This window comes from Vibrio nomapromontoriensis (assembly GCF_050337205.1).
GTDB classification, from domain to species: Bacteria; Pseudomonadota; Gammaproteobacteria; order Enterobacterales; family Vibrionaceae; genus Vibrio; species Vibrio nomapromontoriensis.
In genome coordinates this window covers 57672-115342 of record NZ_JAKJSS010000014.1, presented here as the reverse complement: position 1 = coordinate 115342, position 57671 = coordinate 57672, and the positions used below count along the sequence as shown (strand labels likewise).

The following is a 57671-nucleotide window of genomic DNA, read 5'->3' as shown; positions in this document are numbered from 1 at the left end:
AACGGGTTGATCATCGCGCCGATAATATCGGACAAGATACTTGCCGCGAGCACAATGGTAGCAACCACCATTACGCCAGCTTGTATTGATGCATAATCCTGACTTGATAGCGCATCTAAGAGCCAACGACCGATACCCGGCCAGTTAAAAATGGATTCCGTCATAATCGCGAGGGTAATCATGCTCGACAGCTGAACCCCTAATTTCGGTATTATCGGCGGTATGGCGTTACGAAGAACGTGCTCTATTACGATCTCATAATTGGATAAACCTTTGATCCGCGCGGCTCGGATGTAGTTTTGTGCCATTACTTCTGTCACGGAGGTACGCATCATTCGTATGACTTGCATCGTAGGCGATAGTGCTAGTACGAAACAAGGAAGAATCATATGCTCGATAACGCTTTGCAGCGCTTCGCGTCGGTATGGTCCATCCGAAAGTAGGGCATCGATCAACGCAAAACCAGTCACATGGTCTATTTCATAGAGTAAGTCATAGCGACCGGCTACCGGAAACCATTGAAAATTGAGTGAAAAATACATAATCATCAACAGTGCAATCCAAAATAGCGGGGCAGCGTAGCCCACCATGGATGAAAAAGAGATGATGTTATCGAGCCACTTGCCTTTTTTCATGCCAGCGATGGTACCTGCAGGAATGCCGATAAACACGGAGATGGTAAATGCGGCAAAGCACAGTTCTAACGTTGCAGGCAGAACGGCGGTGAGCTCATTAATGATTGGGACACCGGCTTTCGTTAATCCAAAATCTAGCTTCGTCAGTTGCCCAACATAGTGAATCCAGCCTTGGAAAAACGTTTGGTTTGCCCAAAAAGAGTCGGGCTCTAAGCGCAGCAAGTTATAGCCGACCAGCGTTAGGATAAGCAAGGTGATGACAAATAAATTGAGTCGGCGAATCGCATACCAGAACATCTATTTTAACCTCACTACTTGGTCAAACGGTTGAGCATTAAATGGGCTTGTTCGAAAACCGGTCAGGTCATCATTGTGCGCTTGATATTTTTGTCCATGCGCAATAGGAATGACTGGAACTTGATCGAAAAGAATATTTTGAGCTTGTCGATACAAGTTAACACGGTAGCGTGGTTCGCTCACTTCAAGGGCGAGATCGAGTAAAAAATCAAAATCGTCATTACACCACATTGAAAGGTTCAGCCCTTCCCGTTTCGATGAACAAGACAGCAGGGGTCTTAAGTAGTTATCGGGATCACCAGTATTGCCGACCCAGCCAGTCAGCAATAAATCCACCTCTTGGATGTTGGCTAGCTCAATTCGGTCAACGCGTTCATCGGTTAACAGATTCAGTGTGACGCCGACATCAGCAAGATTTGCTTGGATAAGTTCTGCCGTTTTTCTCGGACTTGGGTTATATACACGTGGCTCGAGTGGAACTGCCATGGTGAGTTCTAATCCGCTCTTATAGCCCGCGTCACGAAGTAGTGCCATGGCATAATTACGGTCATAGCGAACTTGAGTTTGATCCTTTTGATAGGCCCAAGAGCTTGGTGGTAAGAGGGTGTAGGCTTTTTCACCACTGTCGTAGTACACCGCTTCGAGAATATTGTCGCGGTTAATCGCCAGATTGAGGGCTTTTCGCACGCGTTGGTCACTGAGCGCTGGATGCTGGGTGTTGAGTGCAATAAATGACACATTCATCGCTGGCTTGGCTTGAAGTACGACGGAGTCTTCTTTAAGTATGATAGGTATTTGGCTCGATACTGGTGAATTGAGAACGTCACACTCACCACGTAATAACTTAGCTAAAGCTCCCGCTCCTCGGTGGGAGATGTCGAACACAACTTGCTCCATTTCGACCGACCCACGCCAGTATTTGTCGTGACGCTTTAAGCGTACTAAATCGGAGACCTGATACTCGTCAAGGTAGAATGGGCCTGTCCCAACAGGGTGTGTGTCGAGGTTGAGTTTATTACCTTCTTGTTGCAATATTTTGCCGTATTCTGCGGAGAATATCGGTGCATGTGCGGTTGAAATATTGGACAAAAAGGAGTTGTCTGGTTTCGAGAGCGTGAATTGAACCGTTTGATCATCAATGGCAATAACACCGGTGACCAGTGAAGCAAAGTTGATGCCCGCAAACCATGGATAAACACTGCCGCCCACTTGGTGGTAAGGATGGTTAGTATCCAAAATACGCTCAAAACTGAACACCACATCCTCGGCATTTAGTGCTCGAGTAGGGGTGAACCAATCTGTGGTTTGAAATTGGACATTATCACGCAGCTTAAAGGTGTAAACAGTACCGCTGTCATCTACCGTCCAGCTTTTGGCTAGATTGGGCACGGGTTGGTGAGTGCCTGAATTTAGCGTGAGTAGCGTGTCATATAATTGAGGCGCGATCGCTTCGACAGTAATGCCGCCATCGACTAATTGAGGGTTAAATGTACTTGGACGACCTTGGTCGCAGTACACGAAACCGTCCTGTCGAACTTTTGTATGGTCGATCGTATCCTCACAGCCAGCGACAAGCGCGATGCTGCAAAGTGTAATGGATAGTTTTAGTAATGCCTTCATAAACACGCTACATTCATTTTAGTGAACGTAATATCTGTATTGAGAACAGAGTAATTTACCACTAATTTGATTGTTAAACCAATAACGACAAGTAGTTATCGACGATTTTATTTATTTTGATGGTGACTCTTTGAGCGCTTTCATATGAGTTTGTGCTTTCTAACCAGCCCTCTTAGCTGATCATAGCTTAAGCTTAGCATTTTAGCGGCGGTTCTTTGGTTGTATTGTGCTTCTTCTAACGCTGCGCGAATAACGATGATGGCTTGCTCTTCTTTCCATAATTTAAAATCAATAGGAAAGGTTAGCGTATCAGAGAGTGGTGTGGATGATGCCTGCAAAGGGGCACTATTGGGTGTCGTTGCTTGGCTGATGACTTCCGGTGCTGCATTTACTGATTCAGTAACGATATTTGTAACAGGGTTTGTCGCAGCTTTTGCGCCTGGACTCAATAGAGGGAAGTCGTTGCTAAATGGATTAAAAGTAAGCGTATTGATTGGTTGTGAGCTCGTACCGTGTTGGTAGACGGCGCGCTCGATAACGTTCTTGAGCTCTCGAACGTTTCCGGGCCAAGGGTATTCATGAATACTGTGCCAAGCTTGAGAGGTGAAGCCGACAAACAGAGGCAAACTTAGTTCACGGCACATCTTTATTGCGAAATGCTCGGCAAGCAATGCAATGTCTTCTTGGCGGGCTCTTAGCGGTGGAAGTTGAATGACATCAAAGGCCAGCCTATCCAATAAGTCCGCTCTGAATTTTCCTTTTTGCGCCAAGGCTGGCAGATCTTCATTGGTGGCGCACACTAACCTTACGTTGGCTTCTAATGCTTTTGCTCCGCCGACACGCTCATATTGACCATATTCAATGACGCGCAATAGCTTCTCTTGAACCGATAGCGGCGTCGTGGCCAATTCATCTAAGAACAGTGTGCCATTTTCGGCACGTTCGAATCGCCCAAGGTGGCGCCCTTTTGCGCCTGTAAATGCACCAGACTCGTGGCCAAATAACTCAGAGTCGATTAACCCATCGCTCAATGTCGAGCAGTTAAGTGAAATCAGAGGGTGATCCCAGCGTGTGGATAGGTAATGAAGACGCTGGGCAATGAGCTCCTTCCCAGTTCCTCTTTCACCAATGACCAGCACGGGGCGATTAATGGGAGCCAGCCTTGAGACTTTATCGAGAACAGCTAAAAAGCTTGGGGACTCGCCAATGAGGTTTTGCGCCATGTTACAGTCCTTAAAATATGGTTTTTTTTACCAACTATTGGTAAATCATATTAGCAGCCTAATAACAAAATGCGACCAATAGAGCTAACTTATTGTTAATGTTGGTTTTGTAAAACTGGCATGAAACTTGGAGCGTGTTACGTGGCACATGATTAGTATGATGACCCCACGTGACTTTTTAGGAGATGTATTATGGGTATTTTTTCTCGTTTCGCTGATATCGTAAATTCTAACGTTAGCGCTCTTTTAGACAAGGCTGAAGATCCGGAGAAAATGATTCGCCTGATCATCCAAGAGATGGAAGACACCTTGGTGGAAGTTCGCACCAACTCGGCAAAAGCCATAGCAGATAAAAAAGAATTGGCTCGCAAGGTCAAAGCATTAGAAGAGCAAGTGCTTGAATGGCAACATAAAGCGACGTTAGCACTGACTAAGCAAAGAGAAGAACTGGCTCGTGCGGCGTTGATTGAAAAGCAAAAAGTAGAGAAAATTGTTAAAGGTTTGCATGATGAACAAACATTGGTCGAAGAAACGATTGATAAGCTGACTAATGAAATCAGTAAACTTGAATCAAAAATTATGGAAACACGCTCTAAGCAGCAAGCACTTATGATTCGTTCACAGACCGCTAATAACCGTCGTGATGTGCAAAAACACCTGCATACGAGTCGCACTCATGAATCGATGGCGAAATTTGAACAGTACTCACGTAAAGTAGATGAACTGGAAGCCGAGGCCGATCTATATGCCAATAGCGGCAATGCTAAGTCATTAGATCAAGAGTTTGCTGAGCTACAAGCGCAAGACGAAATAGACCAAGAACTGGCTAAGCTCAAAGAGCAGATGAATAAAAATAAATAGGAGACGAATATGTCGACATTTCTCATTGCTGGACCCGTTATTGTATTTCTAATATTCGTGGCGCCGCTATGGTTGTTCCTTCATTACCGAAGCAAGCGTAAGTCCGAATCTGGGTTGTCTTCAAAAGAGTTCGAGAAGCTACAAGCGTTGTCAGCGAGAGCGGAAAATATGCAGCGCCGTGTTGAGAGTCTAGAGCAAATCTTAGATGCGGAGTCACCTAAGTGGAGGCAAAATTATGATGCATAAAGACTTATATAAGGACCCGATCAACGGCAAGCTCACAGGGGTCTGTGCCGGGATTGCGAATTATTTTGGTGTCGAGGTATGGTTAGTTCGGATTTTGGTTATTTCCGCCGCTTTGCTAGGAGGAAGCTTCTTAGTGTTATTGGCTTATGTCGCAATGAGTTTGATGTTAGAGAAGCAGCCAGATAATTTTGTTGAAGAGCTTAGGTCGAAACAAGAGCACTCGCTCAAAAGTAAGCCTTGGAAGCAGGGGCAAAATGCCAAAGACTTACTCAATACTATTGAAAACGACATGGATAAAATGGAAGGGTCGCTTCGTAGTATGGAGGCCTACGTTACCTCGGATGCGTATGCCGTGAATCGAGAGTTTAGTAAGTTGTAGGCGATGTTGAAATAATGCTAAAGCCCAGTTGTCTTCGGTTACTGGGTTTTTTGTGGCCTGTTAAGAATAATATTGAGCAATAAATCACCAGTTAATTGATAAAATTTATTAATAATTAGTCACTTGCTGGCAGAGCGGTGTGCTCTAGACTATCTTTTTAACTACGAGTTAAACAGGGTAGTTAGAAATGAACATGAAGTGGTCAGCATTATTTTTAGTGGTAGCAGTGCTTAGTGCATGTGGCAAAGCTCCCCCTCCCATTCCCGAGCCGGAATCTCGCCCGGCAAAATTATTTTCGGTATCGGTTGGAAATAGTCAATTCGAGCGTTCATTTCCTGCAACGTCTGAAGCGGGCGATAAAGCGGTGCTGGCGTTTAGAGTGCCCGGGCAATTAGAACAAATAGCGGTGCGCTCGGGCCAGACAGTAAACAAGGGCGACTTACTTGCCAGCCTTAATCCCGACGAATATCTCCTATTAGAAAAACAAGCAAAAGCAAATTTTAGGCTTGCAGATGTGCAGTATCAGCGAGCGCTAAAGTTACGTAAAGAAAAAGTGGTATCTGAGCAAGATTATGATCAAGCCAATGCCAATATGAAGTCTGCCCGAGCGAGCTGGTCGCAAGCCAAAGCGAACCTAAGTTACGCTCAATTAGTCGCACCGTACGATGGCACCATCTCGATTATTCCTGCCGATAACTTTGAATATATTCAAGCTAAAGAAGGGGTTATGAATATTCAGTCTAATCAGCTGCTCAAGGTCATATTCCAATTGCCGGATTACCTACTTAATCGCTTTCAAGGTAAAAATCAGATTGATGCATCTATGGCGTTTGATGCGTTTCCAAGTAACCAATATGAGCTGACTTTTCAAGAGATTGATACGGAAGCAGATCCTAAAACGGGCAGTTATAAAGTAACGATGGTCATGGAGAGACCGACTGATATCGGTATTTTGCCTGGTATGGCAGGGCAAGTTAGCGTGATTGCCAAGAGTGAAGCGGCGACGGTGATTCCGGTGTCTGCCTTGTTTGTCGAAAATGATAAGCAATGCGTGTGGAAGGTGGGTGACGATGGGATTGTTGAGAAGGTGGCGGTGGAGCTCAATGAAAAAAGACAAGTAATCACCGGGCTTGAAGATGGTGACAAGATCGTCATTTCAGGTGTTCAAGGAATAGAAGCGGGCATTAAGGTTCGTGAGTGGATTAAGGAAAGAGGGCTATGATGATGAATGTTCGCCTCGTTAGTCTACTTACTATCGCTGTGCTGCTAGCTGGTTGCGATAAAGCGCCGGTAGAAGCAAGAAATGAAATTCCGAAGGTGAGAACGACAACGATCAGTAAAGCTGAGCTAAAAGATAAGTTGTACTTTCCAGCATTAGCAACCGCGGCAGATCGCTCGCATTTGAGTTTTCGAGTACCGGGAGAGATCAATAGCATCACGCTTAAAGAAGGGGATTTTGTAAAAAAAGGCGATATTCTCGCCACCCTCGACCCAACGGATTACAAGCTAGATGTTGATAATGCCCAGGCTCGCTTCTCGGTTATTGACAGCCAGTATCGCCGGTCGAGTCCATTGGTGAAAAAAGGACTGTTGGCGAAGTCACAATTTGATGAAATAGCGGCGCAGCGTGCTTATGCAAGAGCAGAGTTAGAGTTGGCTCAGTTAAGGTTGTCGTTTACTCAGTTGCTTGCACCTGTGGATGGCGTTATTTCAAGGGTGTCCGCGGAGCAATTTGAAAATGTCCAAATTGGCCAGCAAGTCGTGAATATTCATAGCGTTGAGGAGGTGGAAATTATTATGCAGATGCCTGATAGTTTCTCGCTAAATCAGCCTAAAAGTAACGATATAAGCCACATTGGGGCGCTTGTGCGAGTACCTTCTGGCAACGAATATGAAGCGCAGCTAAAAGAGTTTACTACTGAACCGGATCCTGCGCTTGGTACGTTTACCGCCACCTTAGTGATGCCAATGCCTGCGACGGAATTTGTTTTGGATGGCATGGCTGTGGATGTCACCTCCAAGGCGAAAGATGTCGGACTCAAGTTGGACTTGGGGGTGAGTGTTCCGATTGAATCGGTGTTTAACCAAGATGGCGATGGATTGGGCGATCTTGAAAAATATGTCTGGGTTGTCTCTGGTGGTGGAAATCTTAGCCATGGAAACCTGAACCATGAAAACCTAAGTCATGGAAACAGGGCAACGGTAAGCAAGCAAAAGGTACTCACAGGTAAAGTCTCTCGTTCTACCATTCAAATATTAGATGGAATAGAGAGTAATGATCAGATAGTCATTGCAGGTATTGCCCGATTACGTGACGGCATGGAAGTGGAAGTTCTCGCGCAGGAGGCGAACTAATGAGCCAAGAAGAAAAGAAGTCTTTGCCTCAAAGTGATGATGATATCACGGGTGTAGCCGCCTATTTTATTCGTAACAAAGTGGTCAGTTGGATGGTTTCGCTGATTTTCCTTATTGGAGGTGTATCCGCCTTTTTTGGCTTAGGACGCTTGGAAGATCCTGCCTTTACCATTAAAGATGCCATGGTGGTCACCTCTTATCCGGGGGCGACACCGCAACAAGTTGAAGAAGAAGTGACTTATCCCATCGAAAAAGCGATTCAACAGCTGACCTATGTCGATGAAATCAATTCAATCTCCAGCCGTGGTTTGTCTCAAATAACCGTCACCATGAAAAACAATTATGGGCCTGATGATTTACCGCAAATTTGGGATGAGTTACGCCGAAAAGTGAATGACTTAAAGGGGTCATTACCACCAGGCGTCAACGACCCAACGGTAATAGACGATTTTGGTGATGTCTATGGCGTATTACTGGCGTTAACAGGCGAGGGGTACAGCTATAAAGAAATTTCTGATTATGTGGATTACTTGCGGCGGGAGCTCGAACTTATTGATGGTGTCAGTAAAGTGTCGGTGACGGGGCAGCAGCAAGAACAAGTCTTTATTGAAATTTCGATTAAACGAATTAGTGCTTTAGGCATTGCGCCCAGTACGATTTTTAATTTGCTGCAAACGCAGAATGTGGTGTCTAACGCAGGCGCGACTCGCATTGGTAGTGAGTATATTCGTATTCAGCCAACGGGTGAATTTACCGATGTCAGTGAACTCGGCGATTTGATTTTAACAGAAGGTGGAGCTGATGGGCTCATCTATCTAAAAGATGTGGCTGACATTAAACGCGGCTTTATCGAAGTGCCGACGAATATCATCAACTTTAATGGCCAAGTGGCGTTGAATGTGGGGGTATCATTTGCGACAGGGGTGAATGTAGTAGAGGTTGGAGAGCGGTTTGACCGACGACTAGCAGAGCTTAAGTTTCAGCAACCTGTTGGCATCGAGATCGCAGAGGTGTATAGCCAGCCAAAGGAAGTGGACAAGTCCGTTCGTGGTTTTGTCGTGAGTTTGGGGCAGGCCGTTGCGATTGTTATTATCGTTCTGCTGTTTTTTATGGGGTTGCGATCGGGCTTATTGATCGGTTTGATCTTGTTACTGACGGTACTTGGCACCTTTATTTTCATGCAATACATGGCGATTGATTTGCAGCGAATCTCATTGGGTGCCTTGGTGATCGCGTTAGGGATGCTGGTAGATAATGCCATAGTGGTGGTTGAAGGGATATTAATCGGTACACAGCGAGGGAAGACGCGGCTTCAAGCCGCGACAGACATTGTCACTCAAACTAAGTGGCCATTATTAGGCGCGACGGTGATTGCAGTCACCGCATTTGCGCCGATTGGCTTGTCGCAAGATTCTACCGGTGAGTACTGTGGCACCTTGTTCACAGTATTGCTTATTTCTCTGATGTTAAGTTGGTTTACGGCAATTTCGCTTACGCCATTTTTTGCAGACATGTTCTTTAAAGGTCAGAAAATCAAAGGGGGCGAAGACGGTGGAGAGGGCAGTGATCCCTATAATGGCATTGTCTTTGTGATGTATCGAAAGTTTCTGGAATTTTGTATGCACCGCGCTTGGTTAACCGTCGCTTTTCTCATTGTTTGTCTTGGTGGAAGTTTATACGGGTTTACTTTAGTGAAGCAGTCCTTCTTCCCTGCATCGACAACGCCGATGTTTCAAGTGGATGTTTGGCTACCGGAAGGTACGGACATTCGAGCGACCAATACTAAGTTAAAAGTATTGGAAAATTGGATAGCGGAACAACCGGAAACGGACCACATCACGACGACAGCAGGTAAAGGCTTACAGCGCTTCATGCTGACTTACGCGCCCGAAAAGAGTTATGCCGCCTATGGTGAAATCACCACAAGAGCGAAAAGTTACGAGCAACTTCAACCTCTAATGAATCGTTTTAGAGATTATGTCGATAGCACTTTCCCTGAGATCAATTATAAGCTTAAACAGATTGAACTTGGTCCTGGTGGAGGGGCGAAGATTGAGGCGCGTATTATTGGTTCTGACCCGACGGTATTACGTGGTATTGCAACTCAAGTCATGGATATTATGTATGCTGATCCTGGCGCATTTAATATTCGTCATGATTGGCGAGAGAGAACCAAAGTACTTGAACCAGTATTTAATGAAAGCCAAGCAAGACGCTACGGTATTACTAAGTCTGATGTTGATGATGTGTTGATGATGTCCTTTTCTGGGAAATCGGTTGGGCTATATCGCGACGGAACAACGCTTATGCCTATCGTCGCCCGCCTCCCTGATAACGAGCGGGTGGATATCCGTAATATTGAGGGTATGATGATATGGAGCCCAGCTCTGTCCGAGTTTATCCCATTCCAGCAAGTGACTCAGGGTTATGATGTTCGCTGGGAGGATCCAATCATTGTGCGCAAGAACCGCAAGCGCATGTTGACGGTGATGGCGGATCCTGATCTTCTTGGTGAAGAAACCGCAGCAACATTACAAAAACGTATTCAGCCTCAGATTGAGGCCATAGCGCTTCCACCTGGCTATTTCTTGGAGTGGGGGGGGGAATATGAGTCATCAGGAGACGCGCAGGTGTCACTGTTCCAAACGATGCCAATGGGCTACTTGTTTATGTTCCTGATCACTATATTTCTGTTCAATGCCGTGAAAGAGGCGTTGATTGTGTGGTTGACGGTACCGCTTGCCATTATTGGTGTTACCACTGGGTTACTGGCGTTGAATACTCCGTTTGGCTTTATGGCATTACTGGGTTTTCTCAGCTTATCAGGAATGGTTTTGAAAAATGGTATCGTACTACTCGATCAGATAGAAATTGAGATTAAATCGGGTAAAGAAGCGTATTACGCGGTCGTTGATGCGGCGTTGAGTCGTGTTCGTCCGGTGTGTATGGCGGCCATCACAACGATATTGGGTATGATTCCATTATTGCCAGATATCTTTTTTAAACCGATGGCGGTCACCATTATGTTCGGGCTTGGGTTTGCGACGGTACTGACGTTGATTGTTGTCCCAGTGCTGTATCGATTGTTCCACCGCGTTAACGTCATGTAATGACAGATATGCTGTGGTAGGAAGTCTCAATCTCGGTATTTATCGGAAATTAACACTCTAAATGGCATGCTGTCACCCGCTGCGGTGACAGCATTTTTGTAATACTGATAACAATAAGGATGTGAGTATGTGCAAGCGTTGTCCGTGGTTAGATGAAACAAAGAGTGACTATGTCGAATATCACGATAACGAATGGGGTGTGCCGGTATTTGATGATAAAACGCTATTTGAGTTTTTGGTTCTTGAATCGGCTCAAGCAGGCCTAAGTTGGTACACGATATTGAAACGACGTGAAGGCTATCAACGCGCTTTTGCCGATTTTGATGTTGAGAAAGTAGCGCAGTTTTCCCCACAAGAGGAAGAGCAGCTCATGCAAGATACGGGCATTATTCGTAATCGGTTAAAAATCAAATCGACCGTCACGAATGCCCAACGCTTTATTCAGATTCAACAAGAGTTTGGTTCGTTTAGTCAATACCTATGGTCATATGTTGAACATGCGGTCATCGTCAATAACTGGCAGTGTTTAGAAGACTATCCTGCCACGTCACCTGTATCGGACGCTTTGAGTAAGGATTTGAAAAGGCGTGGCTTTAAATTTGTCGGCTCTACCATTATTTATGCCTACCTTCAGGCCGCGGGCTTGATCAACGACCATTGCCAACAATGCTACCGCCGCCAACAAATCATCGATAGCTACTCATCACTAGGGGTGAAATACGTTATGTCTAATCAATAACGATTGGCGAGTGGTTAGCCATATTCATCCGAGGGATCGCTATTCGTGGTAGCAGTAACAGCAGTAACGCGAATAGCGATAGTTATTGAGTGACGTTGTCACCTGCATGTGGAGTAGATAGAAGCGGTTTAATCAAGCGTGTTATAGTGTTGAAAATAGTGTGACAAAAATGTCGAACAAGACGAAGGATAATATGGAAAAATTTTCCTCTATTTACGCTCGTGCTTCAGAGCGTAAAGGCGGTGACGATGCGTTGGAGTCTCTGCTTACCAAGCCCCTTACGCGAGCAGAATTATTGGCGATATCGGATGATAGATGGCTCGCTGCGTTTACAATGAAGGTGTTCCAATGCGGTATCTCATGGCAAGTGGTGCGTAATAAATGGGATAACTTTGAAGACGTATTTTTCCAGTTCCGAGTCGAGCCGTTATTGATGTTGTCAGATGAACACTGGGAGCAAAAAGCCCAAGACCCGCGCATTATTCGACATCTGACTAAGGTGATGTCGATTCCTAGCAACGCGAGAATGATTCAATCTGCTCGTTTTGAGCATGCTTCTTTCGCCGAGATGGTGGCTAACTGGCCTGCGGATTCTGTGACGGAGCTGTGGCTGCATTTGAAAAAACATGGCGCCCGATTAGGGGGAAATACCGGACCTTATGCGTTGCGTCAGCTTGGTGTTGACACGTTTATTTTGTCCTCGGATGTAGAAGGTTATCTGAGAAACACAAAAGTGCTGGATTCAGGAAGAGGAACAAAACGGGCGCTTAAGGCGGCCAATGTGGCTTTTGCAGAGTGGCAGCAAGAGTCAGGGCGCTCGCTGTCAGAAATTAGCCAAATCATAGCCTATGGTTTTGGGGAAAACAGGGTCTAACCTTGTCGTCTGGGAGGGCGTTGCAGATCGTAAACTCAAGATCTTCTTATCGTTGTGATGGTACCGTTTGGGTAGAAAAAGCCATCGCAATTGCGATGGCTTTAGTTGGTATGCCTATAACAAGTGCGTTAGCTTGCACAAAGCAAGCGTGGTTAAGACTCTAAAATAACGCGTGTGTCTTCGCTGAGAGCTTCTAGCTCATTGGCGATATCGGCAATTTTCATCGCTTGCGGGATCTTAAGTGCGATACTGGCGGTAAATAAGCTAGAGCTGATGCCACCACCTCCCGCGAGGAAGACTCGTTGGCAGTCCATGTCTAAAATGCGAATATCTTGGGCGTCGAGGTATTGAGTAATTTCATTCACAATACCGGCTCGATCGTTAGCATCCAATCTTAGGTGATAAATGGTTTCTTGATCATGAATATGTCTTTCGGTATCCGTGATCTGAACCGTGAGGTTAGTGTGGTCTTCAAAAGCTCGTTTGACGATGGTCTGATTTTCGCTAGGAAGCTCGATCTTGATGACGGCAGCAACATGATCTTCGAGGAAGTTCACTTTACTCACCAACCATTTACCGCCATTTTCATGGGTAATCGCTGCCAAGTTTTTGATGGTGGTTGGGGTGGCTTGACCGACAAAGCTGACGATGAAAGTAGTACTGCTCATACAATTCCCTCCACAGGTACAAATAGATAACTAATTGATTAGTTAAATCTAGTTTAGATCTAATCGCGGTATATCGCATGACAGACCTCTAGTATTTCGTTCAAAGCTCGTTTCTTTGTCTCAATCTTTGGGGCGATGCACACTTTGTTTGTCACCTAATAAAAGGAAAATGTCAGTAAGATGGAAAGTTAAACGCGAGAATAGGAGTGATAACGATATCGACTATGGTATTGTTATTTTACAGATACCGATCATCCTTAAAGAAAAATTAAAAGGTAAAACCATGACCAAAATTGCAATGCTAAGTACAGGTGAAGAAGTCTTGTATGGCGATATTGTCGATACGAACGCCGCATGGCTTAGTAGGGTGTTTTATGAGAACGGTTTTTCGATGCATAAGCGTTCCACCGTCGGGGATCAGCGCGCCTCTCTGTTGCAAGAATTGATTATGTTGAGCCTAAATCTTGACGTGGTCATCGTCAACGGAGGTCTTGGACCCACATCGGACGATCTTAGTGCTGAAGTTGCGGCTGAAGCGGCTGAAGAGCCACTGGTGCTTAACGAAGAATGGTTAGCAACGCTAGAAGCTTTTTATGCTTCTCGTGGCAAGGTTATGCCAGAGAGCAACATTAAGCAGGCTGTATTGCCAGAAAGCGCCTCTATTGTGGACAACCCTATAGGGACGGCTTGTGGCTTTAAGATGTACATCAATGATTGCCTGTTTTACTTTACCCCTGGTGTGCCAAGTGAATTTAAAAAGATGGCAACAGAGCAAATATTACCCGATCTCAAGCGAGAGTTTGGACAGTCCGAGGGGCGTGAATGTCGCCGCCTATATACGTTCGGTCTTTCCGAGTCTGGTATCGCAGATACCTTGTCTGTGATTGCTTTGCCAGACGGCTATGAGCTTGGTTATCGTTCGTACCTACCTTTTATTGAAGTAAAGCTCTTTGGTCCTTCTCAAGATGTAGAGAAAGGCGTGCGCCTCCTCGCGATGATAGAAAAATTACTGCATCAAAATGTGGTCAGTGTTGATGAGCCTATGTTGTCTCGTATTAGCCACTTAGTGGACACTCATAAGCCGACACTCGCCATATCGGAACATGCGACTAAAGGGTATTTATCGGCATGGCTACAAGATGATGAGACATTAGCTCAATATTGCGGAGCGACATGGATACTCGGTGACAAAACTTCATCACCTTTAACGACAGAAGGAGAGCCTCTAGGTGCGGTCCTTGCATTGGCCGCCGCGACGAAAAGTAATTGCCATGCAGATATTGCATTGGCAACGGGAAAATTTGAGTCGGGTGTATTTTCAGTTGCGATTGCGACGCCGAAAGGAGAGTGGGGACAGATTCTCCAACTACAACGCAAGTATAGCTCGAAGGATGTGAAAACGATCATTGCTACGGTCGCTGGGGACATGTTACGACGTTACTTAGATGGTAAGCCAATGTTTCCCGATTATGGCTACGTGAATCGTAAAGAGGAGATTTATGTGCCTTCTAGTGTGCTGTAAGGGGCGGGTCAGTCAGGGTTTTTCGTGGTTGGTATAGCCACATAAAAGCTATTCAATTAAGTGCGTATATGCCAATTGGTTATCACCATATAAATATAAGATCTATATCACAGTATATTGATCTTAAAGCAAAAGTTTAGATTCTCATTTTTGAGAGTAGCTCTTCTTAAAAAATTGATTAGAATCAATGTTCACTCTGGAAACAGTGGTGTCTAGGGAGGAAGCAATGATTCAACAATCAAAGATTCGTGTGGTATACCAAGTCGCAAATGAGAAGATCATGTTAGGCGAAGCCTTTAGTAAAACATGCGGTGATATTGCGGCGATGTGGTTGAAAGCACCGATGGAAGACCTTTTGTCTGATGAAGAAGGATTTAAGATTTCACTTTATGATGATGGTGGTCGTCACGTTGCCGATAAGGCTGTTTCGATGGGTACCGCCGATAGCATTCTCGCGACGGTTGATTAGCCGTCTACATCGTATTTTCTCTTTATAAGCCGGTTTATTAAGCCGGCTTTTCTTTTTGTAGTGGCATGCTCAGCCATTTATTTCTGCCCTTTTCTTATTACCTCTGCTGTCTGACACCTATCGTAGGTTCGTTATCTATAGCGAATGATACGCCAGTAGTTATTAACTAATGTATTCATCAAATGTGATCTATTTTGTGCTTTTGCTCTAATTTTAATCACAATTATAAATCATGGCTCATACTCGATGTAACACGTTTATTACGGTTAGAGTATGAAGTTATTATGAGTGCATCATCGCTGGTGGAAATCGAAAGCCTATTTAACGATAACGGGGAACCAGAATTTGGTCACCTTACTGCTATCCCTAAATACCTTGGTTTAGAACGTTTTGTTTATCGCACCACAATGGACAAAACGGCAAATCGCTTGGCGAAGTATTTTCATTATAAGCAGTTTCAATTTGTCAGTATTAGTACGCCAGATTCCATCATAGGGGTGGCTATGGCTGACATACGTTACCTCGGCAATAGTTTCTATTATGTTTATGACATTGCCACGAATGAGCTTATAGAGGCGAAAACAATCCAACCCTTGGGCTATCGCTATCAGTTAATGCCTTCGCCATGGCAAAGCATCAGCTATTTTAACGCTTTGGGAACACGGATTGAAATCGAGGAGGGGCTATGGCGAGTCACCGTTGATTCTGAGTTACTTGATATGGATATCATATTGAACCCTCCTAGTGTGGGAGGCCCGCTCATGCTGTGTACGCCTACGGGTTATTCAGGCTGGACGTATACGCAAAAACACAATGCTTTGGCGGTAACAGGCCGTATAAAGGTCCAAGGTAAAGCGCTTGATGTGTCGACTTGTCTTGCTGGTTATGATTTTTCTGCAGGCTATATGAGGCAAGAGACCAGTTGGCGCTGGGCCAGTCTTAATGCGATGGTCAACGAGCGTCGAATCGGTGTAAATTTAGCGGCTGGTGTCAACGAAACAGGGGCGACGGAAAACACGTTATGGATCGATGGGCAACGTTATCTACTTAATGGTGTGCATTTTGATTTTGATCGGTTGGACTCGAATAAACCATGGCGGATCTATGGGGATGACGGTGCCATCGATCTTACCTTTCAACCCCTTCAATCAAGGTCAGAAAAGCTCAACTTTGGACTATTGAAGAGCAATTTTCGCCAGTACGTCGGTTACTTTTCCGGAGTATTAACGGATCTGGAAGGTAATCGCTATCCATTAGACCGTGTGCTCGGTTTGACGGAAGATCATTATGCCAAATGGTAAGGAGAACTTAGCGTGACTGATATCGTCGATAACCCAGAGTGGCTATTACTGCTGCTTGCGCCTGTTTTTGTTGCAATGATGGTACTTGAATATGCGTTTGGGCAGCGTGCAGGGAGGGTACCTAAGTCGGGTCATTATTCGTTAAAAGAGCTTATGTGCAATTTTAGCTTGGCCGGGTTGCATCAGTTGTCTGATCTGCTTGCGGGTCTACTTATTTCCTATTTATATTTGAGTGTATTTGGCTGGCGCTTGTTTGATATAGAAATGTCGCTATCAATGTTTTTATTACTGATGATTTTGCAGGATTTTTTCTATTATTGGTTCCATAGAGCGAGTCATCGAGTTCGTTGGATGTGGGCGGCACATGTTGTTCATCATAGCTCGGAGGGCATGAATTTTAGTACTGCCTTTAGACAAAGCCTAATGTACCCATTAGCCGGGATGTGGTTATTCTGGTTACCACTGATTGTCATAGGGTTTGACCCTAAGTGGGTAGTGTTCGTTGTGCTGTTGAATTTGGGGTTACAGTTTTTCGTGCATACTCAATGGATCAAGCGTCTTGGTTGGTTGGAATGGGTGTTTAATACCCCTTCGCATCATCGTGTTCATCATGGCCGGAATTCGCAATACATCGATAAAAATTATGCCGGAGTGCTGATAGTCTGGGACCGGATATTTGGTACGTTTGAACCTGAAGTGGAGACGGTAAGATATGGCATCAGCAAGCCAGTCGAGAGCTTTAATCCCATTACAGTGACATTTGCCGAGTGGAAAGACATGTGGCGGGATGTTTTTGCACCAGACAAAACGTTAAAGCAACGGCTTACTACCATGCTATTGCCGCCGAATGATAACAAATAAGGCAATTAGGGTCGGTGGTATAGAACAAGATTAACGACAGATTTAAATGAGCGGCAATAAAAACGGCTCATGAAGAGCCGTTTAAAGAGGAGCGAGCTTGTTTATGCTCGCTTCTTTACTTGATGCGCAATATCGCCGAGTTCAATATTCGTTTTCGCCCGACAGATACAAGGTAATATTTCATTACTTTTTGTGTAAGCCATTGCAAACCCTACGTATTCCACTTCTCCAGAAACCAACGTACAGCGACAAGCGCCACAATGACCGTCTCGGCAGTTGTACTCTGGTTCTAACCCCGCTTGTTCTAGGGTCTCTAAGACCGTATTAGAAGGGTTAGATTCAATGGTAGTGATAGAGTTTATCTTAATGGTTGGCATTAAAGTTCGAAGTCCTCGAAGTCGTTTGCACTGACTTCATTGTCAATTTGTCCAACAAGATAAGAACTGATTTCGGCTTCTTGAGGGGCAACTTGAACATTATCTGAAGATAACCAAGCGTTAATCCAAGGAATCGGGTTTGACGTTGCTTCCGGATAAGCTACACCCAAACCAACTGCTTGCATACGCACGTTAGTGATGTACTCAACGTACTGGCACAGGATATCTTTATTTAAGCCAATCATAGAACCATCTTTGAATAGGTATTCAGCCCATTCTTTTTCTTGTTCTGCTGCATCTTTAAATAGGTCGAAACAGTCTTGCTTACACTCTTCTGCAATTTGCATGAATGAGAAATCATCCTGGCCATTACGAAGAATGTTAACCATGTGCTGCGTGCCAGTAAGGTGCAATGCTTCATCACGTGCAATCAGCTTAATGATTTTTGCGTTACCTTCCATCAGCTCGCGCTCCGCAAAGGCAAACGAACAAGCAAAACTTACGTAGAAACGAATCGCTTCCAACGCGTTCACTGACATCAAGCAAAGGTAGAGTTTTTTCTTAAGCTCATACAGGCTAACTTTAACTTCGTCACCATTCAGAACGTGCGTACCTTCGCCGTAGCGGTGGTAGTCATTTGTTGCTTGAATGAGGTCGTCGTAGTAATGCGCAATGTCTTTAGCACGTTTTAAAATGTGCTCATTTTCCACGATGTCGTCAAAGACGACACTTGGGTCATTGACAATATTGCGAATGATGTGTGTATATGAGCGAGAGTGGATCGTTTCAGAGAACGACCATGTTTCAATCCAAGTTTCAAGCTCTGGAAGTGACACCAATGGTAAAAGCGCAACGTTAGGGCTACGACCTTGAATTGAATCTAGTAACGTTTGATATTTCAAGTTACTGATGAAAATGTGCTTTTCATGTTCTGGTAGCTTGTTGTAGTCGATACGATCGCTGGATACGTCAACTTCTTCTGGTCGCCAGAAAAAGGAAAGCTGTTTCTCGATCAACTTTTCGAAAATCTCGAATTTTTGTTGGTCATAACGCGCTACGTTGACCGGTTGGCCTAAGAACATTGGTTCTTTTAGGGCGTTATTTTTTGTTTGAGTAAAAGTACTGTAAGCCATGGTGCTGCAATCCTTTTTAGCCCCTTCGCTAAGGAAAGGGCTGTGTTACTAATTTGTCTTATGAACGGTTAAATCTTACAACCGCCGCCTGCACAATCATCTTCTTGTTCAACAACCACGCCTTTATCGCCTTGGTCATCTTTTGCACCGTCTCGGGTGTTATGATAGTACAGAGTTTTTACACCGAACTTATAGGCAGTCAGAAGGTCTTGAAGTAATTTCTTCATCGGAACCTTACCGCTGTCATAGACGCTCGGGTCATAGTTTGTGTTAGCTGAGATAGCTTGGTCAACAAACTTTTGCATGATGCCCACAAGGTGCAGGTAGCCGTCGTTGTTACCAATCTCCCAAAGTAACTCGTAGTTCTCTTTAAGATTGACAAAATCAGGCACAACTTGCTTCAAAATACCATCTTTAGAGGCTTTTACTGAAACGTAGCCACGAGGCGGCTCAATGCCATTGGTCGCATTTGAAATTTGAGATGACGTCTCTGACGGCATAAGTGCAGTCAATGTCGAGTTTCTTAGGCCAAACTCCATGATTTCTTCACGCAGCTTATCCCAGTCGTAATGCAGTGGCTCGTCACATAAAGAGTTGATATCACTCTTGTAAGTGTCGATAGGCAACAAACCTTTCGCGTAGTTGGTTTCGTTAAATAGAGGGCAACGACCTTGCTCTTTCGATAACTCAACTGAAGCCTTCAATAGGTGATATTGAATCGCTTCAAAGGTGCGGTGTGTCAGATTATTCGCTGACCCATCAGAGTACTTCACGCCATTCTTCGCTAAGTAGTAGGCGTAGTTAATCACACCAACCCCTAACGTACGGCGGTTCATAGTGGACTTGTACGCTGCTGGTAGCGGGTAATCTTGGTAGTCGAGTAGTGCGTCTAACGCACGAACCACAAGGTCAGAAAGCTCAGCAAGATCATCAAGCTCATTGATAGCACCAAGGTTAAATGCAGACAGAGTACAAAGTGCGATTTCGCCTTCGTCATCTTCAACGTTACTCAGTGGTTTAGTTGGCAGCGCGATTTCCAAACAAAGGTTAGATTGACGGACTGGAGCAACTTTTGAATCAAATGGGCTGTGTGTATTACAGTGATCGACATTCTGAATGTAGATACGACCCGTTGATGCACGCTCTTGCATGAGCAATGAGAAAAGCTCGACCGCTTTAACCGTTTCTTTTTTGATTGAAGGGGCGTTTTCGTATTGAACGTATAGGCGCTCAAATTCGTCTTGATCTTCAAAAAATGCGTCGTATAAACCCGGTACGTCAGACGGCGAGAACAAGGTAATATTGCCACCTTTTACAAGACGCGAGTACATCAGCTTATTGAGTTGAACGCCATAGTCCATATGACGAACACGGTTTTCTTCAACACCACGGTTATTCTTCAATACAAGCAGTGATTGAACTTCACCATGCCACATCGGATAGAAAACGGTCGCAGCACCGCCACGAACACCACCTTGAGAGCAACATTTAACTGCCGTTTGGAAGTATTTGTAGAATGGGATACAGCCAGTGTGGAAGGCTTCGCCGCCACGGATTTCCGAACCAAGGGCACGAATACGACCTGCGTTGATACCAATACCAGCGCGTTGTGAAACGTAACGAACGATAGAGCTTGCTGTCGCGTTAATCGAATCTAAGCTGTCACCACACTCAATCAGTACACAAGAGCTAAACTGGCGAGTAGGGGTACGTACACCAGACATAATCGGTGTAGGTAGAGAAATCTTGAAAGTTGATGTCGCATCGTAGAATCGCTTGATGTAGTCAAGACGCGTTTCTTTTGGATACTTAGCAAATAAACAAGCAGCAACTAAAATGTACAAAAATTGTGCGCTTTCAAAGATTTGACCCGTTACACGGTTTTGCACGAAGTACTTACCTTCCAGCTGTTTAACAGCGGCGTAGGAGAAATCGTGATCACGAGTGTGGTCAATGTAGCTATCGAGCTCATCAAATTCAGCTTTGGTGTAGTCAACAAGGAGGTGCTTGTCGTATTTACCTGCTTCAACCATCTTAGACACCTGGTCAAATAGCGTTGGCGGCTCGTATTGGCCGTACGCTTTTTTACGAAGGTGGAAAATAGCTAAGCGAGCAGATAAATATTGATAATCTGGCGTCTCTTCTGAAATGAGATCGGCTGCTGACTTAATGATGGTCTCATGAATATCAGATGTCGTGATCCCATCGTAAAACTGGATATGAGCTTTAAGTTCTACTTGCGAGACAGATACATTCTGAAGACCTTCGGCTGCCCATGCGATAACACGGTGAATCTTCTCAAGGTCGATAGTTTCTTTGCGGCCATTACGTTTGGTAACGGTTAGTTGCTGGTTCATTCTGAGGTGTTCCCTAACAAAACAATATGAAGTCTTGCTTTTATGAAATTTTGTTGAGTCTTAGCGATGACTTCGTGATCCAAGTCGCCCTATAGCTTTTTGTTGTTAACACAAGATATAGGGGTAATTTGCATTCCGGCTTACAAGATAGTGCTATAAGCCAAAATTTTCAAGTTCACATATTTGTTTGAAACTGTGGATAAGCAGGGGACAGAAAAAAACAGTTAGTAGATACTAACCATTGAAGATAGAGCAGACTTAGCGGTGAAATTTATGTGCTAGCAAAACGGTTTTCTTTTAACCATTTCAAAAAAAAATTCCTTGATCTTTGATAATTTCTGGACGGTATTGAGTAGATAATTAAAAGTGCGATATTAGGCTGCAAAACGCACAGGTTTGTCTTGTTTTTGTAGCGTATTTGTGTCGAAAAATTAACGTGGTTAACCTTATACTATGCAGGGGGTTAGCTGTGAGGGTTTTATGGTGGGTCGGCCATGGCGGAAGTGAGCATTGGACGATTATGTTTGAGGTGCTTACGACACAAAGGGTAGGCGGTGAATTCTACCCTTTGTGTTCATGAGAATCTTCTATTTTGATTTTTCTGTGTAGACAATGTAGTTGACGTCGACACGCTTACCTAGCTTGTAGCTATCCGTAAGTGGGTTGTACTGTAGACCTGTGATACCTTTTTCGACCAATTCGGTTTTGTCGACCATTTTTATCAGCTCCGATGGCTTGATAAACTTTTCATGGTCGTGGGTACCATCGGGTACGATTTTGAGTAGCTTCTCTGCACCAACAATGGCGAATAAGTATGACTGTAGGTTACGATTCAACGTCGAAAAAAAGACTTGTCCGCCGGGCTTTACAAGTTTTGCGCATGAAGCAATGACAGAGGCAGGGTCTGGGACATGCTCTAGCATCTCCATGCAAGTCACAACGTCATATTCTCCAGCATGCTCACTCGCATGCTGCTCAACAGTGCTTTGTACATAAGTGAGTTTGGTACCCGTTTCTAACGCATGCAGTCTTGCCACCTCTAGCGGCTCTTTACCCATATCGAGGCCGGTCACGGTTGCGCCTTGGACCGCCATACTTTCGGCGAGTATGCCACCACCACAGCCGACATCGAGGACTTTTTTGCCAAACAGCCCATTGGCATTTTCAAGAACATAGTTAAGTCGCAATGGGTTAATTTGATGAAGAGGTTTGAACTCACCTTCAAGATCCCACCAACGGCTTGCCATATCTTCAAACTTTTTGATTTCGTCTAAATCGACGTTCTGATGCTTATCCATACCGAGCAATGCCTATTTCCAATTTTTCGTCGAGTATACCGCAAATCTTTTTTACCACGAATACTATGAAGCAGGTTTGTGTGTTTTTGCCTACGTTGGTAAATTTAAGTCAAATAGTGGCGGTTTTTTCATCACTTATCAGTGTGATGGTTTCGAAATGTGCAAATAGTGGACAGTTGAATCGTAACAAAGGTCACAACATGATAAAAGCCGCGTGAAAGTGATGCCGCACCTCGTATTATTGTGTTATATTTTCTGACCTTATACGTATCGAATATACGATCAAAATATAGAGGGATATTGGCTCTATGAGCGATCTAGCTAAAGAGATCACGCCCGTAAACATAGAAGATGAGCTGAGAGGCTCTTATCTCGACTACGCGATGTCAGTTATCGTGGGTCGTGCTCTTCCTGATGTGCGTGATGGCCTTAAACCAGTTCACCGTCGTGTTTTATTCGCGATGAATGTTCTGGGTAATGATTGGAACAAAGCATACAAAAAATCCGCCCGTGTGGTAGGTGATGTTATTGGTAAATATCACCCACACGGTGATAGTGCAGTCTACGACACGATTGTTCGTATGGCTCAGCCATTCTCACTTCGCTACATGCTGGTCGATGGGCAAGGTAACTTTGGCTCGATCGATGGTGATTCAGCAGCCGCAATGCGTTACACCGAAGTGCGCATGGCGAAAATAGCACACGAGCTATTAGCGGATTTAGATAAAGAAACCGTAGACTACGTTCCTAACTATGATGGAACGGAGCAAATACCTGCTGTACTACCAACTAAGATCCCTAACCTATTGGTTAACGGTGCTTCTGGTATCGCGGTAGGTATGGCGACAAACATTCCACCTCATAACTTAAATGAAGTCGTAGATGGTTGTTTGGCGTACATTGCAAATGAAGACATTACGATTGATGAGCTCATGGATTATATCCCTGGGCCAGACTTCCCGACTGCAGCACTAATCAGTGGCCGTAAAGGCATCATTGAAGCGTACAAGACGGGGCGCGGTAAAGTGTATATGCGCTCGAAAGCGGATATTGAAGTAGAGAAAAGTGGTAAAGAAACCATTATCGTTACTGAAATCCCGTATCAAGTGAACAAAGCACGCCTGATTGAGAAAATTGCTGAACTTGTTAAAGACAAGAAGGTAGAAGGCATTAGTGCACTGCGTGATGAGTCGGATAAAGACGGCATGCGTATTGTTATCGAATGTAAGCGTGATGCTGTGGGTGAGGTGGTTCTTAATAACCTTTATTCGCAAACTCAACTGCAAACGACGTTTGGCATCAACATGGTTGCGCTTAACAACGGCCAGCCACAGCTTTTCAACCTGAAAGATATGTTGAAGTGCTTCGTTGATCACCGTCGTGAAGTAGTAACGCGTCGTACTATCTTTGAACTGAAGAAAGCTCGTGACCGTGCTCATATCCTTGAAGCTTTATCTCTTGCATTGGCGAACATCGATGAAATCATCGAACTGATCCGTAATGCACCAACGCCAGCGGAAGCGAAAGCTGGTCTTGTGGCGCGTGGCTGGGAGTTAGGTAATGTTGCTTCTATGCTTGAAAGAGCAGGTACTGACGCTGCGCGTCCTGATTGGTTAGAAGACGAATACGGTATCCGTGACGGCCTTTACTACCTAACAGAACAACAAGCTCAAGCGATTCTTGAACTTCGTCTACACCGCTTAACCGGTCTAGAGCATGAGAAGATTCTTGATGAATACAAAGCGCTTCTAGAAGAAATTGCTGAACTAATGCACATTCTGGCGAGCACAGAGCGCTTGATGGAAGTGATTCGCGAAGAGCTTGAATTAGTTCAAGCGACTTACGGCGATGCACGTCGTAGTGAAATCACTGCTGCAGTGCACGATATTGATATGGAAGAGCTGATTGCTCGTGAAGATGTGGTAGTCACCCTATCTCACGAAGGCTATGTGAAATATCAAATCCTAAGCGACTACGAGGCTCAACGCCGTGGTGGTAAAGGTAAGAGTGCGACTAAGATGAAAGAAGAGGATTACATCGAGCGTCTGCTTGTTGCGAATACTCATGACAACATCCTGTGCTTCTCTACTCGCGGTAAAACTTACCGTCTGAAAGTGTATCAACTGCCTCTCGCGAGCCGTGCAGCACGTGGTAAGCCGATTGTTAACCTGCTTCCATTGGAAGAAGGCGAGCGTATTACTGCTATTCTGCCAGTCAGCGAATTTAGCCCAGAGAAGTTCATCTTCATGGCGACAGGTGACGGTACGGTTAAGAAGACGTCGTTGGATCAATTCTCTAACGTACGTTCGAATGGCTTAATTGCTGTTAACTTACGTGATGATGATTCATTGATTGGTGTTGATATTACCAACGGTGATAGCGACATCATGCTGTTCTCTAAAGCGGGTAAAGTCGTTCGCTTTAGTGAAGATAAAGTCCGTGCTATGGGACGTACTGCTGCAGGTGTCCGTGGTATGAAACTTGCTGATGATGACCAAGTTGTGTCGTTGATTGTTCCTTCCAACGAAGGTGACATTTTAACGGTAACGAAAAATGGTTACGGTAAACGAACGGAGCTTGCTGAATACCCAACTAAGGGTCGTGCAACTCAAGGCGTTGTGTCTATCAAAGTTTCAGAGCGAAATGGTCCAGTAGTTGGCGCGGTTCAAGTTGAGCTAGGCGATGAAATGATGATGATCACTGATGCTGGTACGTTAGTTCGTACACGCGTCGCGGAAGTAAGCCAAGTTGGCCGAAATACGCAAGGTGTGACACTGATTAGAACGGCGGATGATGAATCAGTGGTTGGTCTTCAACGCATTGATGAAGTAGAAGAAGCGGATTTACCTGAAGGAGAAGTTCTTGAAGGTGAAGAAGCAACGACTACTGCATCTGTAGAGGAAGCGCCACAAGTAGACGCAGAACCTAAAGACGAAGCAGGCGATGAAGAGTAATCTTCTAAGCTAAGATCTTCTGAAGTAGGATAAGAAAAAGCCGAGCATAGCTCGGCTTTTTTGTGTCTATCGTATTTCTGGGGATAGATGCAGTTATCTAGTCTTAAACTAAACCCTAGATTAATCGCAGGTAACGCTTAATCTAGGGAGGAGTGATGTTACAGGATACGTGCTCTAAAACTGCGACCTTTCATTTTGCCGTTTTCAATTTTACCGTGTGCTTTTTTAGCAATCTTTTTCTCAACCGCGACAAATGACGCCATAGGGAACATGTTGATTTTACCAATCTGCGCACCTTGAATGGTTTTGTCACCAGTTAGCGCCCCAAGAATATCGCCTGGACGTAGCTTTTGCTTTTTACCACCAGATACTTGGATCGTCACCATTTTAGCCTGATAAGGTTGATTTGATGATTGTGCTGGCAATTGGCTTGGCTCAATGGGCATATCAAGATATTCGTCGATTAGAGCCACACGATGCATTTCATTGCTGCTAAAGAAGCTAAACGCGAGCCCCTTATTACCTGCGCGGCCAGTACGACCAATGCGGTGAACATGGACTTCAGGATCACGTGATAACTCATAGTTAAACACGGCGTCTAGGTTATCGACATCGAGTCCACGAGCGGCAACATCCGTTGCTACTAGGACGGTAACACTTTTGTTCGCAAACTGAACCAATGCGCGGTCGCGTTCTTTTTGTTCTAAGTCGCCATGAAGATCAATGACGCTAAAGCCGCGGTGATGAAGCTCATCGGCAACATTTTGAACTTCTTTCTTAGTGTTACAGAATACAACAGCGGACTCAGGTTGGTGAGTCAGTAGTAAGTTCTCTAATGCATTATCTCGGTCTTCATGCGAATCTAATTTGTAGAAGAACTGTTGGATACTGCTGTGATCATGTTTGCTTTCAACTTTAACCACTTCGGGTTTATTCATGATACGAGAAGCAATCGCTTCAATTTGTTTAGGGAACGTTGCGCTAAAGAGCAAGGTTTGACGCTCTTTTGGTACTTCGCTAATGATAGCATCTAGTGCGTCCTGGAAGCCCATATCCAGCATGCGATCTGCTTCATCTAGTACTAGAGTGTTTAATTCGCTTAGGTCAATACGACCTCGCTCTAAATGGTCGAGAATACGACCAGGTGTACCCACTAGGATATGCGCGCCGTGTTCAAGTGATCCTATTTGAGGACCCATAGGCGTTCCACCACATAAAGTTAGTACCTTAATGTTGTGAATAGAGCGCGCTAGGTTACGAATCTCTTTTGCAACTTGGTCTGCAAGCTCGCGAGTAGGACACAGCACGAGTGATTGTACTCGAAAGCGTTTAACACGCAGGTTAGAGAGTAATCCAAGACCAAATGCAGCTGTTTTACCTGAACCGGTTTTTCCCTGACCGATAACGTCTTTACCATCAAGAATCAAAGGCAGCGATTGTGCTTGAATCTCAGTCATATTGGTAAAGCCAAGTCCTTCTAGGTTACTTAACAAAGAAGGGGATAAATTTAGGGTAGAGAAAGTGGAACTGGAACTGTTCAAGTGCGATCCTTAGTGGTCATAGGGCAAGGGGCTATTATCGTCATTATTGGCGTGGATACCAGTAATATATGTGATATTAGCCCAACCTCTTTAGTTGTTGATGCTTTGAATATAATCGAATATCTCGATAACTTGTTGCTTGGTAAGTACGCCCTTCCAAGCAGGCATACCTTCATTTCCAGTGAGTACTGTGTCTACTAGCTCTGCTTCAGATTCAAAGAATGAGTTTAATCCTTGGTAAATATTCGAAGGCGCTTCAGCTAACGCTTGTCCGGCAATACCATCGCCATGGCCTTTTACACCATGGCAACTGACACAATAAGTGGGGTAAAGGGTCTCGCCACTATTATTGCTGCCTCCATCGTTACTATTACTAGAAGATGCATAGCAAAAAGAGGTCAGTGTTAGTAGTGATGCTGCAATAAAGTATTTCATTCTGATTTCCATTGTTTGTGTCATTTGCTGAGAGGATAATACGGGAAGTATTAATCAGAATGCAATGTGGTATTAATATTGAGTTCATAAAAGCCTTTCAAAATATGAAAGGCTAATGGCACTAAGTCGATTGATGGGTGAGATCGCTGATTGCTATCGAGATAATTTTGGGTTACCGAGATAGCGAATTCTGAACCAGATACTTTTCTATTAAGAGAAAGGTGACTGTTATCAAGGTAGACAGGTGTTACTGAGGTTGAGCCGTTCTCATCCAGTCACGATATGCGTCTGCCCCGTCTTCGCCTTCTGCTGGCGACCAAGAAGCAAAGTCTTGCGGTTGTGTTGGAAGGTAAGCCCCTTCTTTTATTTCTAAGCCAACCGTGCCTTCGCTCATACAAGCGTAACCATGCCAAGTTCCTGGTGGGATCTCGATAGCTCGGTTAGTATCCGGTGAGAGGCTATGGCGCTCTGTCACGTGGCCTTCATCGTTGAAGATTAGCAGATCAAGCTGACCTTTTAATACTAAAAACAGTTCCCACTTATGTGACTCACTGTGCCTGTGAGGTCGCATATAGGTATCAGGTTCTGTTGATATGAATAAACGTTGTACGTTTGCGTCTAGTTGCTCGTGTAAATTATGGTGGCTGCGCTGGCGGGGGGCTTGTTTTGCGTTGTTTGAAAACGTATCAAAGTCTTGATTACTGATTATTTTTAACATTGCTAGGCTCTGTAAAGTGAACGATGCCGGGTATTCTAAAGCTTTGAGCAAAATGTGCAGCAACAAATTTTATATTGCCGTGTTTCTATTTAAATCGATGCCAACCTAGTCGCGTCAAAGTGTGATTATGATTCCAGTTCGTTCGAATTAAAGTGTACGAAAATGTCATGATGTTATTATCATTTTATGACTATAGATTAACCAGTTACGATGGTGGAGAACGCAGTGGAAGCAGCAATTAACCAGTTAAAAAAGGACTTTTACGCTCACCTAAAGTCGTATCAGGAACCGAAAGCAGCAAGTGGTTTCAAAACCCTTTCTATTTTAACTCAAGATGAATTAGCCGAGCTTGAAAATGTTTGGATTCAATTAGCAGTTTGGAAACAGACTCAGGCATAAAGTTCACCGCATTCACACTATTTAATGGCTGCGCTCCCATCGTTGAAGTGATAATTTAACCATTAGATCATACGGTCAAACAGGTCACATTTTTATAACCCTAGGTGGAAGCACTTAGGGTTTTTTAGTGTCTTCATACTACCGACTGTTATATTATAACAACGGTTATAACAAAGTTATCATTGAAAACTCAGTGACCAACCCCCATAGTCAAGGGTAGAGTGTAGTGTGAACTGGCTAAGACGACATTGATATTGGCCTAAAAAATCAAGTGAGAGAAGTTATGGCGGAAGTACGAGCCAGAATAGAATTAAAAGTTGGACTTAATAGTGATATCCAAGCTGAGATGCTTTCCTTTCGTGGACTTAGCACAGACAAAGAGCACGTTGCTCTAATCTTTAAAAACGTCGACCAGCAACAAGATATCCCTTTGGTGAGAATGCACTCGGAATGTTTAACTGGCGATGTCTTCCACTCATCTCGTTGTGATTGTGGGGAACAGTTAGAAGAAACCATACAAAAAATGGGTGCTGAAGGCGGCATTATTCTTTATCTACGCCAAGAAGGGCGAGGTATTGGTTTATATAATAAGCTTGATGCCTATAAGCTACAATCTGAAGGCATGAATACCTATGAAGCCAATAACCATCTAGGTTTTGGTGATGATCTTCGAGACTTTTCTGAAGCAGCACAAATGCTACAAGCACTGGGTATGGATGTGATTAAATTGGTCACTAACAATCCGAAGAAAGTCCGAGAACTGCAAGAGCATGGCATCACTATTAAAGAGGTAGTGAACACCAACGCTCATGTAAAAGACGGAAACGAAAGTTACCTAAAAGCCAAAGTGTCCCATGGTAAGCACAATCTGAAATTCTAACGCCACGTTTTAATTTGTTAAGAAACCTCACGAAAGTGGGGTTTTTTTGTATTAGTCATTGAAAATAAATTGTAACTGAGTATTATTGCGCATTGATAGTGTTAATGATAACAATTCGCACTACGAAATAATAATTATGCTCAACAAGGATGCTTCAATGAATGTAACCACTTTTGTGAAGAGTGCAGTGGCTGCCTCTCTGGTACTGACTTCAACGACTGCGCTATCTGCAGTTTCGCAACAACAAGTCGTCGAACATTACGCCGATTTGGCTCATGCCGTTTTCTCCGATGCCCTTATTACGGCCAAATCGCTAGACACTTCTATTAACACTTTTTTAGCAAACCCTTCAGAAAAGGGTTTATCTGATGTAAAACAAGCATGGATCGCTTCTCGTGTACCTTATCAACAAACCGAAGTGTTTCGTTTTGGCAATGCTGTCGTTGATGAATGGGAAGGGCAACTTAATGCTTGGCCGCTCGATGAAGGTTTGATTGATTATGTTAGCTCAGACTACCAATACGAATTAGGTAATGATGGTGCGCAAGCCAACATTGTGGCGAATGAAAGCCTAACCATCGGTGCAAACACGCTCGATACTAAAGCGATTACACCGGCATTGATTGCTGATTTGAACGAAGTCGGTGGCTCAGAAGCGAATGTTGCTTCGGGTTATCATGCCATTGAATTTCTGTTGTGGGGGCAAGATCTTAACGGCACAAATGCGGGTGCCGGCGAGCGTCCTTACACGGATTATGTAGTGGGTGAAGGTTGTAGTAACGGTAATTGTGCGCGACGTGCTGAGTATTTACAGGCGGCGTCAACCTTGTTAATTCAAGATTTGGCATGGATGGAAAAACAGTGGTCGGATTCAGAGAAAAATAATTACCGCTCGACGCTGTTGGCAGATAAACCAGTTAACGGTGTGAGAAAAATGCTGTTTGGTATGGGCTCGTTATCGCTTGGCGAACTGGCAGGCGAGCGTATGAAAGTGGCATTAGAAGCTAACTCGACTGAAGATGAGCACGATTGCTTCTCGGATAATACTCACAACTCACATTACTACAATGAGCAAGGTATCTACAACGTGTATACCGGAACGTATGTACGTACCAATGGGACTTTAGTTGTCGGTCCAAGTATCGCGGACCTTGTTGCACAAAAAGATAAGATGGCCGCGAAAGAAATTCAAAAGCAGTTCGACGTGACTCGTGCTCAAGTTGGTCAACTGGTCTCTTCTGCGGAAAACGATAACCAACACTTTGATCAGCTTATCGCCTCAAACAACCCTCAAGGTAACAAATTGGTCAACGATACGATCGTCGCGTTAGTTGCTCAGACCGGTTCTATTGAGCGTGCCGCTGGAATTATTGGCATCACAAGCTTGAACCCAGACACGGCAGACCATGACTTTTAGTTGGTCTGAATTCTCGTTAGTTCTTAACAGATAATAATAAAAAGGGGGATGAACCCCCTTTGTTGATCCGATATGAGTGAGTGTTGAATGTTTAAAATATTATGGCCCGCCGCCTTTGCCGTCATGTCTATGTTTAGTTATGCCGAACAGCCAAATAGCAAATATTCTGGTGGTAAAACGACTGTTAATAAGCAAGGGGCTAACGCCTTTTCTCTTCCCGCGGCAAACCTACCGATGAGTAAGCGGTTGGATTTTAGTGTGGGAAACAGTTTCTTCCGAAACCCTTGGGTTCAAGCGCCCGCATCAACGGATGCTAGAGATGGACTTGGCCCATTATTTAATACCAATGGTTGTCAAAACTGTCATATCAAAGATGGACGAGGACATCCGCCTGAGGCAAATGATCAGCATGCGGTTTCAATGTTGGTACGATTAAGTATACCCGCCGAAACAGAAGCACAGAAAAGCCAAATTAAGCGATCAGGGGTGATTCCAGAGCCAACATATGGTGGTCAGCTGCAAGATTTCGCTCTACCTAATATGACACCGGAAGGTCAGATAAGCATTACATATAGTGAGCTTCCTGTTCAATTTAGTGATGGGACGACTGTCCTTCTGCGTAAACCAAATTTAAAGATTGTTGAGTTGGCGTATGGAGATATGCACCCAGATGTCATGATGTCTGCAAGAGTGGCACCACCTATGATTGGCCTTGGGTTATTGGAATCCATACCTGAATCAACAATTCTAGAAATGGCAAAACAACAAGCTAAAGATGGTTCGACGGTTTCAGGTAAACCTAATTATGTCCTGGATGCGCGTACCCAAAAAATGGCATTAGGTCGCTTTGGTTGGAAGGCTGGACAACCCAACTTAATGCAACAAAATGCCGCAGCATTTCAAGGTGATCTCGGCCTCACCAGCACGCTATTTCCTTCCGAAAACTGCTCGTCACAGCAAGATGTGTGTCATGAAGGGGTAAGTGGAGGGGTTCCAGAAGTGAGTGACAAAATTTTAGACTTTGTCGAGTTTTATAGCCAACATTTAGCCGTACCTAGCCGTAGGAATACTCAAGACCCACAAGTGATTGAAGGGCAAGAACTCTTTACGAAAGTCGGTTGTGAGAGCTGTCATCGAACGAATGTTCAAACCGATACTCGAGAGAACTTACCCGCTTTATCGGCGCAAAGGATTCATCCTTATACTGATATGTTGTTGCATGATATGGGGGAAGGCTTGGCCGACAATCGACCTGAATATGCTGCGACAGGTCAAGAATGGCGGACGCCGCCGTTATGGGGCATTGGTTATACCAAAGAAGTGAATGGGCATACGTATTTTCTTCATGATGGGCGAGCGAGAAACTTAACCGAAGCCATTGTGTGGCATGGTGGTGAAGCAAAAGCAACACAGCAGAATTTCTTGGCTCTAAGTGGTAAAGAGCGTCAGGCGTTGATTGCTTTTTTGAACTCATTATAAGGAAACGTGATGAAATACCCTGTATCGATAATGGGTCTATTAGCGATGATGTTGTCAGCTCTTTTAGTAGGTTGCGGCGCGACAAGCGAGGTGCAGCGGAGTGCATCTTCTCCGCCTGAAGCTCTTCAGCCCGAACAGACACACCATGTTAGCCAACATGTTTATGAGCTTGAGCACCAATCGGCCATGCAATTCAACCTCGCCATGGACAGTTTGTACCAGCAATCTCAAGCATATTGTCAGCAAACCGAGAGCATTGCTTCTGTTGAGCGTGCTTGGCAGAAAGGGATGGAGCAATGGATGTGGTTGCAGGGACAAGAAAGAGGGCCCACTCAAGCGTTAGAACAAAATTGGAATATTCAGTTTTGGCCAGACAAAAAAAACACGACTGGGCGCAAAATGACGGCCGCGAGTCAGCGAGATAGCTGGTCTGTTTCTGCGATAAAAGATGAGAGTGTCACTGTGCAGGGATTAGGTGCCGTCGAATGGCTACTATTTGATCCAAAATCTAATTTGGAAACCAACCCGTCATCAAGCTGCTCACTACTTATTGCCATAACTGGAGCACTAACGGAACGTTCGGGAGTCATCGTGCAGGCATGGTCGGTAAACCCGTGGAGCGCATTGGATGACAAAGCTTGGACGGCTGAATATTTAGCGTTGCTGACCAATCAGTTGGATTACAGCATGAAAAAATTGTCACGCCCTTTAGCGAAAGTGGGGGCAGCAAAACCGTACTTTTCTGAATCTTGGCGCTCTCAGACATCGATGATGCATTTACGAGCCAATGTGGAAGCCTTGCAGTCGCTTTATATGGCTAATGGGCAAGGACTTGATTTGATACTCCGTGAATCGGGGGCATCTGAGCTGGCAGTGAGAATTGACCACCAGTTTAAAAGCATCCTAGAAACTTGGCCTGCGTCCTCTAGTCTTTTTGAGTTACTGCAAAACAAAGATGGTTACCGAATGGTGTTAAACCAATATAACAAACTTGAGCAGCTTAGATACTTAATGAGTGAAGAAGCGGCGATAAAGTTGGGTGTCGTGATAGGGTTTAATGCAACTGATGGCGATTGATAGAACCAAGAGAAACTTAATACGCTTAGGAGCGATGGGCGCAATGGCTCCTACGTGGTTAGCGGGCTGCAGTACGGCTGCTTCTTCAGTGTTAGAGCCGCGACGTTCTCCCCAGTTGATTGGTGGCTCTATCCGTCACAATGGAGAATTCGACGTCGTCATTGCTGCGAATGGCACTCAACCGGTTCATCAATTACCACTGCCCGGTCGAGGGCACGGTGTGGCTATACATCCTCATCAGCCCTTGGCGGTAATGTTTGGTCGAAGGCCTGGCACTTACGCTATGGTATTTAACTACCAAAGCGGTGAAATGACATCCCTTATCCTAGCATCTAAACAACGCCACTTTTATGGCCATGGTGTTTTTTCTTCTAATGGTCGCTGGTTATATGCAACAGAAGGGGAACGTTCATCTAGCCGTGGCATTATTGGAGTATACGATACACAGCAAGGCTATAAAAAAGTTGAAGAGTTTACCGGGTTTGGCAAAGGACCACATGAAGTGATCATTACGCGAGACGACACTTTGGTGGTTGGCGTTGGCGGTGTGCATACTGATGGGCGTACACCACTAAACTTATCCACGATGACCCCGAGTCTAGCGTACCTTAGTGCCACTGGTGAGTTGCTAGAGCAAGTGTCGCTTAAGGAGCATCGAAAAAGTATTCGTCATCTTGCTCACGATGATGATGATACGATACTGACAGGCCAGCAATACCGTGGCGAAGCTGACTCGTATGTCCCGCTTGTCGCTTCGCACAAGCGAGGGCAACCGCTGCAAGAGTTAGGTGGAGAACCGGAAGATTGGGCTAGATTTAATCACTATGTTGCCAGCATTGCAGCCAATAAACAGCATATTGTTGCCACATCACCTAGGGGCAACTGCTATGGAATATGGGATAAGAAGACACTGAAGTTATTACAAATCAAAGTACTGCCAGACGCGTCAGGCGTCGTGATTAAAAATGAGCATTTTTTCATCAGCTCAGGCGCTGGAAAAGTGGTGCAAATCGCCCCCGATTTGACGGTTAAAATGCTGCATTCTCCGATCCAATGGGATAACCACTGGAAGATGATCACATAAATGAGACGGAGGGAGTTTGCCTGTAAATTAGTCATGTTGAGACGGTGAGATCTGCCATACTTAAACTCTAGAGAGAGGGAGTGGCTAGATGTCAAAGCAGTTATTTTCCGTGGTGACAGCAGGAGTGGTGTGCTTAGTGGCAGCGCAGGTGTGGGCTGCCCCCGATCAAGATATTAATGAAAGGGATACGGTTGCTGCGATCGCGGCAACCGTACAACCTGCCTATTATGACAAACGCAGTGCGCCTTCAGCACCAAGCCTACCATCATCCATATCAAAAAAGTCAGTGACTGAGATCTTACTGTATGGCTCGTTAGTTGATTACGTTTATAACGAGACAAATAGTCAAAAAATTTGGTCCAATAATGAGCTCAACGCACAATTAAACCTGCAATTAGAAATGGTTAACCTGGCTGGTTTTAGTCCCTTATTTGAGCAAAGAGTAAAACATATGCAGTCTTTGTATCAGACGGGGCATTTTGATGAATATGATCGAGCCGCGACCGACACCTTACTGCTGTACATCAGTTATATTGCTGCTGTCCCAGAACTTGGTAAGCAGTGGTATTTTTCTGAAAGCTTAATTGATGCGTTGCCAAGGCCATCGGCAACGGAAGTCCATCAACTCCTACTTGCTATCGAGAACAACACATTAGCTAATTACTTGCTCTCGTTATCACCGCCCATGCTACAGCAATTAGGTTTTGAAAATGCCTATATAGATTTATTAGCCAAATCCCAAATTGAGCTGACGGCATACGAACAAGTCGGGCTAATCAGAAAAGGGGATAAGCTTGAGCCTGAACCCTATATCCATTTGTTAGATCGCCTTGCAGAATCTGAGCTTTATGTCGACGTAAGAGAAGACGGGATGTTTGACCAATCTTTAGAGTACGCCATTAAGGAGTTTCAAAGGCTTTATGGTCTTGAGGATGACGGTATTATTGGACCCAATACACTGCATTGGTTAAATATGCCTGCGCAAGAGAAGTTAAGAGTGTTAGCGCTTAATGCTGAACGTTCACGCCTCTGGCCTCAGCAGAGAGAGCATATTATTTTGGTGAATGTACCTAGTTTTGAACTCAAATATTGGGGCGAAGGTGAGGCACGTTTTGAATCGAGAGTGATTGTTGGGCGGTTAACGAGGCCCACACCGATTTTTGAAACCAAGATGGATTCGTTAATTGTGAATCCAACATGGAATGTGCCTTGGAAAATTATGGTGAAAGACATCATCCCTAAAGTTAAGAATGATCCAACGTACCTGTTTTCACAGCGTATTGAAATTCTCGAGGGTTGGCATAACCGAGTCACGGTTGATCCTACGGTGATAGATTGGAAAGAAGTTCAGCCTAAACAGTTTCCTTATCGAATGAGGCAGCAAGCAGGCGTGTTGAATGCATTAGGACAATATAAGTTTAACACCCCCAACGAACGGGCGATTTTTCTGCACGATACCCCCGGCAAACAACTGTTTAATGAAAGCAGTCGTGCCTATAGCTCTGGTTGTATTCGAGTTGAGCATGCTGATAAGTTTGCACAGGTATTATTAGAACATCAGGGAAAGCTACTTGACGACTTATCGACGTATCGAGACAACAAAGCCATTTCATTTAAAAATAGAATTCCTGTCCATATTATTTATCAAACGGCTTGGCTTGAAGATGGTAAAGCACACTTTAGAGCCGACGTGTATCAGTATGACAATAGAAGAGGGAGTGTTACTGAAACGGCTCTGATTAAAAACTAGCGAGGGCAGTAACTGACTTGTCATCGCTTATAGACAATGTCATAGTCTCGCTACTTTTTTTGAATAGTAGGATTTCCGATGAGTCTTAAGTATCAAGTCGTGCCCGTGACGTCTTTTGCACAAAATTGTTCCATTGTTTGGTGTGATGAAACCATGAAAGGTGTGTTGATTGATCCAGGCGGAGACATTGAACAACTGCAAGTGCTTATCGCAGAGCTCGGCGTTCAAGTAGAAAAATTAGTGCTCACCCATGGGCATCTTGACCATGTTGGTGGAACTGAGCCTCTTTCAAAAGCACTTGGTGTAGAAATTGTTGGTCCCCATAAGGCTGATAATTTTTGGCTGCAAGGCTTAGAAAATCAGAGTCAAATGTTTGGTTTCCCTCTGACTAAAGCTTTTGAACCTAATCAATGGCTTGATGATGGAGATGTTGTCACATTTGGTAATCAGTCTTTAAACGTCATTCATACTCCAGGTCATACTCCAGGCCACGTTGTACTGTTTAACAATGCTGCGAAACAAGCATTTGTTGGCGATGTGTTGTTTAAAGGTGGTATCGGTCGAACGGATTTCCCACAAGGTAACTACGAAACGTTGATCCAGTCGATTAAAGGAAAATTATGGCCTTTAGGTAATGACGTTGCTTTTGTTCCTGGCCATGGACCAGAGTCTACGTTTGGTCATGAAAGAGTATCAAACCCATTTGTTGCTGATGAGATGCCGCTTTACTGAGCACTAAGCTAATTTTCGCATGTAAAATGGCATAGTTACGATTCGAACATGTCACGATCCGCTGCTGCTAAGTAGCGGCGGGTCAGTCCTACAAATTCCTCCCCACTTCTGTCCAAATCTGCTTCCGAAATAAAAATATCGTAACCAAAGAACTCGCGTTGATACTTCATGCGATTGGCAAGCATTGCCATAAGGCCATGATACTCAGAACCATCGCAATCGATAAATGGTGTGGAATCCAGCACAATGTCTTCAAAGGTCGTCTGTGGAGATGTTTGCTGCAGCCCAAGATAAAGCAAGGCGCGCTGGCTAAGTAGCAAATCCGTCGCGATCCGTGGACAAATAGCATTGAGATAAGCTTGGTAATTATTAATTCGTAGACCAATCCAAGGAAGTGGAGTATGCCAACCATCATGATGGTGACTACAAATCCCAATACGTTCGATGTCAGACCAACGAAGTGCCCAGCCGCCTTTAAACATATGCTGTTGAAAATGAGTCGCGGTTAACGTAAAGGTAACCCGGCTTTTTACTATGGTGTAGTAAGTGAAACTTAGGGCGATGACCAGTAAAGTAATAACAACAAGCGACAGTTGCCAATTCGGTGAGAAAAGTACAATTGCGAATCCTATAAGCGCAGCGATAGCCACACTTTTTCGTAGTATGGGTGAGTGCAAAGAATAGTGGTGATTACTTATGTGAATACTGTTCATAGATTACAAATAGCACCCTTAATAGCAAAAAGCAGTCATGCACATGACGTTATATGATGCTCGAAAAATGTCAGCATTATTGTTTAAATAATAGTCATAAACGTTGAAAGTCGGCATTTTTCGTGACGCTTTGTGTCATGCCTCTACAAAAGCTGTCAAAATTTTGGTATAAAACGCGCTTCAAATTTTGACCACTGCTTACAGCGCAGTGAAATGGAGAGAAAACTCAATGAAACTTGCTCATAAGCGCAAAGTGCAATCAAAATTGCAAAAGCGCATTAAAGCGGTAGTTGCGAATACAGCAGCTGCAACAAAAACAGAAAAATCTGTTGTAGCAAAAGCATCTGTAGCAAAAGAAGCTGTAGTTAAACAAGCACCGGTAGCAAAAAAAGCACCTGTAGCTGAAAAAGCAACTGCGACAAAAAAAGTTGAAGTAGCATTAACTCCTAAGCAGCAGCAAGTATTAGATATTGTTGTTAAGCACGCCGATGGTATCAACCCTAAAGGGATTGGCCAAGAAGCCGGCCAAGAAGACGCTAAAGCAGCATCTTGGGCAACGGGTGCTCTTAAGAAGTTACTAGAAGAAGGCTTAGTTGCGAAAGAGCAGCTTGCTGGTAATAAAGTGATCTACAAAGCGCAGTAATGCCTCACTTTATTCAATGTCAAAAAGGCCCCGGTTAAGGGGCTTTTTTGATCTTGTTGCATCACGACCTATCTCACGCCCCACAATTAAATAGCCTTCCTAAACTTTGCTGTATTCTCTTGGATTAAACGCGCCAACTTGCTTATGCATTGCTGTTGTTACTTTGCTATAGCGCTCTATTTGTTAGCAGTTGTTGTGAGTTGCGTAGCATTTCTGTAATTTTTAGCGAGGGTAAATACGTACGTAGTAACTTTTCTTATTGGCGTGAGAGCTATGGCAATTCATTGAAATATAATGGGTTACGTCTATTAGTCGCAAATATCCTACGTATTACTACGTAATACAAAGGTCGAACTTAGGTTTGTGTGGAGGGGAGAATGCGTGGTCGCACGAATACAAGATATTGATAATTAGATTCATAGTTACCTTGAACGTGAAACTTGGGGTGTTCGGATGTCACTCCATATAAGAAACTACTCAAGGAACTGAAAATGAGTCTAATCAAGAAATCAGTCACTCGTGCACTTAAGAGCACAGCTATTGTTGCGGCAACCTGCTTAGCCTTTGTTGCGACTACGGCAAATGCGGCCGACAAAGTATATCGCCTTAAGCTTGCTGAGACATGGGGACCTAATTTCCCTATTTTTGGCGATGCCACAAAAAATATGGCTAAGATGGCCGAAGAAATGTCGAATGGTCGACTGCAAATTCGTATCGACTCGTCAAATAAACATAAAGCGCCTTTCGGTGTTTTTGATATGGTGAAGTCTGGCCAATATGATATGGGTCATTCGGCGTCGTACTACTGGAAAGGTAAAGTACCGAACACACTGTATTTCACTACGATGCCTTTTGGTATGACGGCACCCGAGCAATACGCGTGGTTCTATCATGGTGGTGGTATGGAGTTGATGGAAAAAGTCTACTCGCCACATAACATGATGTCATTCCCAGGTGGTAACACCGATGTACAGATGGGCGGTTGGTTTCAAAAGGAAATTAATAGTGTTGAAGACCTACAAGGTTTGAAAATGCGTATACCAGGCTTCGCGGGCGAAATTCTGGCAGAAGTTGGTGCAAAACCAACGAATATCGCATCGGGCGAGCTTTATACGTCTCTAGAACGTCGTACAATCGACGCTCTTGAGTGGGTAGGGCCTTCTCTAGATCTACGTATGGGTTTCCACAAAATCGCACCATACTACTATACAGGCTGGCATGAGCCTGCAACGGAGCTTCAATTCCTTGTGAATAAACGTACCTGGAATAAGTTGCCGGATGACCTGAAAGCTATCCTACAAATTGCAATGAAAACAGCCGCGTACGATATGTATATCCAATCGACCCATGAAAGCGGTAAAAACTGGGCAACAATCCAATCGGATTACCCAGATATTAAAGTGAAGGATTTCCCACGCGAAGTTATCGATGCATTGCGTGACGCGAACGACAAATTGCTAAAAGAGCATGCTGCGAAAGATGCAACAGCGAAAGAGATTCAAATGTCTCAAGCTGCTTATCTAGAGCAAGTTCGTTCATGGACGGATATTGCTTCTAAAGCTTACCTCAATAAATTTGATGATTAACAGTTTTGAAGTGGCGCTATGCGCCACTTCTCCTGTCGATGAGTTCCGAATTCAGTTTTACACCTATTTAATCTTATTAACGATAAAGTGACGAGATGCTCGCAGAGCGTTCTTTTGTCATCAAAATTTATTGTCCGATGTTCAATGTTGAATACTTACGCACTCTACACATAAATAAAACAATATGAGTCGCGGGATGGAGTCTGGTATGCGAAGCCTAATTTATATAGAGAGACTGTTTAACAAAGTCAGCGATCTGCTGGGAGTGGTGTCGAGTCTTTTGTTTTTATTACTACTTGCAAACGTCGTGTACGACGTGGTGATGCGCTACGTATTTAACGACGTGTCGATTGCCTTTCAAGAGATGGAGTGGCACCTATTTTCAGCGGTATTTTTACTTGGTGTTCCATACGCGATTAAAGCTGGAGGCCACGTGAGGGTCGACGTATTTTACGAACGACTGTCGATAAAAGCGCGCGCTATTATCGATTTGATCGGTACCTTTGTGTTTCTTTTCCCATTCTGTTTACTCGTGGCTTGGTTCGGCATTGATTTTGCCAAAGAAAGCTTTGCACTAGGTGAAACGTCAGGTGATCCAGGAGGCTTGCCGTATCGCTGGGTAATCAAAGCTATGATCCCTCTTTCATTCTTCTTCATGGCGATCAGTGGAGTAGGGCTCGTGCTCCACTCTCTGAATAAGCTGGTCAACCCTCATTTGATATACGCCAATTCAACCGACTCTAAAGAATAAGGATTGTTTCTATGATCGGCATAGTCATGTTTTTTGTAGCGCTGTTTGCGCTACTGTTAGGATTTCCAGTGGCCTTCACATTTGGAGGTATCGCGCTAATATTTGGCGTGTGGGCAGAAGGCATCGAAATGTTTGCTTTCATGCCATACCGCATCCAATCTATTATGGAAAATACCGTTTTGATGGCGGTTCCGTTATTTGTTTTCATGGGCTTGGTTTTACAAAAAACTAAGTTGGCAGAGCAACTGCTTGAATCAATGGGGCGTCTATTTGGTGGTGTGCGTGGTGGTATTGCTATTTCAACGGTACTAGTGGGTGCATTGCTTGCAGCGTCTACAGGCGTTGTAGGAGCGTCAGTAGTAGCTATGGGGCTTATCTCCCTACCGGTTATGCTGAAGTACAATTACGACAAAGGGCTAGCGTGTGGCACCATATGTGCGTCTGGTACATTGGGTCAAATCATTCCGCCTTCGATTGTTCTGATCTTGCTTGGGGATGTACTCGGTGTGCCGGTTGGTGATTTATTTCAGGCGGCAATTTGGCCTGGATTGGTGTTAGTGGGCGCCTATGTATTATATATCCTGATTTATGCAAAACTTAACCCAGAAGCCGCACAACCTATTCCTAGAGATGAGTCTATTTCTCGCTCTCAAGAAGTCAAAACAGCGTTGAAAGCGATCATACCGCCACTGGCGTTGATTGTGATTGTTCTAGGGTCAATATTTGCAGGGGTTGCAACTCCGACAGAGTCTGCTGCTCTCGGGGGCGCAGGCGCAATTGTACTGTCCCTTGCCTATGGCCAGTTTAACTTCCGTATGCTTTATGAAGCTTCAAAAGAAACGGTGAAAGTAACCGCGATGGTGTTTGCGATTCTGTTAGGTGCGACAGCATTTTCAATGGCGTTTACCTATACCGGTGGCGATATGCTCGTGGAAGAGTGGATGTTAGAGATACCCGGTGAGAAATGGGGCTTCCTTATTATCACTATGCTGGTGATCTTGATTCTAGGTTTCTTTATCGATTTTGTGGAAATTTGTTTCATTATTGTTCCGATGATCGCGCCCGTTGCTGAAATCATGGGCATCAATATGACGTGGTTTGCCATACTTGTCGCAATGAACCTACAGACTTCGTTCTTAACGCCTCCATTTGGTTTTAGTTTGTTCTATTTGAAAGGGGTGGCGCCAGATGGCGTGACGACAAGAGATATATACCGTGGTGTCATGCCATTTATTGCTATTCAAATCTTAGTGTTAGCGTCACTATTAGTGTTCCCATCCTTTTATGGAATGTGATCCAATTACCGTTGTGGCGTAAGGAAGTTCATTTATTTAGCCGCCGTGGTAATGTGTCTTAAGGGATGCATTGCCTTTATAGGCGGCTGTAGTTAGAAGGGACTTCTATGCCACTCAAAGCCAAACTTATCTTATTGACGTTGCTGCCGTTAGTTATTCTGACGGCTAGCGTGAGTTGGATAGCCCTCCATCAAGCCAAATCCTTTGGCGAAAAAGAAATCGAGATTTTCCGCGAGAGCTTAATTCGTTCAAAAGAATCAGCGCTGAAAGACAGTGTTGAATTAGCCTTTGATGCTATCGAATACGCCTACAATGATCCTGATCTGTCAGAGTCCGAAGCAAAAGCACAGGTAAGGGAAATTTTGGATAGGCTACGTTATGGGACCGATGGCTATTTTTTTGCTTACGACAAAACCGGGACTAACCTCGTCCATCCGATACAACCAGAGTTGGTCGGTCGGAATTTACTCAAGTTACAAGACCAAGACGGTAACTATTTGATCGAGACATTACTGTTCCAAGCTCAGGCTGGGGGAGGTTTTCATCAGTATTTGTGGCAAAAACCGTCCACTGGTGAAACCGTGACCAAGCTTAGTTATGCGGCTTGGCTAGATAAATGGGAATGGATGATTGGCACGGGGCTATATATTGAGGACGTGGCGAGAGAGGTCGCTGTTCTTCGTGCTGCTATCGATAAAAATATAGCAACCACGATGTTTTCTATTGTGACGATATTTTCGGTGACGGTGGCCGTCATTATTGTACTGACCTTAGCTGTGAATTGGCATGAGCATAAGTTGGCGGATAAGAACTTAAAGGAGCTAGCGCACAAAACAGTGATGTTTCAAGAGGATGAAAGAAAGCACCTTGCCAGAGAATTACACGATGGGGTAAACCAATTGTTGGTTTCTAGTAAGTGTCACTTAGAGTTGATGGATACCAAGGATATTGATGTTCGCTCGATAGGGCATTTGAGTAAGTCCCAGTCTTCTTTGTCAGAAGCGATTATTGAAGTGAGGCGAATTTCTCACCATCTTAGACCCAGCGCCTTAGATGATATCGGACTGGAAGCGGCAATTTCCAGTTTACTGCAAGATTTTAAAACGTACTCTCATGCGAATACAGAACTGGTGCTGGATACACAAGCATCTAAACTTAAATCAGAGGTGGCAACGACCTTGTATCGTGTTGTACAAGAATCATTAAACAACATAGAAAAGCATGCCGATGCGACGCAAGTTACCGTGTTTCTCAAACAGTTCGGTAATGTGTTGCAATTAATGATCCGTGATAATGGCATTGGTTTTGATGTGACTAATGCAATGGCAGCGCGCGGCATCGGTTTGCGTAATATGAGAGAGCGTGTTGAGTTTATTGGCGGCGAGTTTGAACTATTGAGTGATTATGGAGCCGGTACAGAAATCACAGTCTTGCTGAAGCTAGAAGGAACGGAATAATGGATGAACCGATCAAAGTGGTGATAGTGGATGATCATCAGGTGGTTTTGGAAGGTTTCATCGCTCGACTTGAGCGAGAGCCGGATATTGATGTGATTGCAACGGCAAGTAATGGGCTAGAGGCGATAGATGTCGTCAAATCTTATCAGCCTGATGTGGTACTAATGGATGTGAGTATGCCAATTATGAACGGCATAGAGGCAACACAGCTACTAAAAGAAGAGCGCCCTGAAGCCAAGGTCTTAATGCTCACTATGCATGATAACCGTGAGTATATTATGAAAGTGATGCAGGCAGGTGCTGTGGGATATATGTTAAAGGAAATCTCCGCAGAAAAAATGGTTCAAGCCATTAAAACGGTTAAACAAGGTTCTACCTATTTTTGTGAGTCCGTCACACAAACGCTATTTTCGCAAGAGGTGTCACCAGCCGTGAGCAAGACAAATCCATTGAGTCGTCGAGAAGAGTCAGTGTTGAAATTAGTCGCACAGGGGAGTAGCAGCAAGAAAATAGCGCAGGTGCTCAATATATCCTATCGTACGGTAGAAACGCACCGGCAGAACATTAAACATAAGTTGGACTTACATTCGACAGCTGAATTGGCAAAGTACGCACTGGAACATGGTTTGGGATAGGGCAGAGAGTGAACATTATTGATATGAGCAGTGACGCTAGACAGAAAAAGACCCGCGAAAGCGGGTCTTTACGTTTTTACATTATGACAGTATAGCGTTACGCGTAGCTATGTTGATGCACTTGCAGCTCGGTACGCATGCCTTTCAATAGGCTGACACACATAACCAGCAGAATAACCGTAAACGGCAACGCAGTTGAGATCGCGCCAGCTTGTAGTGCTTGAATTGCCTCTGTACCACCAACCCATAGTAATACTGCAGCTATTGCACCTTCAATTGTTGCCCAGAACACACGCTGTGGTACTGGCGCATCAACTTTACCGCCAGCAGTGATGCTGTCGATAACCAGTGAAGCTGAATCTGACGAAGTAATGAAGAACACCATAATCAAGATGATAGAGATAACCGACAAAATGGTGCTCATCGGTAGTGCTTCGTATGCATAGAACAGTGACAACGTTAGATCGGTCAATCCATTTTGGCCGAGCTCACCGACTTGGTTGATCACTTGGTCGATTGCCATGCCACCGAACGCCGCCATCCAAAATAGGGTGATGGTTGTCGGGATGACAATAACGGCTGTCAGGAATTCACGTACGGTACGTCCTTTAGAAACACGCGCAATGAACATGCCAACACATGGGGACCATGAAATCCACCACGCCCAGTAGAATACGGTCCAACCGTGCATCCAAGCTTCGTCTTCACGACCGTGAGGATTACTCAGTGGGATGATATTCTCTACGTAGCCGACAATAGTCGTGCCTAGTGAGCCGAAGAACGTCGCAATTGATACCACAATAACAACAATTAATAGCACGAAAGCAACCAAGATGTTGGTGTTACTCAGTAGCTTTACACCCCCATCAATACCACGAACAACGGAAAAAATTGCTAGAGCAGTCACAAAGGCAATCACGACGAGTTGTAATGAAGTACCGGCTTCAAACCCAAATACATGCCCAATACCACTGGCCGCTTGTTGTGCCCCAAGACCTAATGATGTCGCGAGACCAAATAGGGTCGCTAACACAGCAAGGACATCAATAACGTGACCAAACCACCCCCACGTTCTATCACCAAGTAGTGGATAGAACACTGAGCGCATTGAAAGAGGCAAACCTTTATTAAAGGCAAAGAAGGCCATCGAAAGTGCCACAACTGCGTACATGGACCATGGGTGAATACCCCAGTGGAACATTGTTGCGCCTAGTGCTACTTTACGAGCTTCTTCAGTATAAGCTTCAACACCTAGTGGCGTTTCATACCAACCTGTGAAATAGGCAACAGGCTCAGCTACCCCCCAAAACATCAAACCAATACCCATACCGCCAGCAAACAGCATCGCGATCCAAGATAGGGTTGAATGGTCAGGTTTTGCGCTAGCACCACCAATGCGAATTTTCCCGTAAGGGGATAAGACGAGGCCTAGGCAAAAAATCACGAAGATATTGCCAGCCCACATAAATAAGTTGTCGAATGCGCCGATGATTTGCCATTTAGCGCCATCGAGTGTGGCTTTGGCAGTGGCTGGGTCTACGACGAGAAGGGCGACGAGAAACAGTACGATCAGTGCTGCACTGGTGCCGAAGACAGGGTTGTGAACATCAAACCCCCATTTTTGGACATTGTCTTGCCCAACAGTATAGTCAGTATTTTCAATACTATACTTGTCCTTAGTATTATTCATCATTCCTCTGATACTACTTAGAGCTCTAACTAAAATTCGGCGGAATACTAACAAAAGTAATTATAAATGGGAAGATATTCATTGTTTTGCTCGCATTTTGGACTAAATTGAATAGACAAACTGTATAGAGCACTAACCGTTTTAGCTCTAATGAAATAGGCTGTTTTTTCTGTGTTTTTATCGGTAAAATAACCGCAGTAAACGTAAGTGCGACCAAGGGTTACAGTGCATTGTCAAGGGAGCGCGTAAGCGCACCTTTTTAAACACTAATAATGAGTCAATGGTGGCCGCGATCGGTTTATAGGTGTGATTGAGATGCATCATTGGTATGAATGTGTTACAACGCAGGGATCAACGGATAATCGCTAATTTGGAATAAAGAATTGGAAAAACACGAAGAAGTGCTCGTGGCGATACGCCAAGTAATAAGAGCCATCGATTTACATTCGAAAAAATTAAAAAAAGAGTGCGGACTTACTGGGCCGCAACTGGTGCTGATGAAGGCAATCAGGGAAAAAGGGAATGTAACCATTCGTGAGTTATCGAATTATACCAATGTTAGTCAGGCGACAGCGACGACTATTATCGACCGTCTAGAACTGAACGATTATGTAAGACGTGAACGAAGCCATCAAGACAAGCGAAAAGTTCATGCAGTTTTAACAGAAAAAGGCACTGAAGTGCTTGATAGCGCCCCTTTGCCACTCCAAGACAGCTTCGTACAGAAATTTCAAAGTCTTGAGGTGTGGGAGCAAACCTTGTTGTTATCTTCTATCCAAAGAATATCATCGATGATGAATGCGGAAGGCATCGATGCCGCGCCAGTATTACAAATAGATGCGATAGCGAAAAACTAACGTTGTCTACGCCCGAATAATAACGCATTAAGCCCATATTACTGAAAAAGTATTGTGGGCTTTTTTGTGCTCGTAAGTCAGCGATTAACAGGGTCGATTTTAGTATCAATAATTTGACATCTAAATAGTCTATACTTTGCGGTAGTCGACGATGGATAACGTGCTAATGGCAAAGACTATATGATAAATCAGACATTTTTTGCTAAACTGAAACTTTCGTAGCACTAAAAGTTGAGTGATAGCCCAGTCTGTGTGATGCGGATTTTTGGTATTACTTAGTACACAAAATATTTTGATGGATAGCAGTTCGTCAGGGTGAGGAACGATGACAAAAGGTATTGATAAGTACAGTATTGACAGTACTGACTATACAATTGGGCAAGATAATGTCCAAAAATGGGGATTTGACGTGCACAACCCGGTATTTGGCTGGAGTGCAGGTTTTATTGCGCTGTTACTAGTGCTGGCTGTGGTTGTCGATGCCGAGACAGCGAAAAATGCGTTGGATGGAATTAAATGGCAGATCATAAATAAGTTCGACTGGCTATTTATGTGGGCTGGTAACATTTTTGTTATCTTCTGCTTGGGCTTGATTGTTTCGCCATTTGGCAAGATACGCTTAGGTGGTAAAGACGCAACGGCAGATTATTCATTTATGTCTTGGCTGGCGATGCTATTTGCCGCTGGTATGGGCATTGGTCTTATGTTTTGGAGTGTCGCGGAGCCAGTGGCTTACTTTACTGGCTTCTATGAAACGCCGTTAGGCGTGGCTGCCAACACAGAACAGGCTCGCGAGCTGGCGATGGGCGCCACTATGTTCCACTGGGGTTTACACCCATGGGCAATCTACGGTGTTGTCGCCTTATCTCTTGCGTTCTTTACGTATAATAAAGGCTTGCCTCTTTCAATGCGCTCGGTTTTCTATCCTATTTTGGGCGATAGAGCGTGGGGATGGGCAGGACATATCATTGATATCCTAGCCGTTCTTGCGACCTTATTTGGATTAGCGACCTCTCTTGGTTTAGGTGCACAGCAAGCAGCAAGCGGTATCCATCATGTCTTTGGTGTGGAATCGGGTATGACGTTGCAAGTGATCGTTATCGCGGTCGTGACTTTGCTTGCCGTTGTTTCGGTATTACGTGGTATTGATGGTGGTGTTAAGGTCATCAGTAATATCAACATGATCGTTGCTTTTATTCTCTTGGCTTTAGTTGCTTTAATTGGATACGCGGTAACGTTCGCATCGATTCCTGATACCCTGTTTGCGTATTTGAAGAATATCGTGCCATTGAGTAATCCTCATGGTCGAGATGATGAAGCATGGATGCACGGTTGGACAGTATTCTATTGGGCTTGGTGGATTTCGTGGTCCCCATTCGTCGGTATGTTTATTGCTCGCGTTTCTAAAGGACGTACAGTAAGGCAGTTCATTACAGCTGTACTTATTGTTCCGACATCTGTGACTATTATTTGGATGTCTGTATTTGGCGGCCTTGCCATTGACCAAGTGGTTAATCAAGTGGGTACGCTGGGTGCAAATGGATTGCGTGATGTGCCGCTCGCCATGTTTGAAATGTTTGATTCGCTACCAATGGGCACGCTACTGTCTGTCATTGCCGTGATCCTTGTTCTGGTGTTCTTTATCACTTCTTCGGATTCCGGTTCTTTGGTGATCGATAGCATTACTGCTGGTGGTAAAATTGATGCACCTGTTATTCAACGCGTATTTTGGGCCTTTATGGAAGGTGCTATTGCGGTCGCGTTATTGTGGATTGGTGGCAGTGAAGCCATCCAAGCATTGCAAGCGGGTGCTATTTCATCAGCGTTGCCATTTACCTTTATATTACTGGCAATGTGTGTGAGTCTACTTATGGGTATGAAAACAGAACGCACATAGTGAACAGTATCTATGTATGTTGATGTATATGAATTCTAAATAACGTAAAAAGAGCAGCTAAGGCTGCTCTTTTTTTGATCTAATCGATGTTCTTCTACGTTAAGTTTTCCTATTTATTCTTATAAACTGATATTTAATTTGTCATGTTCCGCTTCTGAAATCTTATATTACACGACCCCAGTGCTCTTGCTTGGTCAGCCTGTTCTCTATATCGAGGTGATAAACAGCTACCGATAAAAAGCATCATAAAATCATATGGTTAATGTGAAGTTTTAGCATGGGTGTTAAAAGTGGGATAACGAGAGAATGCTTGGCTTACTGAGGTCAAAAATGTGACTCGATTGGTTGCGATTCACATCGGCATAATTTTGGCGGAAATGAATAGCTAGACAAAATATTGACGGTCGATTTTGCATCGGAATTTGGATATTATCTGCCCGCAGTACTTTTCATGACTAACATGATTAATTAACTATTAAGTTACTAAAAGAATAATAACCTATGAAATTATCTCTAAAGCAAAAATTAATTACAGCAATGTTGTCTGCTGTACTATTGATGGCAGTGGTATTAACCATCTTGTCTGCGCAACAACTTTCAACACAGACGCATGATGCAATCTCAAGTCGTGCGAATAACGTATCGCTTGCGGCAGTAGAAGGAATAGAAAATTGGATCGGAGTGAGAAAGGACATTGCGACCGCTTTTAATCCATTCTCAGAAGTAGAAGATAAAGTACCCTACCTAAAACAAGCACGTGTCGCTGGTGGCTTTGACGACATCTTTTTGGGGACTCCAGATGGTGGAATGTATCGTTCTCACCCAGAGCGTAACAGAGCCGATTACGATCCTAGAACGCGCCCTTGGTATCAGGATGCAGCGTCTGCCAATAAACAGATTATTACTGAGGCATATCAAGATGCCATTACCAATGCTTTGCTGGTGACCATCGCTGAACCTGTAAAGAAAAATGGTCGCTTAGTTGGCATCGTTGGTGCCGATGTATTAATTGATCAGTTAGTGCAAGACGTCATTAGTTTGAACGTGGGACATAATGCCAGCGCGATGTTGATTGACTTGTCGAATAATACCTTCCTTGCCCACCAAAATACCTCGTTGTTATTAAAGTCAATGACGGAGCTAAGTCCCGAATTGACGACGTCTGCTATCAGTGAGCTCGCGTCTCGTGGTGAGATGGCAGAAGTGACCATCCAGGGCGTAGAGAAAATGCTGTACTTTACAAAGGTTCCAGAAACTAATTGGGTACTGGCGGTAGAGTTAGATAAGCAAACGGAGCTAGCAAAACTGAACAGTGCGCTGACGCAGTTAATACTCACGTCAGTCGTCATCGTTATTTTTGTTGCCGCAATCGCCTCTTGGATGGTGAGTTTTCTTATTAATGATTTAGCGCGAGTCTCTAAAGCACTAGCGGAGATTGCATCTGGTGAAGGGGACTTAACTAGCCGTTTAGAACCAAGAAGTAACGATGAAGTGGGTCAGTTAGCTCGTAACTTCAACACGTTTGTTAGTTACATGCACGAAACGATTATGAAGCTTACCGATGTATCGGTCGCCTTGTCAGAACAAGCGAAAGATACCGCGAGCCACGCGCGCGTCCGAAGCCAGCGTATTCAAACGCAGCAAGATGAAATCAATATGGTCGCCACGGCAATCAATGAGATGGCAGCGGCGACTCAAGAAATTGCTAATAACGCTGATATGACCGCTAATAACTCTTCTGAGGCCGTAGAGGCGAGTAACCATGGAGCGGGTCAAGTATCTGCGACACAAAACTCAATTCAAAATCTGGCTCAAGAAGTGGATGTTGCTACCACGGTGATTCGTGAGCTCGAAGTTCATGGTAGTAGCATCAACACCATTTTATCTACGATTCAAGGCATTGCCGAGCAGACGAATTTGTTGGCTCTGAATGCCGCAATTGAAGCCGCACGAGCGGGCGAGCAAGGTCGAGGGTTCGCTGTGGTTGCTGATGAAGTGCGTGTATTGAGTCAACGTACTCATGCATCGACTCAAGAGATTCAGCAGACCATCGAGACACTTCAAGCCACAACAGGCAAAGCGGTTGGTATTATGAATGATAGCCGTGGCTTAGCTGAAACCAGTGTAGACGATGCCAACAGTGCAGCGGCAAGCTTGACTCAAATCTTGTCGGCGGTAGGGCAAATCAGTGATATGGCAACGCAAATCGCGACAGCGGCAGAAGAGCAAGCGTCGGTGACCTCTGAAATTACTCGTAATACTCAGGGTATCCGCGATGTTTCCGATGAATTAGCCGAAGAAGCGCATGAAGCTGCTCAACAAGCGGTAGAGTTGTCAGAGCTGTCGCAGAAGCTAGGTCGCGAGATTGGTCGATTCAAGATTTAGTTAGGTAACACTCAGATCTAAAAACTAAAAGAAGGCTCATCAGAGCCTTCTTTTTTGTGTGTACCATCTGATATCAGAGGGAAGGTTAGATTGCGGGATAGTCGGGATAGTCAGGTTTGCTGCGTCTATATCCAGATATCGTTAAGCACGGTATTTTCATCATAGTGATAGGCAAGCTGTGCTTGGAGCAGTTCTGCAGTCGCCACCGCATCGGTTAATGCATGATGGGGCGGGTAGTCAGGCAATCCGTAACGACGGCGAGTTTGCCCTAAACGGACCGAGTCGGCTTGCTTACCTTTCAACATATTGATTACACCAGCTGTGGCGCGTTTTTGGTAGACAGACTCAATTTGCATTGTGTCGATGACCGGAAATTCGATGCCTTCACCTATCATGCCCTTTAATGCATCATCAAAGAAACCACGTTCAATTGGGTTGTAATGCACCACGATGATATGTCCTGCCAGCGAATCCAACACATCGCCAAGGATATCTTTGAATTTTGGTGCGTCTAAGATGTCATTATGAGTAATACCATGGATGACCACAGACTCTTCTTCTAAGATGGCCTTAGGCCTTACCGTCCAGTGCTTAGCGGCATTGAGTCGTATCCTTGAGGTGGTGAAAGGCACAAGGCCAATTGAGAGGATGCCATCTTTCTCTGGGTTTAACCCTGTCGTTTCAAAATCTAGAGCAACAAATGATACGTCTTTGAGCAGCGTATCGCTGTTGGGCAACCCCTTAGCGTAAAACGCCTGCAGACGCTCATCCTGAGCGCGACCCGCTAGCGTTTTAAACTTGCTTTGCCACTGTATACTAGGCGCACTAAATAGCTTTTTTATCATAATCCACACTCACCACTTAGACGGCTCTATTTAAAATTATTGTTAGCTTGATAGCGAAATTTTAGGAAATTCTGGCCATTACTCAAGACTTGGAACGCATCTTTAAGGTTGCGACGTTCAAAGTCGGACAAGTTTTCTGGCTCAATGTTGTTGTCTGGCGCGATGCCCATCTGAACATCCATAGCTTGGTGGCTGATACGAACCATTGAGATGAATTCCATGGCATCTTTCAAGTCACGAGCGCGTCCTTTTGGCAATATGCCGGCGTCGTGGATGTCGTCTAAGCGCTCGAATGAGTTGGTAGAACGAGAACCAACCGCTAGGGCATGGACACGAATTAAATCAGCCAGTGGCGCTGTACCGCGACGTTTTAGGTTGATGGAGTTGTTGTGTTGCCCATCTTTTTCCATCACAAAATCTTTGAAAAAGCCTAATGGAGGAGTACGATTAAGCGCATTTCGCGCTAAGCAGGCCAAAAAGCGGTTATTTCTTCTTGCTCTTCTGACGATGAAGCTATTGAGTTGCTCTGCCCATTTGAGCTTGCCGTAAACCCCATCCAAATCGAAAAAGATAGACGCATTGAGTAATGCTTTTGGGTTTGGATCATCAATCCAATCTGAGAAGCACGCTTCCCATTCTTTTCTCGTCATGCGCCATTCCGGATTCGTCGCCATGATGTCACCACTGCAGTAGGTATAACCACAATCGGCAAGCGCATCACAAATAAAGGTCGAGAAGGCTTTAAAGTAAGCGCCGTGTTTCTTTTCGTCGTAGCTGTCGTCAAGAATGATGGCATTGTCTTGGTCGGTGACCATGAGTTGTTCATCGCGTCCCATGGAGCCAAGTGCTAGGAAGCAATAAGGAATAGGGGCATGACCTAACTCTTCTTCAGCAAGCTCAATGATGCGCTGTTTGAAACTGCGGCCAATTACTGACATTGCCGTGCCGACCATGTGTGCGTTGGCGTCTTCATTGACTAAGCGAACGAAACTATCGCGAACTTGATCAGACAGCTGCTTAAGCTCTTCAACCGACTGCTGCTGGAAAATACTACTTACTAATAGGAGTGAGTTTTGAGACTCGTAGCGAACGATATCGGATGTTTCGATAACACCAAGAGGAATTTTGTTTTTTACAACAGGTAAATGATGGACGTTATAGCGCAGCATGATAAGCATGGCTTCGTACACATAGGCGTTGTGATCGAGTGAAATAAGGTCGGTAGACATCACGGAAGCCACTTCATCTTGTGGACTTAGGTTTTGAGCTAACACTCGCGTACAAAGGTCTCTATCGGTAATGATACCAACGATGGGTGAGGAATCATCTTCATCGTTTTCGGTGATATCAGGATTGAGAATGAGCAGGGATGACACTTGTTCGTCGGCCATTTGCTTCGCCGCTTCTTGAATGGTTCTATGCCGATCGATTGTGGCAGGTTCACCAGTGAGTAGCGTTCGGACTTTTGATGTGGTGAGGTCGTTAGTGTTGCTATTGTTGGAGACAGTTTGTCTTAGCCTGACTCTGTCTTCAACTTCAACAAAGTCGGCAAATGAATCAAATTTGTCATAGAGCTCTTGAAATACCTCAGCGGATAAGCAGTAGACGAGCGTATCTTCGACCGCTTTGGCTGGGAATCGGACTTTATTATTTGTCAGCAGACCCATTTGCCCAAAGAGATCGCCTTCGTCCAATCGGTTGTACAGCTCGCCCTTACGACGGTAAACCTCTACAACGCCACTTCTAACCATATAGAGGTCATTGATCTCATCACCAAAATGTATGATGGGCGTATCTTGGCGATAGTAGGCTATCTCAATATGTTGAGACGCATACAAAATGGTCTCTTCTGGTAGTTCATCAAAAGGAGGGTAGCTGGCGAGAAAGTGTTGGATCTCTATGAGTTCTGCGTCCATGTGCGGCCTTAAGTACTATTTAAATGTAATTACGTACTATCTAAATGTAATCGTGATGGGTTAATAGTACACGCAGAAACACAAAAGGTCAGCCGAAGCTGACCTTTATTTTTATCAAGCACAAACGCTAACACGTTGATTAATAAGCTAGTTAATACGCTAAATGACAGGCGAATTCACGCTTAATTGTGCATCGCAGTACGGTTATAAAACTGCCGCTATGCCTTTACACAATGGTGTCATGTTAGATTTCGTCATACCAGCAACGCTGATACGGCCAGAGCCAACAATGTAAATTGCAAACTCGTCTTTTAGGCGGTTTACTTGCTCTTTAGACAGCCCAGAGAAAGAGAACATGCCATTTTGACGCTCAATGAAGCTAAAGTCCGCATCTACGCCTTCTGCTTTTAGCGTTTCAACAAACAGGCCACGCATTTCTTGAATGCGATCACGCATTTCCGCTACTTCGTTTTCCCATTCAGCACGAAGTGCTTCATCGTTAAGAATGTATGTAACAACCGCAGCGCCGTGAGCGGGTGGGTTAGAATAGATTGAGCGAATGATGCCTTTTACTTGTGAGAAGGCTGTCGTTGCGATTTCTTCAGACGCAGCAACAAGAGTGAAGGCGCCTACACGCTCATTGTACAGACCGAAGTTCTTTGAGAATGAACTCGCGACTAGAATTTCTTTATTGTATTTAGCAAAGGTGCGTAGGCCTTGAGCATCGTCTTCAACGCCTTTTGCAAAGCCTTGGTATGCAAAGTCGAATAATGGGATCAGACCTTTGTCCGCTACCAGTTTTGCTAATTGCTCCCACTCGGCAGGAGTAGGGTCGATGCCAGTTGGGTTGTGGCAGCAGCCATGTAGCAAAACAATATCGCCCACAGCGGCTTGCTCTAAATCAGCCACCATGCCTGCGAAGTCTTTGTCTTTTGTTTCTGAGTTGTAGTAGCTGTATTGGGCTGTTTCGATGCCAGCGGCAGCAAATACGCCATTATGGTTCGCCCATGTTGGATTACTTATCCAAATTTTAGCGCTGCTAAGTTGGCGTTTAATAAACTCCCCAGCTACGCGAAGTGCGCCAGTGCCACCCGGAGCTTGTGCGGTTTTTGCCAATTTTTCGTTAACTATCGCTGAATCAGCACCGAATAGCAGTTTTTGTACAGCTAAACCATACTCAGCTGTGCCTTCAATCGTCAGGTAAGATTTTGTTTTTTCATTTTCTAGCAATGCTGCTTCAGCTTTTTTTACTGTAGCAAGAACAGGGGTTTGGCCTTGCTCATTTTTGTAGATACCAACGCCGAGGTTAATTTTTTCTGCACGAGTGTCTTTTTTAAACTCTTCAGTGAGGCCAAGTATAGGGTCAGCGGGTGCAGCTACAACTTTTTCAAACATAATCTTCATCCATGTTAATTGAAGGGGCAAATGTGAACATATTTTGTGACGATAACAGCCTATTTATACCTCTGTAGGCCATACGTGACAACCAGATTAAAGAAGAAAACAGAAAATTAGTTTGATTTGGAGCAGAAAATGGCGCTAATTCGTTCTTTTTGTAATTTTGAAGCGGAAACGTTTGCTAATCTCGTGAGTAAGAATGGAGTCCCAAACACCAATTTGGCATTTGGGAACAATGAGGTTGTTATTTTTTTAGATTGATTTCTGATTCGTGCGCTTGAGTTTCAATGTCTGGATGTTGAGTAAGTTTTGATTCAACCCAATCATTCAAATGTTGAAGTACAGCCGAAATCGCGTGAGCTTTTGATGGGGTTGCGCTTTCTTCAACGTTAAGCTTAGCTCTGGCGTGAAGTCCCATTTCATCTTCTGCCACGTGAAGCCAGTCTGGGTGCCAGTAATAAGGTTGGCCATTGGAAGCTTCCCATTTATGAACACCGTTGGACTCACCTCGATATTGAATATCAGATTCAGTAAATTTGCTCATCATTAACACCTTTTATCCTATCAGCCGTATCGCTGATTTGAATTACTGTATTGTTATTTTAAATATAGTGCTGGCGAAGAAAGAAACCAAGCCGAATGATGGATTGAAAATGAAACGTAAGGGTGCAGAAATGTAAGGTGAAATAGCAGTATATAAGGGAAGAGGGCGGCAAGAGCTTTGAGTGAGCGGGCGTAAAAAAGGCCACCCTAAGAGTGACCTAATTATTATACCTAAACGCTGCTTAGAAGTTAGCAGAGCGTGGCGTACGAGGGAATGGAATTACGTCACGAACGTTGCCCATACCTGTTACGTAAGACACTAGACGCTCAAAGCCAAGTCCGAAACCTGCGTGAGGCACTGTGCCGTATTTACGTAGATCGCGGTACCAGCTCATGTGCTCAGGGTCGATGCCCATAGCAATCATGCGCTCATCTAGAATATCTAGACGCTCTTCACGTTGTGCACCACCGATGATTTCACCAATACCTGGTGCAAGTACATCCATTGCCGCAACCGTTTTGCCGTCGTCGTTTAAGCGCATGTAGAAAGCTTTGATGTCTTTCGGGTAGTTTTTAACGATAACTGGCGCTTTGAAGTGCTCTTCAGCTAGGTAACGCTCATGTTCAGAAGACATGTCGATGCCCCACTCAACGTCGAACTCAAATTTCTTACCAGAATCTAGTAGGATTTGGATTGCGTCAGTGTAGTCAACTTGTGCGAAATCTGCGTCAACAAATTGCTCTAGACGAGCGATGGCTTGCTTGTCGATGCGAGAAGCGAAGAACTCAAGGTCATCGCGACGCTCTTCAAGAACAGCAGCAAACACGTATTTAAGCATGTCTTCAGCCAGTTTTGCAGCATCATCAAGGTCTGCGAAAGCAATTTCAGGTTCAACCATCCAGAATTCCGCTAGGTGGCGGCTGGTATTTGAGTTTTCAGCACGGAAAGTAGGACCGAACGTGTAAACTTTGCTTAGTGCACAAGCGTAAGCTTCAGCATTAAGTTGGCCAGATACGGTTAGGAACGTCTCTTTACCGAAGAAATCTTCGTTGAAGTCCACTTTGCCCGCTTCAGTGCGAGGTAGGTTTTCCATGTCTAGCGTAGACACGCGGAACATTTCACCTGCGCCTTCTGCATCAGACGCAGTGATAAGCGGAGCCGAAGTCCAGAAGAAACCTTGCTCGTGGTAGAAACGGTGAATCGCTTGAGATAGACAGTTACGTACACGTGCGACTGCGCCGATGACGTTAGTGCGTGGGCGAAGGTGCGCTACTTCACGAAGGTACTCAATAGAGTGGCGAGTCTTAGCCATTGGGTATGTGTCTGCATCTTCAACCCAGCCAACGACTTTAACGTCAGTGGCTGCAAGTTCGAAGTCTTGACCTTTTGCTGGAGATTCAACAATCTTGCCCGTTACTTCAACAGAACAGCCAGTCGTTAACTTAAGCACTTCTTCGTCGTAATTATTAAGATTATTAGGGACCACGGCCTGAATCGGGTCGAAACAAGAGCCGTCGTAAATGGCAAGGAAAGAGATTCCAGCTTTGGAATCACGACGTGAACGGATCCAGCCGCGAACAGTTACTTCACTGTCTACTGCTAGCTTGCCGCCAAGTACGTCTGTTACAGGCGCGTAAGTCATGTTATTCATCTTCTCCATGGAGGTAAAAAACCACTCAATGTTCATTGTTTAAAATATGAACGTTATATTGAGTGGAGTATAAATTTCTTTTCAAACAGATATATTACCTGTCAATTTTCTTGGTTCAACCTTTATTGTGGTTAATCAGCCTTTATTGTGGCTATTCAATACAAATTGATTAAGTAATGTCTCTAATTGATGGGAAAGCTGTTGCAAATCCATGCTGATTTGATGAGTTTGTGTCGCGGCTCCAGAGGTTTCGTTGGCGTGTTCTGTTATAACCACGGTCTTTTGTCCAACGCTTGCGCTAGTTTGTCGGTTAGCTTGAATCTGAGTTTGAACGTGATTCGCAATGTCGGTTGTTGACTCTATTTGTTCGACAACTCGCTGCATTTTGCTGGCTAAGGCTTGAACTTCATCAGCACGCTGATGGGCAGTTTGTGAGACTTTATTCACGGCTTGTACCGAAAAGCTACTGCCTTGTTGGAATTTGGCAATAATGGCTTCTATATCACTGGTGGCCTCGGTTGTTCTGCTCGCAAGTGAGCGGACCTCATCGGCAACAACGGCAAACCCGCGACCTTGTTCCCCAGCTCTCGCGGCTTCAATGGCTGCGTTTAAGGCGA

49 protein-coding genes (2 of these 49 cut by a window edge) are annotated in these 57671 nt (G+C 44.5%); 30 read left to right on the top strand and 19 right to left on the bottom strand.

Going from position 1 to position 57671, the window contains the following annotated elements:
• The 3 genes from L4D05_RS18305 to pspF form a co-directional block, all read right to left on the bottom strand.
• Positions 1-932, bottom strand: partial view of an ABC transporter permease gene (locus L4D05_RS18305; protein WP_428794850.1) — the 5' portion only. 31 nt of this gene lie to the left of the window's left edge; 932 of the gene's 963 nt are visible here — the first part of the coding sequence; the start codon lies at positions 930-932; its stop codon lies beyond the left edge, outside the window.
• Complete coding sequence (locus L4D05_RS18300; RefSeq protein WP_428794849.1) at positions 933-2552, bottom strand: ABC transporter substrate-binding protein; 1620 nt, start codon at positions 2550-2552, stop codon at positions 933-935. It abuts the gene before it with no gap.
• A gap of 140 nt (positions 2553-2692) precedes the next feature.
• Positions 2693-3775 carry a phage shock protein operon transcriptional activator gene (gene pspF / locus L4D05_RS18295; RefSeq protein WP_428794848.1) on the bottom strand — a complete coding sequence of 361 codons (1083 nt, stop codon included), beginning with the start codon at positions 3773-3775 and terminating at the stop codon, positions 2693-2695.
• A gap of 192 nt (positions 3776-3967) precedes the next feature.
• Between pspF and pspA the strand changes: the two genes are divergently transcribed.
• From pspA to L4D05_RS18255, 8 genes are all read left to right on the top strand, one after another.
• Positions 3968-4636, top strand: coding sequence for a phage shock protein PspA (gene pspA / locus L4D05_RS18290; RefSeq protein ID WP_265675558.1), 669 nt, complete (start codon positions 3968-3970; stop codon positions 4634-4636).
• Between the two features lie 9 nt (positions 4637-4645).
• Entirely contained in the window at positions 4646-4882 is a 237-nt protein-coding gene (pspB, locus tag L4D05_RS18285) for an envelope stress response membrane protein PspB (protein ID WP_428794847.1), read from the top strand.
• A complete protein-coding gene (gene pspC / locus L4D05_RS18280) occupies positions 4875-5261 on the top strand; it encodes an envelope stress response membrane protein PspC (RefSeq protein WP_265675608.1) in 387 nt (128 codons plus the stop codon). The genes pspB and pspC overlap by 8 nt, the downstream gene beginning before the upstream one ends.
• Positions 5262-5454: 193 nt before the next feature.
• Entirely contained in the window at positions 5455-6483 is a 1029-nt protein-coding gene (locus L4D05_RS18275) for an efflux RND transporter periplasmic adaptor subunit (protein WP_265675607.1), read from the top strand.
• Complete coding sequence (locus tag L4D05_RS18270) at positions 6483-7616, top strand: efflux RND transporter periplasmic adaptor subunit (RefSeq protein WP_428794889.1); 1134 nt, start codon at positions 6483-6485, stop codon at positions 7614-7616. The genes L4D05_RS18275 and L4D05_RS18270 overlap by 1 nt, the downstream gene beginning before the upstream one ends.
• Entirely contained in the window at positions 7616-10726 is a 3111-nt protein-coding gene (locus tag L4D05_RS18265; RefSeq protein WP_428794846.1) for an efflux RND transporter permease subunit, read from the top strand. Before L4D05_RS18270 ends, L4D05_RS18265 begins: the two co-directional genes overlap by 1 nt.
• 127 nt (positions 10727-10853) lie before the next feature.
• Positions 10854-11465 carry a DNA-3-methyladenine glycosylase I gene (locus L4D05_RS18260; RefSeq protein WP_428794845.1) on the top strand — a complete coding sequence of 204 codons (612 nt, stop codon included), beginning with the start codon at positions 10854-10856 and terminating at the stop codon, positions 11463-11465.
• Positions 11466-11658: 193 nt separating this feature from the next.
• Positions 11659-12339 (top strand): DNA-3-methyladenine glycosylase I, encoded by a 681-nt coding sequence (locus L4D05_RS18255; protein WP_265675554.1) that lies wholly within the window; start codon positions 11659-11661, stop codon positions 12337-12339.
• Positions 12340-12491: 152 nt separating this feature from the next.
• Here L4D05_RS18255 and L4D05_RS18250 read toward each other — a convergent pair whose 3' ends face one another.
• Positions 12492-13007: a glycine cleavage system transcriptional repressor gene (locus L4D05_RS18250; RefSeq protein WP_428794844.1), complete on the bottom strand. Its 516-nt coding sequence runs from the start codon at positions 13005-13007 to the stop codon at positions 12492-12494.
• 283 nt (positions 13008-13290) lie between these two features.
• Between L4D05_RS18250 and L4D05_RS18245 the strand changes: the two genes are divergently transcribed.
• The 4 genes from L4D05_RS18245 (at position 13291) to L4D05_RS18230 (ending at position 17160) form a co-directional block, all read left to right on the top strand.
• Positions 13291-14529 (top strand): CinA family nicotinamide mononucleotide deamidase-related protein, encoded by a 1239-nt coding sequence (locus L4D05_RS18245; RefSeq protein ID WP_428794888.1) that lies wholly within the window; start codon positions 13291-13293, stop codon positions 14527-14529.
• 226 nt (positions 14530-14755) lie between these two features.
• Positions 14756-14998 carry a hypothetical protein gene (locus L4D05_RS18240; protein WP_265675548.1) on the top strand — a complete coding sequence of 81 codons (243 nt, stop codon included), beginning with the start codon at positions 14756-14758 and terminating at the stop codon, positions 14996-14998.
• 284 nt (positions 14999-15282) lie between these two features.
• Complete coding sequence (locus tag L4D05_RS18235; RefSeq protein WP_428794843.1) at positions 15283-16299, top strand: DUF2804 domain-containing protein; 1017 nt, start codon at positions 15283-15285, stop codon at positions 16297-16299.
• A gap of 12 nt (positions 16300-16311) precedes the next feature.
• The gene (locus tag L4D05_RS18230; RefSeq protein WP_428794842.1) at positions 16312-17160 is read left to right on the top strand and encodes a sterol desaturase family protein; all 849 of its coding nucleotides are present in this window, start codon (positions 16312-16314) and stop codon (positions 17158-17160) included.
• 101 nt (positions 17161-17261) lie between these two features.
• Here L4D05_RS18230 and yfaE read toward each other — a convergent pair whose 3' ends face one another.
• The 4 genes from yfaE to ubiG all read right to left on the bottom strand — a co-directional run bounded on the left by yfaE (position 17262) and on the right by ubiG (position 22325).
• Positions 17262-17537, bottom strand: a complete 276-nt coding sequence (gene yfaE, locus L4D05_RS18225) for a class I ribonucleotide reductase maintenance protein YfaE (RefSeq protein ID WP_428753512.1) — start codon at positions 17535-17537, stop codon at positions 17262-17264.
• Positions 17537-18670 (bottom strand): class Ia ribonucleoside-diphosphate reductase subunit beta, encoded by a 1134-nt coding sequence (gene nrdB, locus L4D05_RS18220; protein WP_428753511.1) that lies wholly within the window; start codon positions 18668-18670, stop codon positions 17537-17539. The genes yfaE and nrdB overlap by 1 nt, the downstream gene beginning before the upstream one ends.
• 68 nt (positions 18671-18738) lie before the next feature.
• Complete coding sequence (gene nrdA / locus L4D05_RS18215; RefSeq protein ID WP_428794841.1) at positions 18739-21027, bottom strand: class 1a ribonucleoside-diphosphate reductase subunit alpha; 2289 nt, start codon at positions 21025-21027, stop codon at positions 18739-18741.
• A 587-nt stretch (positions 21028-21614) separates the two neighbouring features.
• On the bottom strand, positions 21615-22325 hold the full coding sequence (ubiG, locus tag L4D05_RS18210) for a bifunctional 2-polyprenyl-6-hydroxyphenol methylase/3-demethylubiquinol 3-O-methyltransferase UbiG (protein ID WP_428794840.1): 711 nt from the start codon (positions 22323-22325) through the stop codon (positions 21615-21617).
• Positions 22326-22633: 308 nt separating this feature from the next.
• On the opposite strand from ubiG, the gene gyrA reads away from it, so the two are divergent.
• On the top strand, positions 22634-25279 hold the full coding sequence (gene gyrA / locus L4D05_RS18205; RefSeq protein WP_428794839.1) for a DNA topoisomerase (ATP-hydrolyzing) subunit A: 2646 nt from the start codon (positions 22634-22636) through the stop codon (positions 25277-25279).
• 158 nt (positions 25280-25437) lie between these two features.
• Here gyrA and dbpA read toward each other — a convergent pair whose 3' ends face one another.
• From dbpA to L4D05_RS18190, 3 genes are all read right to left on the bottom strand, one after another.
• Positions 25438-26820: an ATP-dependent RNA helicase DbpA gene (dbpA, locus tag L4D05_RS18200; RefSeq protein ID WP_428794838.1), complete on the bottom strand. Its 1383-nt coding sequence runs from the start codon at positions 26818-26820 to the stop codon at positions 25438-25440.
• Between the two features lie 90 nt (positions 26821-26910).
• Entirely contained in the window at positions 26911-27255 is a 345-nt protein-coding gene (locus L4D05_RS18195; RefSeq protein ID WP_428794837.1) for a c-type cytochrome, read from the bottom strand.
• Between the two features lie 247 nt (positions 27256-27502).
• Positions 27503-27973 (bottom strand): WbuC family cupin fold metalloprotein, encoded by a 471-nt coding sequence (locus L4D05_RS18190; protein WP_428794836.1) that lies wholly within the window; start codon positions 27971-27973, stop codon positions 27503-27505.
• Between the two features lie 225 nt (positions 27974-28198).
• Here L4D05_RS18190 and L4D05_RS18185 point away from each other — a divergent pair, with 225 nt between their 5' ends.
• The 8 genes from L4D05_RS18185 (at position 28199) to L4D05_RS18150 (ending at position 36791) form a co-directional block, all read left to right on the top strand.
• Complete coding sequence (locus L4D05_RS18185) at positions 28199-28372, top strand: hypothetical protein (RefSeq protein WP_428753505.1); 174 nt, start codon at positions 28199-28201, stop codon at positions 28370-28372.
• A gap of 283 nt (positions 28373-28655) precedes the next feature.
• Positions 28656-29252: a GTP cyclohydrolase II gene (locus L4D05_RS18180; RefSeq protein ID WP_428753504.1), complete on the top strand. Its 597-nt coding sequence runs from the start codon at positions 28656-28658 to the stop codon at positions 29250-29252.
• A 157-nt stretch (positions 29253-29409) separates the two neighbouring features.
• Positions 29410-30669: an imelysin family protein gene (locus L4D05_RS18175; protein WP_428753503.1), complete on the top strand. Its 1260-nt coding sequence runs from the start codon at positions 29410-29412 to the stop codon at positions 30667-30669.
• Positions 30670-30792: 123 nt separating this feature from the next.
• Positions 30793-32148 carry a di-heme oxidoreductase family protein gene (locus L4D05_RS18170; protein ID WP_428794887.1) on the top strand — a complete coding sequence of 452 codons (1356 nt, stop codon included), beginning with the start codon at positions 30793-30795 and terminating at the stop codon, positions 32146-32148.
• Between the two features lie 9 nt (positions 32149-32157).
• Entirely contained in the window at positions 32158-33225 is a 1068-nt protein-coding gene (locus L4D05_RS18165; protein WP_428794835.1) for an imelysin family protein, read from the top strand.
• A complete protein-coding gene (locus tag L4D05_RS18160) occupies positions 33206-34309 on the top strand; it encodes a DUF1513 domain-containing protein (RefSeq protein WP_428794834.1) in 1104 nt (367 codons plus the stop codon). Before L4D05_RS18165 ends, L4D05_RS18160 begins: the two co-directional genes overlap by 20 nt.
• Before the next feature lie 88 nt (positions 34310-34397).
• Positions 34398-36059 (top strand): L,D-transpeptidase family protein, encoded by a 1662-nt coding sequence (locus tag L4D05_RS18155; RefSeq protein ID WP_428794833.1) that lies wholly within the window; start codon positions 34398-34400, stop codon positions 36057-36059.
• 78 nt (positions 36060-36137) lie between these two features.
• Positions 36138-36791 (top strand): MBL fold metallo-hydrolase, encoded by a 654-nt coding sequence (locus L4D05_RS18150; RefSeq protein ID WP_428794832.1) that lies wholly within the window; start codon positions 36138-36140, stop codon positions 36789-36791.
• A gap of 35 nt (positions 36792-36826) precedes the next feature.
• Here the strand turns inward: L4D05_RS18150 and L4D05_RS18145 are convergent, their stop codons facing one another.
• A complete protein-coding gene (locus L4D05_RS18145) occupies positions 36827-37504 on the bottom strand; it encodes a DUF2982 domain-containing protein (protein WP_428794831.1) in 678 nt (225 codons plus the stop codon).
• Between the two features lie 229 nt (positions 37505-37733).
• Here L4D05_RS18145 and L4D05_RS18140 point away from each other — a divergent pair, with 229 nt between their 5' ends.
• The 6 genes from L4D05_RS18140 (at position 37734) to L4D05_RS18115 (ending at position 43871) form a co-directional block, all read left to right on the top strand.
• A complete protein-coding gene (locus L4D05_RS18140; protein ID WP_428753495.1) occupies positions 37734-38147 on the top strand; it encodes a MarR family transcriptional regulator in 414 nt (137 codons plus the stop codon).
• Positions 38148-38638: 491 nt separating this feature from the next.
• The gene (locus L4D05_RS18135) at positions 38639-39733 is read left to right on the top strand and encodes a TRAP transporter substrate-binding protein (RefSeq protein ID WP_428753493.1); all 1095 of its coding nucleotides are present in this window, start codon (positions 38639-38641) and stop codon (positions 39731-39733) included.
• 196 nt (positions 39734-39929) lie between these two features.
• Complete coding sequence (locus L4D05_RS18130) at positions 39930-40484, top strand: TRAP transporter small permease subunit (protein WP_428794886.1); 555 nt, start codon at positions 39930-39932, stop codon at positions 40482-40484.
• An 11-nt stretch (positions 40485-40495) separates the two neighbouring features.
• Positions 40496-41779 carry a TRAP transporter large permease gene (locus L4D05_RS18125; protein ID WP_428753491.1) on the top strand — a complete coding sequence of 428 codons (1284 nt, stop codon included), beginning with the start codon at positions 40496-40498 and terminating at the stop codon, positions 41777-41779.
• Positions 41780-41886: 107 nt separating this feature from the next.
• Complete coding sequence (locus L4D05_RS18120; protein WP_428794830.1) at positions 41887-43236, top strand: cache domain-containing protein; 1350 nt, start codon at positions 41887-41889, stop codon at positions 43234-43236.
• On the top strand, positions 43236-43871 hold the full coding sequence (locus L4D05_RS18115) for a response regulator (RefSeq protein WP_428794829.1): 636 nt from the start codon (positions 43236-43238) through the stop codon (positions 43869-43871). Before L4D05_RS18120 ends, L4D05_RS18115 begins: the two co-directional genes overlap by 1 nt.
• Positions 43872-43968: 97 nt before the next feature.
• Here the strand turns inward: L4D05_RS18115 and L4D05_RS18110 are convergent, their stop codons facing one another.
• Complete coding sequence (locus tag L4D05_RS18110) at positions 43969-45561, bottom strand: BCCT family transporter (protein ID WP_428753594.1); 1593 nt, start codon at positions 45559-45561, stop codon at positions 43969-43971.
• Positions 45562-45944: 383 nt separating this feature from the next.
• Between L4D05_RS18110 and L4D05_RS18105 the strand changes: the two genes are divergently transcribed.
• The 3 genes from L4D05_RS18105 (at position 45945) to L4D05_RS18095 (ending at position 50700) form a co-directional block, all read left to right on the top strand.
• Complete coding sequence (locus tag L4D05_RS18105) at positions 45945-46418, top strand: MarR family winged helix-turn-helix transcriptional regulator (protein WP_428753487.1); 474 nt, start codon at positions 45945-45947, stop codon at positions 46416-46418.
• Positions 46419-46743: 325 nt separating this feature from the next.
• Entirely contained in the window at positions 46744-48315 is a 1572-nt protein-coding gene (locus tag L4D05_RS18100; RefSeq protein WP_428753485.1) for a BCCT family transporter, read from the top strand.
• Positions 48316-48816: 501 nt separating this feature from the next.
• Positions 48817-50700: a methyl-accepting chemotaxis protein gene (locus L4D05_RS18095; RefSeq protein WP_428794828.1), complete on the top strand. Its 1884-nt coding sequence runs from the start codon at positions 48817-48819 to the stop codon at positions 50698-50700.
• A 125-nt stretch (positions 50701-50825) separates the two neighbouring features.
• Here the strand turns inward: L4D05_RS18095 and L4D05_RS18090 are convergent, their stop codons facing one another.
• From L4D05_RS18090 to L4D05_RS18065, 6 genes are all read right to left on the bottom strand, one after another.
• Positions 50826-51542, bottom strand: a complete 717-nt coding sequence (locus tag L4D05_RS18090) for a 3'-5' exonuclease (protein WP_428753592.1) — start codon at positions 51540-51542, stop codon at positions 50826-50828.
• 29 nt (positions 51543-51571) lie between these two features.
• Positions 51572-53461, bottom strand: coding sequence for a DUF294 nucleotidyltransferase-like domain-containing protein (locus tag L4D05_RS18085; RefSeq protein WP_428753482.1), 1890 nt, complete (start codon positions 53459-53461; stop codon positions 51572-51574).
• A gap of 204 nt (positions 53462-53665) precedes the next feature.
• The gene (locus L4D05_RS18080; protein ID WP_428794827.1) at positions 53666-54856 is read right to left on the bottom strand and encodes an amino acid aminotransferase; all 1191 of its coding nucleotides are present in this window, start codon (positions 54854-54856) and stop codon (positions 53666-53668) included.
• A 247-nt stretch (positions 54857-55103) separates the two neighbouring features.
• On the bottom strand, positions 55104-55403 hold the full coding sequence (locus tag L4D05_RS18075) for a hypothetical protein (protein WP_428753590.1): 300 nt from the start codon (positions 55401-55403) through the stop codon (positions 55104-55106).
• Between the two features lie 241 nt (positions 55404-55644).
• Positions 55645-57045: an asparagine--tRNA ligase gene (asnS, locus tag L4D05_RS18070; protein ID WP_428794885.1), complete on the bottom strand. Its 1401-nt coding sequence runs from the start codon at positions 57043-57045 to the stop codon at positions 55645-55647.
• A 144-nt stretch (positions 57046-57189) separates the two neighbouring features.
• On the bottom strand, positions 57190-57671 hold the end of the coding sequence (locus L4D05_RS18065; RefSeq protein ID WP_428753479.1) for a methyl-accepting chemotaxis protein. Its footprint extends 1138 nt past the window's final position; only the last 482 of its 1620 coding nucleotides appear in the window; the start codon falls outside the window, past its right edge — the gene reads right to left on this strand; its stop codon occupies positions 57190-57192.

Bases quoted from the DNA above. Each gene is read 5' to 3' on its own strand.
- L4D05_RS18300 (WP_428794849.1), bottom strand. From the start codon at position 2,552: ATGAAGGCATTACTAAAACTATCCATTACACTTTGCAGCATCGCGCTT.
- pspF (WP_428794848.1), bottom strand. From the start codon at position 3,775: ATGGCGCAAAACCTCATTGGCGAGTCCCCAAGCTTTTTAGCTGTTCTC.
- pspA (WP_265675558.1), top strand. From the start codon at position 3,968: ATGGGTATTTTTTCTCGTTTCGCTGATATCGTAAATTCTAACGTTAGC.
- pspB (WP_428794847.1), top strand. From the start codon at position 4,646: ATGTCGACATTTCTCATTGCTGGACCCGTTATTGTATTTCTAATATTC.
- pspC (WP_265675608.1), top strand. From the start codon at position 4,875: ATGCATAAAGACTTATATAAGGACCCGATCAACGGCAAGCTCACAGGG.
- L4D05_RS18275 (WP_265675607.1), top strand. From the start codon at position 5,455: ATGAAGTGGTCAGCATTATTTTTAGTGGTAGCAGTGCTTAGTGCATGT.
- L4D05_RS18270 (WP_428794889.1), top strand. From the start codon at position 6,483: ATGATGAATGTTCGCCTCGTTAGTCTACTTACTATCGCTGTGCTGCTA.
- L4D05_RS18265 (WP_428794846.1), top strand. From the start codon at position 7,616: ATGAGCCAAGAAGAAAAGAAGTCTTTGCCTCAAAGTGATGATGATATC.
- L4D05_RS18260 (WP_428794845.1), top strand. From the start codon at position 10,854: ATGTGCAAGCGTTGTCCGTGGTTAGATGAAACAAAGAGTGACTATGTC.
- L4D05_RS18255 (WP_265675554.1), top strand. From the start codon at position 11,659: ATGGAAAAATTTTCCTCTATTTACGCTCGTGCTTCAGAGCGTAAAGGC.
- L4D05_RS18250 (WP_428794844.1), bottom strand. From the start codon at position 13,007: ATGAGCAGTACTACTTTCATCGTCAGCTTTGTCGGTCAAGCCACCCCA.
- L4D05_RS18245 (WP_428794888.1), top strand. From the start codon at position 13,291: ATGACCAAAATTGCAATGCTAAGTACAGGTGAAGAAGTCTTGTATGGC.
- L4D05_RS18240 (WP_265675548.1), top strand. From the start codon at position 14,756: ATGATTCAACAATCAAAGATTCGTGTGGTATACCAAGTCGCAAATGAG.
- L4D05_RS18235 (WP_428794843.1), top strand. From the start codon at position 15,283: ATGAGTGCATCATCGCTGGTGGAAATCGAAAGCCTATTTAACGATAAC.
- yfaE (WP_428753512.1), bottom strand. From the start codon at position 17,537: ATGCCAACCATTAAGATAAACTCTATCACTACCATTGAATCTAACCCT.
- nrdB (WP_428753511.1), bottom strand. From the start codon at position 18,670: ATGGCTTACAGTACTTTTACTCAAACAAAAAATAACGCCCTAAAAGAA.
- nrdA (WP_428794841.1), bottom strand. From the start codon at position 21,027: ATGAACCAGCAACTAACCGTTACCAAACGTAATGGCCGCAAAGAAACT.
- ubiG (WP_428794840.1), bottom strand. From the start codon at position 22,325: ATGGATAAGCATCAGAACGTCGATTTAGACGAAATCAAAAAGTTTGAA.
- gyrA (WP_428794839.1), top strand. From the start codon at position 22,634: ATGAGCGATCTAGCTAAAGAGATCACGCCCGTAAACATAGAAGATGAG.
- L4D05_RS18195 (WP_428794837.1), bottom strand. From the start codon at position 27,255: ATGAAATACTTTATTGCAGCATCACTACTAACACTGACCTCTTTTTGC.
- L4D05_RS18190 (WP_428794836.1), bottom strand. From the start codon at position 27,973: ATGTTAAAAATAATCAGTAATCAAGACTTTGATACGTTTTCAAACAAC.
- L4D05_RS18180 (WP_428753504.1), top strand. From the start codon at position 28,656: ATGGCGGAAGTACGAGCCAGAATAGAATTAAAAGTTGGACTTAATAGT.
- L4D05_RS18175 (WP_428753503.1), top strand. From the start codon at position 29,410: ATGAATGTAACCACTTTTGTGAAGAGTGCAGTGGCTGCCTCTCTGGTA.
- L4D05_RS18170 (WP_428794887.1), top strand. From the start codon at position 30,793: ATGTCTATGTTTAGTTATGCCGAACAGCCAAATAGCAAATATTCTGGT.
- L4D05_RS18165 (WP_428794835.1), top strand. From the start codon at position 32,158: ATGAAATACCCTGTATCGATAATGGGTCTATTAGCGATGATGTTGTCA.
- L4D05_RS18160 (WP_428794834.1), top strand. From the start codon at position 33,206: ATGCAACTGATGGCGATTGATAGAACCAAGAGAAACTTAATACGCTTA.
- L4D05_RS18155 (WP_428794833.1), top strand. From the start codon at position 34,398: ATGTCAAAGCAGTTATTTTCCGTGGTGACAGCAGGAGTGGTGTGCTTA.
- L4D05_RS18150 (WP_428794832.1), top strand. From the start codon at position 36,138: ATGAGTCTTAAGTATCAAGTCGTGCCCGTGACGTCTTTTGCACAAAAT.
- L4D05_RS18145 (WP_428794831.1), bottom strand. From the start codon at position 37,504: ATGAACAGTATTCACATAAGTAATCACCACTATTCTTTGCACTCACCC.
- L4D05_RS18140 (WP_428753495.1), top strand. From the start codon at position 37,734: ATGAAACTTGCTCATAAGCGCAAAGTGCAATCAAAATTGCAAAAGCGC.
- L4D05_RS18135 (WP_428753493.1), top strand. From the start codon at position 38,639: ATGAGTCTAATCAAGAAATCAGTCACTCGTGCACTTAAGAGCACAGCT.
- L4D05_RS18130 (WP_428794886.1), top strand. From the start codon at position 39,930: ATGGAGTCTGGTATGCGAAGCCTAATTTATATAGAGAGACTGTTTAAC.
- L4D05_RS18125 (WP_428753491.1), top strand. From the start codon at position 40,496: ATGATCGGCATAGTCATGTTTTTTGTAGCGCTGTTTGCGCTACTGTTA.
- L4D05_RS18120 (WP_428794830.1), top strand. From the start codon at position 41,887: ATGCCACTCAAAGCCAAACTTATCTTATTGACGTTGCTGCCGTTAGTT.
- L4D05_RS18115 (WP_428794829.1), top strand. From the start codon at position 43,236: ATGGATGAACCGATCAAAGTGGTGATAGTGGATGATCATCAGGTGGTT.
- L4D05_RS18110 (WP_428753594.1), bottom strand. From the start codon at position 45,561: ATGAATAATACTAAGGACAAGTATAGTATTGAAAATACTGACTATACT.
- L4D05_RS18100 (WP_428753485.1), top strand. From the start codon at position 46,744: ATGACAAAAGGTATTGATAAGTACAGTATTGACAGTACTGACTATACA.
- L4D05_RS18095 (WP_428794828.1), top strand. From the start codon at position 48,817: ATGAAATTATCTCTAAAGCAAAAATTAATTACAGCAATGTTGTCTGCT.
- L4D05_RS18085 (WP_428753482.1), bottom strand. From the start codon at position 53,461: ATGGACGCAGAACTCATAGAGATCCAACACTTTCTCGCCAGCTACCCT.
- L4D05_RS18080 (WP_428794827.1), bottom strand. From the start codon at position 54,856: ATGTTTGAAAAAGTTGTAGCTGCACCCGCTGACCCTATACTTGGCCTC.
- L4D05_RS18075 (WP_428753590.1), bottom strand. From the start codon at position 55,403: ATGAGCAAATTTACTGAATCTGATATTCAATATCGAGGTGAGTCCAAC.
- asnS (WP_428794885.1), bottom strand. From the start codon at position 57,045: ATGACTTACGCGCCTGTAACAGACGTACTTGGCGGCAAGCTAGCAGTA.